We start from the raw sequence: 57,671 nt of genomic DNA on the forward strand, positions 1-57,671 counted from the left end.
ATGGAAGAACAAAGAAGTAAAAGGAATTATAAACTATTAGCGTTTATACCAATGTTTATATTCTTAGGACTTTATGTGGGGTGTGGTATTTATTTTACAATCAAAGGAGTAGAAAATCCATTTGGAAAAATGTCAAGATATATAGCAGTATTAATAGCTGTATGTGTAGGATTAGTTTGTTATGATAAAAAAGAATCTTTGGACAAAAAAATAGATATTTATGCAAGAGGTGCGGGTAAATCTGGAATTATGATTTTGGGAATTATAGTTCTTATGGCCGGTGGATTTCAGTCAGTTACTACTGCTATGGGAGGAAAGGCATCTATTGTTAATATGGGATTAAGTTTAATACCAACACATTTTTTAATTCCTGGAATTTTTATTATAACCTGTTGTATTTCTTTATGTATAGGAACTTCAATGGGGACACAAGTTGCAATGATTCCTGTAGCTATAGCTGTAGCTACAGGTGCGGGATTAGATGTTGCTATGGCAGGAGCTGCAACAATTGCAGGTGCATACTTTGGAGATAATCTTTCAATGATTTCAGATACTACTATTTGTGCTACAAAAGGTGTAGGAGCAGAAATGAAAGATAAATTTAAAATGAATTTTTTAATAGCTCTTCCAGCAGCTATTATTACTATATTTTTATATACTATTTATAGTATGGGAGCTATTACTGTAAGAGAAGTTGGAGAGCTACAATACAATATATTAGAGATATTACCTTATATAACAGTATTAATAACAGCTATTTTAGGAATAAATGTAATCTTAGTTCTTGGAATAGGGATAGTAATGTCAGGAATAATAGGAATCAGTTTAGGAAATCTAACATTTTTTGGATGGGCTATGGCAGTAAGTTCAGGAATGGAAGATATGTTTTTTTTAGCAATATTTGCAAGTCTTATTTCAGGAATGATAGAATTAATTAAATATTATGGAGGAATTGATTGGTTAGTTGAAATTCTAAAAAGTAAAATAAATGGAAGAAAAAGTTGTGAATATTTTATTTCATTAATTTCTATGACAGTTTCAGGTGCTACACTAAATAATCCTGTTGCTATTATCATAACAGCACCAATAGCGAAAGAATTAGGTAGTAGATATAAAATAGCTCCTAAAAGATTAGCAAGTATTTTAGATATATTTTCTTGTGCAATTTTGGGATTAGTTCCTCATGATAGTAGTGTCCTACTTTTACAAAAATATGGAGGAATAACATACCTACAAATGATGAAATACTCTTTTTACCCAATTTTATTGATGCTATTTACAATAATAACTATTCAATTTGGTCTTCTTAGAACAAAAGAGGAAAAGCAAAATGAAAATACAATAAGTAACGAAGAAAATTTTGAATATAAAGGGGAGCAAATATGATAACTGATAATAAAATTTTGAAACTAGCTGAAAAATACCAGGATTATATGATACAAATGAGAAGAAAATTTCATGAGAATCCAGAACTGTCAGGAGAAGAATTTAAAACTAAAGAGATTTTAATAGAAGAGTTTAAATCTATGGGAGTTCCTTATAAGGAGCTCCCAGGAACTGGGTTAATCGCAATTATTAAAGGAAATCATCCAGGAAAACATGTAGTGTTAAGAGCAGATATGGACGCTCTTCCTGTACTAGAAGAAGAAAATAATTTGATTCAAAAAAAAGTATGTATTTCTTTAATAAAAGGACTTTCACATGCATGTGGACACGATGCTCATATGGCAATTTTATTAGGAAGTATGAAAGTTTTAAAAGATATGCAAGAAGATTTAAAAGGAACTGTCTATTGTTGTTTTGAAGAAGGAGAAGAGACTAATTGTGGAGTAGATGCAATGTTAGAAGCCTTAAAGGAGTACCCAATAGATAGCTGTTTTGCTCTTCATGTATATAGTGCATTAGAGTCTGGAAAAATTAATATAGAACCAGGACCTAGAATGGCTGGAACAGTTGGGATTGGATTTTATGTACGTGGAAAGGCAGGTCATGGTTCAAGACCAGATTTAGCAGTAAATCCTATTATTCCTGCAGCACATATAGTGACTCAAATAGATTCAGCTTTTGTTAATCAAATTAATGCGGAGGAGACCGTAACTCTTGGAATATCGGTTTTTCAAGGCGGACAAGCAACAAATATTATTCCAAATGAGGTATTTATTGGAGGAACAGCTCGTTTCTTCAAAAAAGAAGAGGGAGAAAAAGCTTTAAAAATTATAAATACGATTGCCTCTAATACTGCAATATGTCACAGAAGTACAATAGAATTCGCAGAAAGAAATAAAATTAGTCTATATCCTGTTATAAATGATATGAAATGTGCTTTAGATATTCAAAATAAAATAAAAGAGATATGTGGAGATGATGTTCATAAAGAATGTTCAAAATGGTATGCTTCCGAGTGTTATGGAAAATACCTTGATAAATATCCAGGAGCTTTAGGATTTCTTGGAATAAACAACACTGAATTAGGAACAGGAGCTGAACATCATAATGGTAGATTTGACATTGACGAGTCTTCATTTATATTAGGAGTTTGTGCTGAAGTAGGATATGTTTTTTGCGACTAAAAAATGGAAGTGATGAAGGAGTAAATTAATGGAAGAGAAGAGAAACTTTAAAATGCCACATTTATTGTGGATAATGGTAGGATTAATTTTAATATCATGTTTTGCAACATATATTGTATCAGCAGGAAAATTTTCAGTAAATGATTTTGGAATCATAATGGGAGATAAATTTGAATTTCTAGATCATCAAACACCTGTAAGTCCTTGGAAAGCCTTTAATCTTATAAGGAGTGGACTTATAGGCTCAGCAACAATAATATTTGTAGTTATGGTTTCTGGAGCAAATATCAATGTTGTATTAGAAACAGGAGCCATAGATGATTTTATGAACTGGTCTATATATAGAATGAGGAATCATAAAAGCAAAAACATACTTATTAGTTTATTGTTTATACTTATGGCATATTTAGGGGGATTTGGAGGAACTGATGCACTTATAGCAGTAGTTCCTATCGGAATTTTATTTGCTAAAAAATTAAAGTTGGATCCTATTGTAGCTCTTGGAGTAACAACATTTGCTACATTAATAGGGTTTGGAACTGGACCTGCACAACAAGCTACTACACAAATGCTTATGGGAATTGCACCATATAGTTCATTTTTTACAAGATTTATTTGTATGAATTTTTTTATAGCTGTTGGAATTATAATGGTTCTATTATATGTAAAAAAAATAGAAAAAAATCCAAAATCTTCGTTGATGTACGACGAAGGATGGCGTCCAGAAAAATTGGAAGATGATAGTAACGAAACATCGATCTTAAAAGAAGTAAAAATGAGTTGGAGAACAATAGTTGTAATAGCGGTATTTTTTTGTCAATATCTTCTCATAGTTGCTTACCCTCTTTTAGGAGGAGATCCAAAACAGTTATATGACTTTATGATGGCAGTTATGTTCATCTCTATGATAATTATAGGATTTGTTGGAAAAATGACTCCAGAGGAATTAGGAAAATCTTTTGCTAAAGGACTTTCATCAATGGCTTTTGTTGGATTTGTAATTGGATTAGCAAGGGTAATATCACTTATTTTAGCAGATGGAAATATAATACATACAATAGTTTATGTTTTAACTAGACCATTATTAGAATTACCTAAAACAGTTTCGAGTATAGGTTTAACTATAATAGTTGCTTTAATGAATCCACTAATACCTTCAGCAACATCAAAAGCTGCTATATTAGTTCCTATTATAAAACCTGTTGCAGAAACATTAGGATTAAACTTAAATATAGCAGTTATGGCTTTTCAATTAGGAGATGGATTTACAAATTTAATTTCACCACTTTTAGGATGGATGATAGGATCATGTGTGCTTGCAAATGTTTCTTTTCAAAAGTGGTTTAAATGGACTTTTCCAAAAGTAATAATATTTCTTTTATTATCTTTTGTGTGGATATATGTATTAACAATAATGGGATGGACGGGAAGAATTTAATTTTTTTAAATATTTAAGGAGGAAAAATGAAAGTTATAGATACAAAAAAAGCTCCTGGAGCAATAGGACCATATTCACAAGGATTTATTATAGATAATTTAATATATAGGCCAAGCTCCGTTTTTTTCCCGAAATCATATCATTGAAAAAATAAAGCCTTAGAAATCTTCTAAGACTTTATTTTTAATGGACGCAAACCATCTTCACTCACAATTTTTTCTTCTTCAAAGATATATTTGCCCAAGAAATTTACATGGCTGCTTCCAAGAGGACTGACTCTTTTAAACTGCTCTTCATCAAACCAATCTTCCATTTTCACAGTTTTATGAACCTTTTCCAGATATCTTGAGTTCCAGGCTACAAGAACTCCAAGAAGGATATTAAGAGAGCTGGCTTTTTCCAGCTGATCCTCTATCGTGGACTCGTTTATTCTTCCATTTTTTCCAAAGTGTAGAATTCTTCCAACTGAGTTTATAGATTCCCCTTTATTCAGCATTTGTTGAACTTCTTTTCTAAGAGTTTTATCTGTAAAATATTCTAGAAGATAGATAGTTTTGAAAATTCTACCCAGCTCTTTAAGAGCCTTTGCAATAGCATTATCTCTGGCGTAGGACCCTATTTTCTGCATTATAAGAGAAGCTTTCACCTTTCCGCTTCTGATAGATTCAACCAGCCTCAATACTTCATGATAATTTTCAATTATTACCTTCTCGTTAATTTTTTTAAACAGAACATCTCCGACAGATATGTTATCAAAGTAATAAAGCTGCTGCTGTTCAGCGTTCTTTATTCTCGGTTTAAATTTGAAACCTAAAAGATATGTTAAGGCAAACATCTGCTCAGTATATCCGGCGGTATCGGTGGAATGCTCATAGATATTGAGATCTGTTCCATGATACAGCAGCCCATCCAGAACATGATTGCTGTCACGGCCTTGAAGCATTTGGACGTAATAAGGAGTATATTGATCATTTATGTGCCTATAGATTGCCCCGCCTCTGTTCCCATAATGAGTATTGTAGTCTGCATAGATAGTCTTTGAATTTATAGGGATTCTCATCCCGTCGGATGAAGATCTTCCACCATCGCCCCAGTTTTTAACTATGTTAAGGGAATGATGATAATTCACAAGGGATATTTGAGCTTTAGAAAGTGTGCTATGATTAAAATAATATTCATTAGTCCTTCTCAAAACTCCTTCATCGATGGAGCTCGATACAGCCATCTTTGAAAAACCTATGTTGTGTCCATTAGCTAAAAGAGTCGCTACTATGGATTTTTGTTTTCCAGTGGCACCCTGTTGTGAGTTCTCTTTAAAGCTATCTAAAAAATTTGTCCAGGTGTTCACTTCATAAATCATTTCAGTCATGGTAATCTTAGGAAAATAGCTGTAGATTTTGTCGCTGAAGAAATTTCTTTCATCTTTATCTATCTCAAAATTGAAATCCAATTTTTTAGGAAGAATAAACGAATTCTTGATTTCATTAAGAAATTTAACTGCCTCATCATCACTTCCTATCTCTACTGGTTCAATGAGATAATGGTCAAAACTATTGTACTTTGCACTTTCCCTTACAAAAAGATCTCCGGATCTTATATTATCACGAATGGTATAGAGCAAGGCAACCTCAATGATTTTTTTGCTATAGTCGTATTTTTTGATGTATCTCTGCCACTGTGTGCTGAAAAAATTGATATTAATCTCTAATCTTTTCCTGTTTTTATATGTGGGAAAGGAGTTTAAAAGCTTAACAAGTTCAGGTTTAGTGTTCGTATCAAAGTTTATGCATTCCAGCAGCTCATTGGTATAATTGAAGCTGTGATGAGATTTAAGAAGAAAATCTATATCTTCCATCTCATCTTCCTGGGAGTCCAGTTCCTCTTTCAGTGGCAGCAGAGAATCCTTATACTTCTTGAATTCATCGAACTCATTAATTTCAATAATCTCTTTCAGAATATCCTTGAGTCTATTGGAGTTATTTCTGTAATTCTGAAAGTTAAGTGCATTCTGCTTCTGAGTTTTTTTACGGCTCCGCTTCAGTACCTTATGGGCATAACTTGAGGTGACCTCTATTACCATATCAACAAAGTATCGCCTTCTGAAATACAGAAACATGGCAAGATAAGCATACTTCTTATTTTCATCTGCAAATCTTTGGATTCTAAACTTATCAGATTTTTGAATTTCTGTCAGAAAATATGATATTTTTGACTCTGATAGAAAACTTAAATCACAGTTACAATCTATTTCATCTATAAACTTTATCTTGGAAAGCAGCTCTTTAGCTCCAGTCGAGCTGATATTTACAGAAGTATTTTTTAACTGAGAAAAAACTGATTCTGGATCAGAACTATTCTCCAGCAATGTATCTAGTCTCCTTCGGTCTTTAAATTGCAGGAGGACTTCTTCATAGATTTTTTTCTCTGCTTTTATCCATGCCTTTGAAAGAATATCTTCAATCGTTGATATTCCGGGAGTAACAATTCTTATTTTTTTTACAATTCATCCAGAAACAAGAAAGCAGATTCTAAACCATTTGAAGCTCTCAAAGCTATATTCTCAGCTGTTTTTTCAATCCAGCTGTCCTTTTTGAATCTTGAAAATCCCAAAGTATCAGATATTTCTGCAAAATACCTTTTTCTAGTTATGTCATTACTGAGGTAATTACTTAAATTGAACTCTTGAACCTTAAGCTGCTCTCCTACATAGCTTAAGATTTCCAAGGGAATATCATTATTAAGTTGTCTTCCAAAGTTTTTTAAAAGAAGATACTGTAGAGCATAACCTATTTTTAGATAGGGTTTTTTGAGTCTTCCAATATGTGAAATCTCTTCCGAAGTAAGTGTAAAATTATCTACAATCTCTCTCTTTGCAGTTTTAAGAATAAAAAGTTCTCTCTTTTCCTTGTCAGTAAGAAAACGAAATTTAGTTGTTTTCATTTTTATCCTCTAACTCAGAAAGTCTCCTGTAGAGTGTGGCTTTAGAAACTCCTGTTTTCTTTATGATTTCCTGTACTGAATAATGTTCTGTATGGTAGAGAGCTAAGGCTTCTTTTACTTTTTCACTGTCTAAACGTGGTCTTCCACCAAGCCTTCCCCTGGATCTGGCATTTTTCACGCCTTCTTTCACTCTTTCAGTAATCAGTTCTCTTTCCAGTTCTGCAAAGATAGAGATCATACCTATCATAGCTCTTCCCACCGGGGAGTTGGTATCTATGCTTTCCTTAAGTGACACTAGAGAGATCCCTTCTGAATTAAATTTTTCTATCAATTCGATAAGATCTTTGGTCTTTCTTCCAAGCCTGGAAAGAGAAAATATCACAAGTGTGTCTCCTTTTCTCAGTTGCTCCAGTAGTTTAACAAATTCTTTTCTCTGCATATTCTTTCCAGTCGCTTTATCTGAAAATATTTTATCCACTCCATATTTGTCCAGTGCACTGATTTGCATTTCTAAATTTTGATCCGTAGTAGAAACTCTTGCATATCCAAATTTCATTAAAATAGCCTCCGTAACATATGTTTTTGATACATAGATTTTGAAAATATTATTGGCAATAGTTATGAAACTATTTTATCAAAATTTTGGTTTCAAAACTACCTTGAAATTTAAAGGTTCAAAACTGTAGTTTATGAGAAAAGAGATGGCGCTTGCTAAATGATGCCATCTCTTAAAAAAATTAAGTTTATAACAACTTTCAGCTAATTATAAAGCATGTCCACCAGATACTTTTATTACCTGTCCTGTTATCCACGAAGCTTTCTCTGAAGCAAAAAATAGAATCATATCTGCTATATCTCCAGGTTCTCCCAGTCTTCCAAGAGGAATTGAAGGAAGTACGCTGTTTTCTAATTCTGTATCTATATATCCAGTTTGAGTAGGACCTGGTGCCACTGTATTTACAGTTATCCCTAAATGTCCGACTTCTATGGCAATAGATCTTGTAAGAGCTTCAACTGCAGCCTTTGAAGATCCGTAGGCAATTACTCCCGGCATTACCTGGGCAGCATCTGTACTCATATTGATTATTCTTCCATGCAGTTTAGGTATTCCTGCCGTTAAATCTTTGCTAAGACTTCTATCTACCAATCTTTCCTGCAGTGAGGTTTCCTTAGGAGAATATCCGTAAAATTTGCTGAATCTTTTTACAAATTCCTGAATCATGAATATAAGCCCTTTTACATCAACATCATATCCGTCATTGATGTCTTTCTCGGTTATAGTAAATATAGTATCATTGACAGGATAACCGCAGGCATTATTAACTAAAACATTGACAGTACCAAATCTTTTTTCAACTGACTCAAAGATATCAGCAACATTTTCTTGTTTCCTGATATCTCCTTCTATTATCAAATAGTCAGAGGTTATTTTTTTTTTCCTCCTCAAGAGCTATACAATCTCTGGAAAGAGCTTCGTGATATCTGTCAAATCCGTTGCTGCCAATTTTGTCTTTATCATAAGAATGATTAAGCTTTTTATAAACCATCGCAACCTTCGCCCCCTCCCTTGCAAAAGCTAATGCAGTAGCAGCACCGATACCCTCAGGGTTATTAGTTCCCGTTATAAGAACAACCTTATCTTTTAATCCCAAATTCATAATTACACTCCTTTTTTCTTAGTTTTTATATAGATAGAATACCTTAGTTGCAATATTCTCTATAAACATTTTATCGTGTTCAATAAATAAAATAGTTGGTTTGTATTTTAAAATCATCTCCTCCAGCTTCTCTCTCATTTCCATGTCGATATAGTTAAGAGGTTCATCCCAGACAAGAAGGCTTGATTCTCTGAGCATTGTGCTTGCCAGATTTATCTTTTTCTTTTCCCCTTCGCTGAATAGCTTTAGTTTCTTGTTTAAAATATCACTGTAAACTCCAAAAGCGGAAAGCAGCTTCCTAAACTCAGCTTCATCTTCTCCAAGCTCCCTGATATATTCCTTCAAAGTGAGCTCTAAATATGTTGCTTCAAACTCCTGCTCCAGATAGACAACTCTTATATTATTGGGAATGAATATAATTCCAGTATATGGAATTTTCTTTTTTATAGCATTTATTATAGAGCTTTTCCCACATCCGTTAGGGCCTTTTAAACAGATACGCTCCCCATTTTTAAAGTCAGATTGAAGTTTTGTATAACTGTCTTTTCATCATAGCTTATATTCAGATTATTTACCGTCAAGATTGTATCTGCTTTATTTTTTTCTTTCAGAAATTTAAAAGAATGCTCTTTAGAAAGATCTAAAAGAAGTTCTTTTCTCTCCTCTATTTCTTTTTCTTTTCTATTCTTGATAGAAACAGCCCTTTTCATTATTCTGGCAGCCTGAGCACCGACATAACCCTTATCTACCATAGGAGATAAGTTTCTCTCTGAGGATTTTTGCTTTTCAGAATTGAAGCTCCAGTTTATTTTTTCTTTGGCAGATTCCTGTAAAAATCTGATCTCTTTTTTCAGCTCCTCATTTTTTTTGATAGCGCTCATTTCCTTGTTCTTCATTCATTTCCTGATAATATGGAAGGAAGCTGGATTTTGTAATGTAAACTTTATTTTTCTCCATTGCCAGGACATGATCTGAGATTGTATCTAAGAAATTTCTGTCATGAGAAACACAGAGAAATCCGCTTTTGCCATTCAGATACCTGGCTATCTGCTCCCTGCCTTCTATATCCAAATGATTTGTAGGTTCGTCAATAATGGGATAGCTGTCGTTTTTAAGAAATAATGAGAGCAGCTGAAATTTCGTTTTTTCTCCGCCGCTTAAAGTATTCCAGGATCTGGAGAGCATTTTTAAATCTAAATTTAACATCTCCATCTCTTTCTCGATTTTATTTTCTACAGTATATCCGCCGTATTTGCTATAAAGTTCTTCAGCTGTAGAATAGATCTCTATATTTTCTCCCTGAAAATCTTTAAGAGCCTTAGCTATGGTATCCTCCAAATTTTTGAAGGGAGCTATAAGATTTTTTACAATCTCTAATACGTCTTTTGTTTCATCCGGGATCTCTTTTGGAAAAAAATTGATTTCACACTCTTTGGAGATAGTGCCTTTACTAGAAACTAGCTCCCCTGACAACAGCTTCATAAATGTGGTTTTTCCTCTTCCATTTTTTCCAAAAATAACAGTTTTCCATTCCGTGTCTAAAATTAGATTTAAATCATTAAATATCTCTTTATAAGGATTATCATAGCTGAAATCTAATCTGTTTATTGTTATTTTGCTCATCTTTACCTCCAATATTTCTGGCATCTGGATAAACAAAAAAAGACCACTAGTCAGTAGTCTTCATAATTTTCATATTATAAAATTGTACTCTTACATTGCAATAATAAGACAAGCTGACTTTATGGTATTGAAAAAAATCCATACGCCCTAAAAATTTAGAGGTATAAAAAATTCAAGGGATTCCTTCCGTAAATCCTATGGTCAGTTTCTTATTCTACAGTTAAGCAAAAAATTACATTACAAAAAAGTGAAAATTTCACTAGATGCCAAAAATTATATTTAATTTTGATTAATTTTTAGCGTCTATCTTCATCTTTCACCTCCATTTTTTTTAAATTGTATCATATAAATAGATGATATACAAGAACTTAAATCTAAACTTTCTCAGTTTTCAATGATACGATTTCGGGAAAAAAACGGAGCTTGGCCTATACATCGGGGCAAATTCCAGTAGATCCTAAAACTGGAGAAATTGAAGCTAAAATAGAAGAACAAACTAGACAGAGTTGTGAAAATGTGAAAGCAATATTAGAAGCAGGAGGAAGTAATTTAGAAAAGGTATTTAAAACAACTTGTTTTCTAGCAGATATGAAAGATTTTGTTGCTTTTAATAAAATTTATGAGGAATATTTTGTTTCTAAACCTGCTAGGAGTTGTGTGGCAGTAAAAGAATTACCAAAGGGAGTTTTATGCGAAATAGAGGTAATAGCATTGATAAAATAAAATTTTAAGGAGAAATATAATCAATGGAAATTATTATGATTGGAAGTCATTTGTGTCAAGATACTTTATATGCTCTTTATAAATTAAAAGAACAAAATGTGACTATTAATTTTAAAAATATAGCTACAGACTTTGCAGTTTTAAAAGAATACATAAAGATATATACTGAAAATGAGTTATACGAAGAAGTTAGAAAAAATGGGAAGTTAGGAATTCCGTTTTTCCAATTAGAAGATGGTGGATATACTCTTAACTTAGAAGAAGTTTTAGAGAAATTATAAAGGAGTAAAAATGGATAAACAGAATTTTATAAAAGAATATGCTGTAGATCGTCATAATAGTAATTCTTATAAATGGGATGATCTAAAAAATAGATTTGGAAAAGACGATTTAATCTCAATGTGGATTGCAGATATGGATTTTAAAACAAGTAATAAAATAATAGAAAGTATGATTGAAAGAATAAAAAATGGTGTATTTGGTTATTCTTTTTTACCAAATGAATATTATATTGCATTTTCAAAATGGATGGTTGAAAGACATAAATTAGAGTTAGATAAAGAATGGATACGGTTTTCAACTGGAGTTGTAACTTCTATAAGTTGGATGATAAATGCATTTACACAAGAAGAAGATGCTTGTTTAATATTAACACCAGTGTATCCACCATTTCATAATACAATTACAAATAATAACAGACGGTTAGTAACCGTTGACTTAATAAATAATAATGGATATTTTACAATGGATTATGAAGAAATAGAAAAAGTAATAGCTGAAAATAAAATAAAAATGTTTATTCATTGTTCACCGCATAATCCTGTTGGAAGAGTTTGGAAAGAAAAAGAATTAGAGAAAATATTTGATATTTGTAAAAAATATAATGTTTTAATAGTAAGTGATGAAATACATCAAGATATAATTTTAAAGGAACATAAATTTATACCAGCAATGTTAGTAGAAAACGGAAAATATAATGATAATTTAATTGTATTATCATCTGCATCAAAAACATTTAATTTAGCTGGATTAATTCATTCACATATACTTATTTATAATGAAGATCTACGAAATAAATATGATAATTATATAAAGAGAATAAATAGAACAGAAGTCAACATAATTGGAGCGATTGCTACTCAAACTGGATATGAACATGGAAAAGAATGGTTAGAAAATATTTTAGAAATTATTCAAAATAATTATGAATATATGAAATCAGAATTTGAAAAAAAAGCTTCTGAGATTGTAATTTCACCTTTAGAAGGAACATATTTAGTTTTTATAAACTTACAAGGGTATATAAAGGCAGAAAATATTAAGGATTTTATTCAAAATAAGTGTAATTTAGCAGTAAATTATGGGGAAACTTTTGGAGAAAATTTTGGGGGGTTCATACGACTTAATTTAGCTACTAATCCAGAATATATAAAAATAGCAGTAAAAAATATATTAACTGAGATAAAAAAATTAAAATAAGTATAAAAACTGAGTTTAAAACTCAGTTTTTTTCATATGAAATACCTTATTTAGACTATACTTTTAAATTTATTAGTTACTTATAAATTTCTTAATATATTTATAAATAAAAGTTACTATGATACATTATATTAAATAAAAATTTAGTATTTTTTAACACAATTAAAAAGGAGGAAATAATTTGGACTTAATAAAATTAATAAGTATTTTTTGTGTGATATTAATTTTTATAAAATTAAACAAACCATTATATATATCTATTAGTACGGGAATATTTACCTGTATACTAATGTATAATATTCCAATTAAAGAATCGCTAAAACTTATAGTAAAAGGATTTGTTGATAGCAATACAACAAATCTTATCTTAGCATTTTATACAATAACTTTTATTCAAAGAATGATGGAAAATAGAGGGTTTCTTTTATTGGCAGAAAAAACTTTATATGCAATATTTAATAGTAAAAGAGTAAATGCTATGGTTGCACCATTTATAATAGGAATACTTCCATCTCCTGGAGCAGTATTAATAGCAGCACCTATTGTTGAAAATTCAGCTGGAAATCATTTGGAAATAGAAGAGAAAGCCTTTGTAGCAAGTCATTTTAGACATATATCAGAATCATTTTTACCTACATATTCTTCGATACTTTTAGCATTGAGATTAGGTAACATAAATACAAGTAAATTTGTATTTTATATGATTCCAATGGTCATCTTGTTATTTTTGCTAGGATATTTTTTTTATATAAAGAAAATTCCTAAAGAGGAGTATGTAAAAGATAACATCAACAAAATAAATGAGACAAAAAAACTTATGAAATATCTATGGCCTATAATTTTAGTTATAACTTTAATTTTAGGATTTAGACTTCCAGTATATTATGCAACTATTATAACAATAATGATTTTTGCTATAATAGGAAAATTTAAAATCTTAGAACTTATTCCAATGTTAAAAACATCTTTTGAATTAAAACTCATTTTGAGTACAATCACCATAATGATTTTTTCAAAGTTTATATCATATGTGGGTATAATAAATAAACTTCCTACATATTTTAATAAATTAGATATTGCTCCAATATATATTTTTGTAATTATATTTATGATATCTACATTAATGGCGGGGTCTCAAGCTACAATAGCGCTTGTTATTCCATTAGCTTTTGCAACAATTCCATCTGGTGGAATTCCTTTGATGATTTTATTGATGTGTATAACTTATATTACGATGCAAATTTCACCAACACATATATGCTTAGCTGTAGTAACAGAACATTTTAATATAACTTTTATTGAACTTTTTAAAAAAACATTTTTTATATTTATAATATTTACTATATCAAGTTTTGCATATTTTTTCTTATTAACTAAAATTATTTAAACAAAAAATACCTATAATAAAAATATATGAACAAATAAATTTATTTTGACTTTAAATTTTATATTTATTATAAAAATAGGGTATACATTATGTATACCCTAATCTTTTCAAAGGTCTTAAAATCGATTTTACGAGGTCGTTTTTTTCAGCTTTTTTTAAATTTAATTATTAATAGAAATTTATACTTTAAATATTAAGTTCTGCAACAACTTTGTTCATATCACTATCAGTAATACCTAAATATAGAAGTGTAGTAGATTGACTACTATGATTTAATCTTTTCATAATAAGTTCTAGCTTGTACCCTTTAGAATATGCTAAATTTCCCCAAGTTTTTCTCATAGTATGAGTTCCTACACGAATACTTAAATTTTCGTCAAATACTGCTATTTTAAAATATTTATCAACTGCCTGTCTAGTTATATGATTTTTACTTTTACTAGTTCTATTCCCTTCTCCAACAAAAAGAAATGGATTATCTTCAGATACTATAGCTTTTTTTCTTAATTCAAGAGCTTCTTTAAGAGCGATAGATGTATTTTCATTTATTTTTACATGATTAACTTTTCCAGTTTTCTTATCAATGGCTAGATAGTTTCCAGTTAAAAGATAATTTTTAGCTTGATCTACAGTAATTTTTAAAACATCAGAAACTCTAAGAGCTAAATTAACTCCAACTTTCCATACCAGGAAACAAGTAGGATTAATTTCAGCCAATCTATTTTCAAATATTTTTAAATCTATCTCATTTTTAAACCCTTCAACAGTATTTTTCATGATTTTCACAACATCCTTATTTTATTGATATTTCTAGTTTACGTTTTTATCTATAAAATAGATTATACAGGTAATAAGGTAAGTAGTCAATAAAATATGAGTTTTCTAGTTGCTATAATTATATTTTGTAAACTAGAGCTGAGGTAATAAAAAATAGTTTAGATTTTATAATCTTAAATATATTTTAAAGAAAAAATCTAAAATTAATAAAGGGATGATTTTTTTAATCATCCCTAAAAATATAAAAGATAGTAGCTCACAAAATAATATCCGTCGTTTTTCATTTTTCTTATATAACATCATTATGAATGCATACTCTAAATGCTCACATATGCATATTAGTAATTTTTCTTGTAAATTTAGATAGCTACCATATTTTCATCTAAAATAATTTCTTCTTATTAAAATTTTTTTATATTTTTACCTCTATTTAACTCAATCTCTTTTATTTATCTTTTTAATTCATATATTTTTTTTTCTAAAATCTCTCCTATCAATATAACTTTATTTTGATTTAGTTTTGGATTTACAACTGCACTCATAACATATTCTCCATTATTTATATAGATTTCTGCTACACATTTGTCTACTATAACTCTTAACTCAATGCTTGGTTCTTTTATTTCTAAATTTAGTTCTCTTTTTAATCCAAATGTTTCTAATACTTTAAAATCATTTATAATATCACTTCTATCTAAAATAATTTTATTCTCTTTAAAATCAAAATGTAACTTTAATCCAACTCCATTATTCTCAAATAATATCAAAGTAAAATCTTTATCTGTACCTATTTTTAAATTTAAATCATACTGATTTTTATTATCTAATTCTGAAAACTCTCCAAGTTCTTTATTTCTATATTTTTCTATCTCCTTTACTGGCATTTGATATAATTTCCCATCTTTATAATTTAACTCTCTTGGAATTGTCATTATTCCTGTAAAGTTTTCACCTGGTAAAGGTGCATGGTTTACTAACCATCCGATTAAAACTCTTCTACCTTTTTCATCTAAAAAACTTTGAGGTGCATAGAATTCAAATCCGTTGTCTAACCTTTTTAAATCACTATGAAGAAACTCTTTTTTCTCATAATCAAAATCACCTAAATAATAACCTGCTATATGAACTTGACCATCTGTTCCAATTCCTTGAGGACTAAATACAAGAACTTCTTTTCCACCAATTTCAAATAGATCTGGACACTCCCACATAAATCCCATATTGGCTTCTTTTAACTCTGTAAAAATATTCCAATTTTTTAAATCATCTGATTCATACATAAGTATTTTTCCACCAGCTTGATCTTTTGCCCCTAAAACCATATAGTATTTTCCATCTGTTTCCCATACTTTTGGATCTCTTATATGAGCTGTACAAGTTTTTTCTGGAATTGGTACTTCTAATTTTGCAACTTTTTCAAAATTAATTCCATCTTTTGATTTAGCTAAAATTTGAGTTGATATTAAGTCATCATCTCCTACTGTTATTGTATTTCCAAATTCATTTAATCTTTTAGTAGTCATTTCTACACCTGTATAAAATAGATGTAATTCATTATCTTTCACAAAAGCACTTCCAGAGAAACATCCATCAATGTCACCAAGCTCTTTACTATCAGGATATAATGCATGTTCTAGATGTTCCCATGCAAAAAGATCCTTACTTTTAGCATGCCCCCAAGTCATATTTCCCCAATAACAATTTTCTGGATTATGTTGATAAAATATATGATACTCTCCATTAAAATGTGATAACCCATTTGGGTCATTCATCCAATTTTTTTCTGGTGTAAAATGAAATAATGGTCTTTTACTCATTAGGCTTCTCCTTGTATAATTTTAATACTTTCTAACTCTATTTTTCTTAATCTTCTTTTTCTAAAGAACAGTGCAATCATTATAGCAACTGTCCATAATATCATTAAGTAACTTTTTAAATTACTATAATTTTGTGTTACTAAACCTAATTTTGAGAATATTAAGTAAAACGAAATCATAAATGTTACTATTAACGTTGCAACTTCATATTGCTTATCCCAAGGTGTTAATTCAACTACATTTTTATCTTTTAAAATAAAAGGCTCTTTTCTTGGGTATTTTTTTCCAATAGCTAACATTATTCCACAACAAATTACAAATAAAATTGCCAATTGATGTAAAAAATGTAAATCTGGTTTTACCACAAGTTGTAACATTGCATATGATGAAACAAAAATAATTAAAGCAATTTTTGCTGCTATTGCAGGAACTCTTTTTGTTGTATATCCAATAAATATTATTGTAAATATTGGTACACTAAAAAATCCATTTACTGTTTGCAAATATTGGAAAAGGCCATTTGGAGCATTCATTATCATAGGTGCTATAAACATCGATATCAATGCTACTAAAAATCCAAATAGTTTGCCTTTATTTACAATCTCTAAGTCACTTTTATTTTTTCCAAACTTCGGTTTATATATATTTAAACTAAAAAGAGTTGCAGCACTATTTAAAACACTATTATATGAACTTAAAACTGCTCCAAACATAACTGCAGCAAAGAATCCTAAAAGATAATTTGGCATAAGATCTCTTACTAAATAAGAATAAGTTAAATCTGCATCAGAGATTGTATCACCATATATATGATAACCAATTATTCCAGGAATAATAACCATTAAAGGTGTTAATATCTTTAAAAATCCTGCTATCATAACTCCTTTTTGTCCCTCTTTTAAATTCTTAGCTCCTAAAGCTCTTTGAATTATTCCTTGATCTGTACCCCAGTAATATAAGTTAACTAAAATCATTCCAGTAAAGAGTGTTGAAAACGGTAATGAATCGCTACTTTTTCCTATAGCATCAAATTTTTCTGGATGAGATTCTACAAGTTTTATAACTCCATGAAAAAAATCACCCTTACCTATAAATTTAAATCCTAAATATGGAACAGCCAATCCTCCAATTATAAGTCCTATTCCATTTAATGTATCTGAAAAAGCTACCGCTTTTAATCCACCAAATATAGCATAGATTGCACCTATTATTCCAATTGCCCAAACTGTTATCCAAATACTTGCTGTATGACTTACATTTAGCATTCCTGGAATATCAAATAGTTGACTTAAAACTAAAGCACCTGCGTATAAAGTTGGTGGTAATGCACTGAGTAAATAACTTACTAGAAAAAGATAAGTTACAAATTGCTTAACACTAGAATCGAATCGTTCTTCTAAAAATTCTGGTATAGTCGTAAGTCCTCCTTTTAAATATCTTGGAACTAAAAACATTGCAACTAGAACTAGAGTTATTCCAGAACAAACTTCCCAACCCATAACTGACATATTATATACATAAGATTGTGCACTCATTCCTGAAAAATTTACTGGACTTAAATTTGTAAGCATTAAAGATCCTGCTATGAAACCACCTGTTAAACTCCTTCCACCCAAAAAGTACCCGTCATTTGTTGTTAGGTTATCACCTTTTGTTTTAAAATATGTTAGTGTTGCTACTAACAATGTGAAAAAAATGAAAGATATTATCATTAACATCTTTTTGTTACCCCCCCTGTTAATTTATTTTTTGAAATTGCATGAATATTATGTAAACGAATTCATATGCTGTAAAAATTAAAAGATAAGAATCTCTTATCTTTAATTTATTTAAAGAATTTTACTGTTGAATCTCTTGGAATCAATCTAGGTAATATCTCTATATGCTTTATCTCTTTATTACCACTTTTCGCTTCCATCATTAACCTTTCAAATGCCAAAAATGCAATCTCCCTTACTGGCTGTGCTACTGTTGTTATAGATAAATAACTTGTAAAGCTTATATTATCAAAACCTGCTACTGCAATATCCTCTGGAACTTTTATCCCCTTGTCTCTAAAAAAGTTTATAACTTCCATAGCAACAATATCATTTCCTGTAAATATAGCCGTAAAATCAAACTTCTTATGCTTTTTTAAATATTTTTCTAAAGAACTATATACAGCTTCTTTTATATTGATAGATGAATAATTATAGAAATCTATACAATTTTCATCTTTTAAATTTACATTTAAACTTGCTAAGCCATCTTTGAAACCTTTAAATTTATCATCTTTATTTCCGATATATCCAATTTTTTCATGTCCTAAACTTACAAAATGTTTTGCTAAAAGTTCTCCACCAACTTTATGATTAATTGATACTCCAGAAAAATTTTGTGATAATTTCCCCATAGTCACAACTGGAATCTTATTTTCAATTAACTTTTTTGAATAGTTTTCTTCATTATCTAAAGGTGATAACACTACTCCTAATGGCTTATACTTTAATATATTGTCTATCAATTTTTTTTCTTTATGTTCATTTCCTTGACTATTCATAAAAATTACTTCATAGCCACTTTGATAAGCTTCATTTTCTATTACATTCAAAATTTCAGCAAAATATGGATTTGATATATCAGGTAATATAACAGCTATTACAGAACTTTTTTTACTTGATAAGGCTTTAGCAGCACTATTTACTTTGTAACCAAGTTCTTCTATTACATCTAAAACTTTTTGTCTCGTATATGGTTCAACATATGTACTACCATTTATAACTCTTGAAACTGTTGCTTGAGAAACTTCAGCTTTCAAAGCTACATCTTTCATCTTAACCATGAAAAAACTCCTTTCTGTATGAAAACGCATACTTTTAATAAATATTTGATTTTATTATAATACCAAAAGTTTATTTTTGCAACATTTTTTAATTTTTTTAATAAAAATTATTTTTTTATAAAATTTATGTTGCATATAAAAATATTATGTGTTATAAATGATTATATAAACAATAAACGAACATAATATTTTTTTATATGACTATGAAATCGCTTTCATTATGTAAGAAAAAGGAGGGTAATATGAATTTTAAAAACTTTAAAACAATTAACTGGATGTATTGGCCATCTCTTATACTTTTTATAGCTTTGGTTTTCTATCCGTTTGCCCATGGAATAAGAATATCTTTTACTGACTGGAATGGATTTTCTCAAGGATATAATTATGTGGGAATGGCAAACTTTAAAAGACTTTTTATTGATAATAACTTTTTTATATCTTTTAAAAATACTATTATTTATGGAGTTGGAAGTACAATACTTCAACAAGTAATCGGTATTAGTTATGCTTTACTTTTAAATAAAGATTTTAAAGGAAGAAATCTTTTAAGAGCAGTTATATATCTACCTGTTCTAATTTCTGGACTTATTATGGGATATATGTGGTACTTCATTTTCCAATATAGTGATGGTGCTTTAAATGATATACTTTTATACTTTAATAAGGAAGCTAATGATTGGTTAGGTGACCCTAAATTTGGTGTATGGATAATTGTATTCGTTAATAGTATTCAATATTGTGGTGTTTCTATGGTTATATATCTTGCAGGTCTTCAATCTATATCTAAATCTTATTATGAAGCAGCTGATATAGATGGTGCTACTGCTATACAAAAGTTTTTCAATATAACGTTACCTCTTTTAAAACCAGCTATTATAACAAGTTTTACTATAAACTTAATCGGTGGTTTAAAATTATTTGATGCTATAAAAGCTTTAACAAATGGAGGACCCGGATATTCATCAAACTCTATTTCAACTCTTGTTAATGTTGCATACTTTAGATCACAAATGGCTGGATATGCTTCTTCTATGGGACTTGCTTTATTTATATTTATAGTTTTTATAACAATAATTATTCAAAAGAAATTTACTGTTAAAGAGGGTGAATTATAGTGAACTTTATTAAACATAATTTAAAAAAATTAATTTTTGGAGCTTTTGTAATTATTCTTGGTTCTATTCATCTAATACCTATATATATAACTACAACAGTTGCTTTTAAGAAAAAAACAGATTTAAGCTCTAGATGGCTTTTACCTACGGAATTATATTTTGATAACTTTATACATGCTTTTGAAAAAGCTGAACTACTTCTTGCTATGAAAAATAGTTTTATTATAACTGCTTGTTCTATAGTTTTAATAACTACACTTGGAGCATTAGCTGCATATCCATTAGCAAGACATAAAAGTGTTACAAACAAAGTTATTCTAAATTTAATTCTAGCGGTTATGATGGTTCCACCGCTTAGTATTTTGGTACCTTTATTAACTACCTTAACAAGAATTCATGGAATAAATACTTATTGGGGAATTATTTTAACATTAACAACTTTTAATCTACCACTTAGTATTTTCTTATACAGTAACTTTATTCATACTATACCAAAAGAGTTAGAGGAAGCTGCTATGATTGATGGTTGTAGTAAATTTAGAACTTTCCGTACAGTTATATTTCCACTTTTAAAACCTATAACAGCTACTGTTATTATATTAACTGGTGTTGGAATTTGGAATGACTACCAATTTTCAGTTTATCTTTTACAATCACAAAAGATGAAAGTCGTTACTTTAGCTATATCATCATTTTTTAGTACATCTTCATCAAATCTAGGAGCTGCTGCTGCTGGAGCAATTATTGCTGTTTTACCTGTAATTGTTTTATATATATTCCTACAAAGATATTTCATTGCTGGAATGACAAGTGGATCAATAAAATAAAAATTTAAGGAGTGAATAAATTATGAAAAAAATAGTTCTATCATTGGCACTTTTGGGTCTTCTTACTGCATGTGGTGATAAAGAGCCTAAAGCTAAAAAGAAAAATATAGTTGTCACAAGTAATTCTCACAATGGTGAGCCATCTTCTGTTGCTTTAGAAGAAATTATAAAAGAATATAATCAAAATAATCCAGAAGTTAATATCGAATTTATACCAGGATCTTCAGATTATGAAGAAACTATGAAAACCAAAATGGCTACAAACTCTTTACCTGATATATTTGGTACCCATGGTTGGTCTGTAAATAGATATAAAGAATATCTAGAGCCTTTAAATAATAGAGAGTGGGCAAAATATTTAAGTCCAGCTATTGCTCCTGTTATTACCGATGAAAATGATAAATTTTATATATTACCTCTTGATGTTGATATAGTTGGGCTACCTTATAACTTAGATGTTTTAGAAGCTGCTGGAGTAAATCCAAAAGAGATTAAAACTACCGATGATTTTATTGCTGCTCTTGAAAAAGTAAAACAAATTGGCGTAACACCAATATATATAGGAGGAAAAGATTCTGCTTCTGTTGGAAATATATATGACTGGATAGCTCCAGGTCTTATTATCTTAACTAATGATAATCCACAAGGTGAAAACCTTAAAAATGGAATTTTTGATGAAAAAGCTTGGAATCAAACTGGTGAATTTATTAAAACTCTTGTAGATAATGGTTATATAAATAGAGATGCATTAACAGGAAATGAGGCTGCTAGAGCTCTTGGAACTGGAAAAGCTGCATTTTTATTCTTTGGAACTTCTATGATTAATGAAGGAAATAGCTATAATCCTAATGCTAGACTTGATTTTATTGCATTACCCACTAAAGATAGAGATCAAAAATCATATTTTATTACTGGTGAAAGAATGGCCCTTGGTGTTTGGAAAGATTCTCCAAACAAAAAAGAAGCTTTAGAATTCTTAGATTATTTAGCAAAACCAGAAAATGTATCTAAAATGGCAACCGCAAATATTTTACCTACTGGACTTACAAATGCTAAAAGTGATCTTGGAAAGTTTGAAGATAGCTACAATTTAGGAGATCAATATCAATATGTTGGTTTCTTTGATCGAGAGTACTTACCTAGTGGAGCTTGGGAAACTCTTTGTTCTATTGGAGCTTCTATTATATCTGGACAAATGACTGTTTCTGAAGCTTCTAAAAAAATGAAAGAAGATTTTGATAAATTGAAAAAAAATAAATAAGGAGTATAAGATGAATATATTTTTTAATTCTAATAACATGGAGTTTCATTTACAAAATGATAAGATTAGTTATATTATAAAAGTTTTAGGTACTGGTGATTTAGGTCATCTATATTTTGGTAAAAGATTAAATCACAGAGAAAATTTCTCAAATATGCTTCAAATATTTGAACATCAAGTTCCTTATACTCCTGAACAAATTGATGGTGTATCTGGATTTGCTTTAGATACTTTAAAACAAGAGTTTCCAGCTTTTGGAACAGGTGACTACAGAGAGCCAGCATATGTAATATTACAAGAAAACGGTAGTAGAGTTACTGATTATAAATTTTCTAAATATGAGATTTTTAATAGAAAACCAAGCTTAAAAGGTCTCCCACAAACTTATCTTGAAAATGATGATGAAGCTAAAACATTACAGATAACATTAAAAGATAAGCACTTAAATTCAGAGATTATATTATCATATACTATATATAAAAATTATCCAATTATTACAAGAAACTCTAATATTATAAATAATGGATCTTCTCCTTTAACTTTAGAAAGATTTTTAAGTTTTAACATGGATATTCCACAAAAAAATTATGAACTTATGCATCTTTCTGGTGCTTGGGCTAGAGAAAGACATGTTGTTACAACACCTATAAATCAAAATAGAATATCTATTGATAGTAAAAGAGGAGCTAGTAGTTCTAATAATAACCCTTTTATAGCATTAAAAGAGATTGGTGCTGATGAATTTAAAGGTGAATACATTGGAGTTAACCTTGTTTATAGTGGAAACTTCTTAGCTCAAGTTGAAAAAGATCACTACGATAATATTAGAATTAATATGGGAATAAATCCTTTTAATTTCTCGTGGATTTTAGAAAAAGATGAAACTTTTGAAGCACCTGAAGTTGTTATGTGCTACTCAGACTCTGGACTTAATACACTTAGTCAAAATTATCATAAATTCTATCAAAATAATCTTATTAGAGGAGAATGGAAACATAAAGCTAGACCTATTTTAATAAATAATTGGGAAGCTACATATTTTGATTTTGATGAAGATAAAATAGTTCAAATAGCTATAAAAGCAAAAGAATTAGGAGTAGAACTTTTTGTTTTAGATGATGGTTGGTTTGGTACTAGAAATGGAGATACTTCTGGACTAGGTGACTGGTGGAGTAATTTATCAAAATTACCTAGTGGTGTAGAAGGACTTTCTAAAAAAATAGATGAAATGGGTATGAAATTTGGTCTTTGGTTTGAACCTGAAATGGTAAATCCTGACACAGATCTTTATAGACAGCATCCTGAGTGGGCTCTTTCTATACCAAATAGAAAACCAACTTTAAGTAGAAATCAGTTAACCCTAGATTTAGGTAGAGCTGAAGTTAGAGATTACCTTTATGAAAAACTTTCAAAAATATTAAGAGAATCTAAAATATCTTACATTAAGTGGGATATGAATAGAAATATGACTGATGTATGGTCTGGTGTTTTAGAAGGTAAAAGACAGGGTGAAACCGCACATAGATATATTCTTGGAGTATATGACTTAATGGAAAGATTAACTACTGAGTTCCCTCATATTTTATTTGAATCTTGTGCTGGTGGTGGAAATAGATTTGATGCTGGTATGCTTTATTATATGCCACAGATATGGACAAGTGATGATACTGATGCTGTTGAAAGATTAAAAATACAATATGGTACATCAATAATTTATCCTATATCGTCTATGGGAGCTCATGTATCAGCTGTTCCTAATCATCAAACAGGTAGAATCACATCTATTGATACTAGAGCAAATGTTGCATTCTTTGGTGCTTTCGGTTATGAACTTGATTTAAATCATATAACGGATGATGAAGCTAATTCTGTTAAAAGACAAATAGAATTTTTTAAAGAAAATAGAGAATTATTACAATTTGGAACTTTCCATAGAATTGAATCACCATTTGAAAATGGGTTCCAAAATGTATCTTGGATTATGGTAAATAAAGATCAATCAGAAGCTATCTTAGGTGTTTATAGAATTCATTCTATTCCAAATCCAAGTTTTGATAAAGCTTTTGCTGCTGGATTAAATCCAGATTTTAAATATAAAATTGAGCATGAAGATATCTTAGGAGAAATTTTCTACGGAGATGAACTTATGTATTCTGGTATTAAATTTAGAAAAATTGGTATAGATACTCATGATTCTAAGAATTTAGAAAAACTTGGAGATTATAGTAGTAAAATTATCAAGATAACAAAAATATAGATTTAAGACACGGGAGAAAAAACTATGAAAAAATCACTTTATTTACTTGCAGCCTTAGCTGTAATCAGTAATACCACTTTTGCTGAAACAACTTTAACTGAGGAAATTTATAATACCCAAACCGAGGTTTTATCTGAAGTCATTATTCCTCAAGATAGTAAATGGTATTTTACTGGAAGACTTTATTTAGAAACAGAGGATATTCAAAACTCATCTAAAGTCAGAAGAGCTCCAAATAAAATGGAGAAAGTTGGTAATTCTGAAGATGGACTTTTCTTGGGGACTGGGGTTGCTGCTTCAAGAGACAGATTAACTTTAGATTTAAATGTTGAAAGAAGATACAATGGGGATGTATACTCTTTTAAAGAATCTGCAAGAGATATGACTAAAGTTGATTGGAAAGTTAGGTATCAACTCTTTGAAAAACAAGGTTTTCATATTAAATACAGAAATGAACAAGCTGATAATTTCAGGAGAGATAGGATTGAACTTGGAACTGACTGGAACTACTATGATAATATGTTTACTGGGTGGGCTGTTATTGGTCATGATAAAGATAAAAGCAATGGTAAAAATTCAAAAGGAAACTTCTGGGAATTTGAATTTGGTCCAACTTTTTCTTTAACTGAAAAACTTTCTATAAATCCTACAATTTATAATATTGGAGAATTTTATGATAACTATGAAATGGTTGAAACCCAAATTAGAATTATGACACCTTATGTTGTTAATGAAAAATTAACAGTTATGCCTAGAATCAGATTAACTTTAGATAAAAATGTAGACGACAAAATTGATGGTAATTACAAAAAAAGCTGGGATGCTACATTTGGAAATAGAATCAGATATGAATTAATGGCTAACTATATCATAAATGAAGATTTCTCAACTTTCATAAGCATTGGATATGAAAATGAAAAAAGAGACTTCGAAAACTCTAAATACTTTGGTGGAGTTAATGGAAAACAATCACATAATATGTGGTGTGGATATATTGGCTTAACTTATAAATTTAATTAATCAAAAAATTATATATCCTATATACACTCAATATAAATCATCTGAATCTAATTAAATATTTATATAAACTTTCAAGTTGGGGTAATATTAAATTATCTAACTTGGAGGTTTTTTTATGAGAAGAAATATGTCTGAAGAAGAAAAGCAAAAAAGAATTAAAGTGAGAGAATTTTTGAAACAAAATCCTATTTCCAGTCCTGATTATCTTATAAGATATGGCATGATTGAACAAGAGACAAATAGTGCAAATAGATTTGCAAAAGCTCCTAGGACTATTCCTATTATTTTAGATATTTGCAAAGATATGACTGAATTATGTCCTAATGCTTGACTTCTATTTTTCTTTCTTCAAATATATATTTTCCAAGAAAGTGTAAAAGTCAATAATTTTATTTTAACATTTACACTAGTCAAAGATAGTATAAGATGTTTAGTTAAGATAATTGTATTTTATAAACTAGAGTTAAGGTAATAAAAAATAGTTTAGATTTTATAATTTCAAGTATATTTATAAAAAAAATCTAAAATTAATAAAGGGATGATTTTTTTAATCATCCCTAAAAATATAAAATATTACTCTAAATTTTTTAGTTATTTATTATTAGCAGCTTTTTCTCCAGCAATTCTTCCAAATACAGTTATATCAGCTAAGGCATTTCCACCAAGTCTATTTGTTCCATGAATACCACCTGTAACTTCACCAGCAGCAAATAACCCTTCTATAATCTCTCCATTTTTATTTAAAACTTCAGCATTTTCATTAATTTCAACTCCACCCATTGTATGATGAATTGTTGGAATTCTAGCTCCAGCATAAAATGGTGCTTTTTCTATTTTTTTACCAAATAATTTTCTACCAAATTCATCAGATTTTTTATCAACAGCTAAGTTGTAATCCTTTATTGTTTTTATTAAAACTTCAGGATCTATCTCAAGTTTTTTAGCTAATTCATCTAAAGAATCAGCCTTAATAGCTCTATTTTCATCAACTAACTCTTTAATGCTTTCATTAAAATTATTTTTATCATTTTCATTTGGATAGACTTGTGAATCTACAATAACATATAATAATGCATCTGGTTGATTTAAAAGAGCATTGGTCATAACATCTCTTCTCTCATCTTCAGCAACAAATCGTTTCCCTTTTTTATTTATAAAAATTCTATCTTCAACAGTTGTTTCAATATTTCCACTTAAACTTCCTGTTTTAGGATCTCCTAATGGTAGCATTTGAATATCTTCCATTCCTATTAGATTAGCATTGGCCATTTGTGAAAGGTTAATTCCATCTCCTGTGGCAGCTGGAGTATTAGTAGATAATATATTTTCTGTTAATTTAGGGTTATACTTTGTTCTATACTCAATATTTTTAGAAAAACCTCCAGTGGCTAAAATAACACCATTTTTGCTCTTAATAGTTAATATCTCTTCAGGAGTTTCAACTACAGCACCAACAACTCGATTATTTTCAATAATTAGTTCTTTAGCTTGTGTATCTAGTAAGATTGGAACATTGTTTTCTTTTAAAAACTTTTCATAAGTTAAGATAAAACCAGTTCCAACGGGATCTATAGGCTTATGACTTCTTGGATAAAGAGCACCTAAAACTGTAAATACATCATCTTTAAATTTCATTCCCTTACCCTCAAGCCATTCAATACCTGAATAAGCATTATCAGTTAAAATTTTAACAAGCTTAGGGTTCCCTTTCTTATCCCCACCTTCAAAAGTTTGTTTATAAAAAAGTTCATTTGAATCTTCAATATTCATTGGTTTTTGTCTTTTAGGATCTACAGCATTGTAAGCTCCTCCAGCTAAAATAGTATTTCCACCTAAAAAACTCATTTTTTCAACTAGAATAACATTAGCCCCATTTTCAGTAGCAGATGAAGCAGCAGCTAGTCCAGCTCCTCCTCCTCCAATAACTAAAACATCTGTATTTAATTCTCTCTTTTCTTTTTTTAATACTTTTTCTTTTTTAATTTTTCTTAATTCTGAAATATTAGCACCTGAACTTTTAAGTGCTTCTATAATACTTCTATAAAATCCATTACTTGATGATGTTGCTCCAGCCACCATATCAACACCTAAACCTTGAGTTTCTATTATATCTTTTTTTATATTATTAAAAGCTGCGTCGGAAATTATACTTGTATCACTACTTGAAATAACTTTAATATCTTCTATTTTTTGATTTTTTATTATTACTTCAGTTTTAATATCTGATTTGTACCCTTTCCCCGTTCCAATATAAACTCCATCTTTCATTCCATTTCCTAATAAAATTGTAGAAATTAAAAAGTAACTTAAAAATTTTGTTTTCATTTTATAGTCCTCCCCCTAAATTAAAAAATTATACTATTTAATTACCTTATAATTTTTTATTTGTCAAGGTATTAAGGATGTATATACTTGAATTCTAAAGTAATAAATATGAATTTTCTAGTTACTATAATTACATTTTGTAAACTAGGATTAGGAAAATTAAAAAAGCTATCTTAGCAAGAAGTATCTTGGTGTACCTAATCTAAGATAGCCTATTTAGACATTTAAAATTTGATAGCTAAAAAATGAATTTATACTAAATTTGGTACACTCCCGTTAAATCTACTAACTTAAATAAATTATAAAATAAAAATTATCCTCTACGATTTTTATTTCATATTTCAAATTTAATAACTCCAAAATATTTTTTACAATATATAGTCCTAATCCTGATCCTTCTATATCTTTTCCCACTGAACTTTCCCCTCTTTTAAATGGAGAAAAAAGATTTAAAGCCTCTTCATTCAAATTAGTGTAAGTTCTGTTTTTTAAAATAAGAGTTCTTTGGTTGAATTCTATATGGATACATTCATTTTCTAAAGAATACTTCAAAGCATTTTGAATTAAATTTTCTACTACTATTTTAAAAAATTTATAATCAGTTTTTATAATCAAATCTTCGTCGCCTTTTATATTTACATCAATATTTTTTTCAAGTTCTAAAAGTTCATACTTGTATAAAACTTTTTGAATTAATTCCTTTAAATTAAAATTTTCATAATGTAAAAGATTTTTTGAGTACGTTATTTTTGAAAGAATCAATAAATTCTGTATTAGTTCATTCATCTCTTCACTTTCTTTAATTAAAAGATTATATAGCTTTTTTCTTTCACTTTGAGTTAAATCTCTATTTTCTCGTAAATTTTGTGAAATCATATTTATAGTTGAGACTGGTGTTTTTAATTCATGAGAAGCATTTCCTACAAAACTCTTTAAACTAGACATAGATTGATTCAATTCTGAGGACATCTTTTCAATAGAGTTCGCCAACTCTTCTATTTCATCTCCACTTTCTATATCTAATTTTTCTACAAATTCTAAGTCTGCTATTTTATGAGCAGCTGTATTTAATTTTTCTAAATTTTTAGTAAGTTTTTTAGAAAAATATCTTCCAAATAATAAACTTATAAATATTGCTATAAACATGGATATTCCTTGTATTAAAAATGCCTCATATTTATAATTTTCCAATGCAACTAAAGGTAGAATTAAAATTAAAGGTGTGTTATTTATAATAGTATAATAGACTAGGTGCCTCCCACCCATTTTAGTTTTTATAAGTGATGCTTCATTTAAATTTAATGTATTTTGTAAAAGAAAATTATTTCTTTTTCCGATATTTTTTCCTCTATGATTGATATTCATATTTCCATAATTTACTTGAATCCCATCAGAGCTGATAGCTTCAATATAACTATTTAATTCACTTTCATTATTTGCAAACTCCTCTATTTTTTTGCAATTAAGGGAGTTCAAGCTTTTTTCTATATATATAAAAATGATCTAAAGATATTAAATTTAAAATTTGTACCATAGCTACGCTAATAAAAGCAAGGAAGATTGAGTACACCATAAGTTTTTTAAAAAAATTAAATCTTATCTTCATCATATGAATATCCCATCCCACGGAGAGTCTTAATCCTTTCACTAAAAATCCCCATTTTTTTTCTTAATCTTTTTATCAGAGTATCTACTACCCTATCGTCTCCTTCGTAATCGAATCCCCAAATTTCGTTTATCAGTTTCTCTCGACTTAAAACAAAACCTTTATTTTTAATAAAATACTCTAATATCTGACTTTCCTTGGGAGATAGCTCTACCTTTTCCCCATTTATTGTAAGTTCTAAAGTTCTACTATCGAAACCCAATCCATTATAATAGTAACTACTTTTATCATCTATTTTTAAAATTCTTTTTATTCTAGCTAACAAGATTTTTAGATTAACTGGTTTTGTGATATAGTCATCAGCTCCTAATTCTAAACCTTTTAATTCATCAAATTCACTATCTCGAGCAGTCATCATAATAACCGGAATATCAGAGTTACATCTAATTTCATCACATATATCCCATCCATTTATATTTGGTAGGTTTATATCTAAAAGTACAAGATCTGGAGTCTCATCATAGAACTTCTCAATAGCTTCTTTTCCATCATGAATCATGATTATTTTGAAATTTTGATTTTTCAAAAAAAGATTTATAGAATTAGCTAAATTTATTTCATCCTCTACTATTAATATCTTTTTTATTTTTCTCGCCTCCTAACCTCTTTATAATTTAATCAGATTTATTCTAAATAAACTTTATCATATTTTTCATTATATATATAGTAAAAAAGGCGTAGAATTTACGCCTTTTAATCTTAATTATTTTTTGTTCCTTCAGTTGTAGCTACATTATTTACAGATGTATTATTAGCTTGATTTTTAAACATTCTTCCTTGACCGTTTCCTCTTCCTCTTCCTTGGTTATTAAGATTTTGATTTTGCGCTACTCTACCTGATCCAATAAATTCTCCTTTGTTTGCTCTCTCGGTAGTTCCTGTAACAACACATATTCCGTTATTTGCTGCCATTCTTGTCACTCCGTTTGTCTGTGCATTTCCTGCTAATTTTCCAGTTCCGTTTGCTGCAAAAGTTACAGCTCCTAATACTAAAGTTCCGATTATTAATAATTTTTTCATTGTTCGTCCTCCTTTAAAATTTCGTGTTATCTTTTGTATTTAGATAGTATTATACTTTTGTGTTATGAATATGACAATTAAAAAACTTTTAGTTAATTTTAATTTAAGTATCGTTCTGGATTATTAATCAAATCTTTCTTTAGTTTTTCTAATTCAGAAAATTTAAACTTTTCTAATCCTTTTATTTTTTCCTCTATTTTTTTACATTCTCTTCATAGTTCACACTAGAAGATTAAATCCATTTTATAACTATCTATCAATTTCTCATTAGTATCAAAGACTTGAGTGAACACTATTTGTTGATTTGAGGATAATATAACTCGCTTTTATGTTATGAATATAGCAATAAAAAAAGAATGAACTTTGTTTATACATACATATTATCAAGTTTAATTTATCAAATTTAAAAAAAGTACATTATAGTATAAGACTAAATGTACTTTTTATTTTATATTTATAATTATTAGACTTCTTAATTATGAGTGTGTGTACAAGAAATTCCATTAGAATCTAATAATCCGTTTAAATGTGTTTTTAATATATCTTCAATATTACCACTAGCTCCTAAAATAACTTCAATATTTTCAATTGGTTTGAATATATTATTCAAAAAATGGTCAAACTTAATTTTAAATAAACTATATCTTAGTCAAAATAGTCTAACGACTTTTATTATGAGACGTAGATATAGCTGGCGCCAATTTTAACATAACATCTTTACTTAATTTTTGTAAAATTATGATAAAAAAACACAATTTAACAAAAATAAATTGTTTTTATATAACTATTATGTTAAAATTAGTATAAAATATGTTTTTAGAAAGTGAGAATAAAAATGAATATAAAAGAAATCCGATTGGAAAATTTTAAAAATATAAAAAATAGTGTAATAGAATTCCGTAGTAATTTATCTGGAATCTATGGTCCTAATGGAACAGGAAAAACATCTATTGTAGAAGCTTTAGAAGTTTTAAAGCTATATTTTAGCAACACTTCTAAATATATAAATAATAACCAGGTTTTAGATAAAATTCTAAAACTTATGACTATAGGTAAACAAAATATGGTTATCGAAGCTATTTTTTTGTTCACGAAGATACTGATTTCAAAGTTTTAGTGGAGTTTATCAAAGATAGTAACGGTGGAATTTTTGTTTCTAGGGAGGAGTTTTCTCAAAACAATCTAAAGCTAGACGTAAATTTCAGCATATAGCTAAGATTAAAAATGATGATACACTGTTATTACCAGAGATTTTTATAGGTGGAACAAATACAACAAATTCAAATATTTTAATCGATTTTTTAGATACGTCAAACTTTAAACAACTGTTGAAAAACTTTAGTAATTTGAACACTTTTTTCTTGAGTTCATTCTTACATACTGATGTAAAAAAATTAGAAGATCCTAAATTTAAAATTCTGAAAGATTCATTTGAAAATTTAAAAATAGTTGAAAATTTAATTAAAAATATTGTTGTAGTTACTTTATCAAAACAAGCTCTTTATAAGGATACACTAGTTATTCCTATCAATTATGGAAATGGTTCTGATTTAGATACTATAAATTACTCTACTCAAGATAACATTTTCAATAAAAAAGATGTAGACTCTTTGAAAAGAGCTGCTAAAAATATAGATAAACTGCTTTCAATTATTATTCCTGATTCTAGGTTTATACTTGAAGAAAAAGTTGTTGGAGTCGATGAAAATGACGAAAGAACTGCTATCAACTTGTTCCTAATAAAAAAAGGTATCAAAATTCCTTTAACATTGGAATCTACTGGTACAATTAAGCTTGTATCTCTTTTATCTATTTTAATTGTATATATACAAAATGAAAAAGCTATTATTGTTATAGACGAACTAGATATTCATATCTTTGAATATCTATTAGCTGTATTACTAGAAACAATGGCACCTTTAGCTAAAGGACAGCTTATTTTCACAGGGCATAATCTTTTACCTATGGAAAAATTAGGTAAGGATTCTATTATAATTGCCACTGAATCTAATGATGATATAGTTTACACATTTATGAAAGGAATTTCAAATAGCACTAACATTAGACAAAAGTATTTACGTTCTCAAGCTTTATGGAGTGAAGACAATATAGAACCTCTTCATTTAAATATTCCAGCTTTAAATGTCTTTGTAAAAGGGTTGGTGTTAAAAAATGGCAATTAAAATTGTTCTTTTTATTGTTGAAGGACCTTCAGATGAAGAAACTCTTTCTGCATATATAACAAAATTGATGTTTAAGAATAGAAAAAAATTATCAGTACAAATAACTTATGGTGATAAAACAAGTGAAAACATCCCCAATAGCAAAACTCTTTTTACAGTTACTGCTGATAATATAAATCAATATATTGAAAATATCATAATTGAATATTTAAATAGAAAAGATGTAAAAGATCTTGGTATAAAAGCGAAAAATATTGAATATGTTTTTTATGTAACAGATACTGATAACTGTTTTTTTGAAGAAACTCTGCCTAGATTAAATAAAAAAGAGTGTCTATCAAAAATGTTCAATTTTAAAGAGATTGAAGTTTACCAAAACCAGATTCAAAGACGACAAGAAAAGCAAAAGAATATTTCTGAGAGGAAAATACCAAGAGTTCCATTTGAAACAATATTTTTCGCTAAGGATTTAGAAGCTGTAACTATTGGAAATAGTGAAAAATTAACAGATGAATTAAAAGAAAAATTATCAAATGATTTTGCTCAAAATTCCCTTTTAATAGATGGTTTTTTTGAAAAGGTTTTTAGAGATAACAGTTTAATGCAATGGGAAACTTTTGAAAAGTCATATATAGGAATAAAAACTTATCGAGATAGAGCTTCTAATATGAATAACTTTCTAGATAAAGTAGATAGTTGGAAAAAGAAAGATTAAAAAAAGCTCTGCCAGAGGGTTTCCCAAATTTAGTGTAAATTGTAAAAATTAAATATATATATTTTACCTTCTTAGCTATTAATTTGTATAATTAAATTAATAACTGAGGAGGTTTTTTTATGGCTAGAAAAAATTCAGAAGTAAATCCACTTGTTAAACAATTAATTGAAGAAAATAAGATTAAATCTGCTGACGATGCTCAAGATTTCATGAAAAATATGTTTAAAGCTATGGTTAATATCTTGATACAAGCTGAATTTGATGAAGCTATTGGATATGATAAATATGACAGAGAATCAAGCGCTAATACTACTAACAGTAGAAATGGGTATAATTCTAAGCAAGTTAATACCTCTCTTGGAAAAGTTCAGGTTGATATTCCTAGAGATAGAGAGGGACAGTTTGAACCAACAGTTGTTCCTAAATATTCTAGAGATATCTCTGATATTGAAGATAAAATTATCTCTATGTATGGGCGTGGAATGACTATTTCTGAGATTAATGCTCATCTTGAAGAGATTTATGGATTAACATTCTCAGCATCACAAATTAGTAGAATAACTGATAGAGTTTTTGAAGAGATAGATAATTGGAAAAATAGACCACTACAAAAATGCTATCCTTTTGTATTCATGGACGCAATACATTTTAATATTAAAAGTAATGGGAAAGTTTCAAATAGAGCTGCATATGTTGTTTTAGGAATAGATTTAGAAGGAAAAAAAGATATTTTAAGTATTGTAATAGGAGAGAATAAAAGTTCTAAGTTCTGGTTAAAAGTTGTAGATGAATTAAGAACTAGAGGCATTGAGGATATTTTTACAGTGTCTATTGATGGTTTAAAAGGTTTTAGTGATGCCATTTTAACTATTTTTCCTGAGACTAAGATCCAACGTTGTATGGTACATCAAATCAGAAATACGTTAAGATATATGAATTATCAAGATAGAAAAAGCTATGCTCAGCAGCTAAAAAGTATTTACAATGCTACTAATGCAGAATGTGCGTTTGAAGCTTTAGAGGCTTTAAAGAATGATCTTCCTGAGTTTGCGCCAGCTCTTAGAAGTTGGTATACTAACTGGAGTGAATTATCGCATTTTTTTAATTTTCCTATGGAAATTAGAAAGATGATCTATACTACTAATATAATTGAAAGTTTAAATAGTCAGTTTAGAAAAGTTAGTAATTCTAGATCTGTTTATCCTAATGAAGATGCTTTGTTAAAGGTTCTTTTTCTTTCTAGTAAAAATATTATGAAAAAGTGGAACCAAAAAGTCAGAGGTAGGGAAGGAATTCTAAGAATGTTATCAATAGAGTATGGAGAACGTCTAGAAAAATATTTGAAATAAAAAAAGCTCTGCCACTTTTGTGACAGAGCTAATTTTTTGATATAATAGTTACACCATGTATACTATTAAACAAATTTTTACTTCTGTCAATTATACTAATATTTTAAATTCTATTCAAGAGTTTTTTTCTAAAGACTACTTTAATCATATTAAAGATACTGTCTTTAAATCTATTAACTGCAAAAATTTTGATTTTGCTAGAATAGAATATCAATGCCCTCATTGTGGTTCACGCGCATGTAAACCTGTTACTTGTAAAACTAAATTTTGTTCCTGTTGTTCTAAAATATATATCGAAAATTGGGCTAATAAACTTAATCAACAAATGATTAATCACAAGCATAGGCATCTTCTCTTTACAATCCCTAAGGAATTACGATCTTTTTTTCTTAATAATAGAGAACTTTTAACATCAATTTCTGACTCGCTTAATTCTGTATTTAAAGATCACTTTTGGAAAAAATATAAAACAACTCATTTTGGATACATTACTTTTTTCCATACATTCGGCAGAAAATCTAATTTTAATCCACATCTGCATATCTTAATTACTTGCGGTGGATTCAAAGAAAGCTTACAATGGAAATCTGTTGATTTTTTTCCTTACTCACTATTTAAAAATTCTTGGAAATATATTGTTACTACAACTTTAAAAGAAGCTTTTCCTAATGATCAAAAACTTTTAAACATTGTCAATTCTATTTGGAAAAACCAAATCGATTTTTTTATTGATGTTAAAGGAACTGAAATTTACAATTCTTTAAATGCTCTTAAGTATTTAGGTAGATATCTCGCTAGACCTCCTTTAGCTGAATATAGAATCACTCATTTTGATGGTAATAGCGTTACTTTTTGGTATGAACAACTTCCTGAAAAAAATAAAGTATTTCTTGAACTTCCTGTAGAAAAGTTCATTAAACAATTAGTTGCTCATATTCCACCTAAAGGTTTTAAAATGATTAGAAGATACGGTATTTACTCTAGAAACTTCTCGCAAGAATTAAAAAATTTAATAAAACTTAAGCACCTAAAAAAACAAAAGGCTATTACAAAACTTACTTGGGCCGAGCGCATAGAAAAATGGCTTGGTATAAATCCATTAAAGTGCCTTCAATGCGGATCTAATATGATTTTAACTATATTTTTCCATAAAAAATATGGTATTTTTGATTTTAGACTCAAGAAGAAAATTTAAAATTTCTAACCACAGGTAACTGTGGTATTTTGCTTTTCTATAAAGTAAAGCAATAGATTAATTTTTAATATATTTATTAGCTACATCTTAATTTTTAGTATTTTTAAGAATAATTTCAAAAAATTATAATTTCCTAAATAATAAAAAAAGCTATCTTAGGAAGAAGTATCTTGTAGTACCTAATCTAAGATAGCCTATTTGGACATTTAAAATTTGATAGCTAAGAAGTTAATTTACACTAAATTTGGGAAACTCCCAAGACTTTTTTTATTACTTTAATAAAGCTTCTATTTTTTTCAAATATTTTTGCAAATCTCTTTTTTTCTTTTCATCTAATGTTTTTATTTTATTATCTACTTCAGATGAAAACTTTATAAATTTAGGAATATAATTAAAATCAAATTTAGTCTCTTCTTTTAATTTTTCTTCAATAGGAATTATCATATCTTGATTATCAATGAACTCAATTATTTCTTTTTTATTTGCACCTTTATTTATAAGCTCTATAAATTTTTTTCTATTTTCTTCTAAGTAAATCAAATCTATATACTTTTGAGATAAAAGTAAAACTAGATTCTTTTTTTCAGGAATGACATCATTATATAGTTCAAATCTTTTTCTGTATCTTAAAGCTGTACTTTTACTTATATTATTAGCTAATAACCATTTTTCATATAAACCTGTGTACTTACTTCCTTCTCCACCTAATTCCTTATAAACATTATCAAACACACGACCTAATTCAATTACATTTTTTGCTTGAATTTTAAATAGTTCAATAGAACTATTTAATAAAAAATTTATTATTTTTTCGTCATCTGTTATTTCTTTAAAAATTTTTAAATCTAAAAGTTCTACTATATCTTGTTGATTAATTTCATTGGCTGAAGTATTCTCTTTTTTTTCTAATTTTGTTTCATTCAAAAGAGATTTCATATTATTAAAAATTTTATTTCTGTCATTTTTAGCCATTTTTACCCTCCAATTTAACTTGAAACTGAGTTTCAAGTTGGAACTCAGTTTTGAATCTCTTTAATAAGTGAGATTAATATTTTTTGAACTTCAGAAGCTGATTTATTTTGGTATTCCCATATTGTTTTCTTTTCTTCTAACATACCTTCAATAAAAGATAAATTTTTAATAGGTTCTGTTACTAAAATAGGATAATCTTCCAATTCATCTTTTAACATATTATAAAATTCTTTTTGAACTTTAGTATCTTTATAATTATTTGTTATAATAGCTTTAACTTTATTTATATCAACTGTTTTTAATAAATTTAAAACTCCTTCTAATGTAACAGAGTTAGCAAAATTAGGAATTAAAATACTATCTGATTCTTTTAAAAATATTTCATCTATTTTTAATGTTGGTATGCTGTCTATAATAACATAATCAAATTCTGTTTTTACTCTTTCTAAAAATATAGGTAATTCTTTTATAAATTGATTAGAAAACTTAACATCTTCAAGAGGTAAAAAATATAAATCACTTCTTAATCTAAAATATTCTCCATCTTTTTTTAAAACCTCTGCTTTTAAACCTTTTCTAAAAGTTTTTTCTCCTCTAAATAAATAGTTAAATACATTATTTTGAGGATCAGATGTTAAAATTAAAACTTTATTTTCTAAATAAGATAATCCAGAGGCTATTTGAGTTGCTAAAAATGTTTTACCCACTCCACCTTTATTATTTTTTATAGCTATAATCTTTCCCAATTTTAAATTTCACCCCTTAATCTTTTGTAACAATTAATATATTATACTTAAATGAAAGATCTTTTGTAAAGTCTAAAGTTTAATTCTTTACATGAATCTATTTTTTAGACATTGTATATAGTTGTTTATATTGTAAATATTGTTATATTGTTATGTACAAAAAAAAACGTCAAAAAACACCCTTTGGCCCATTGAGTTTATTGACATTATGCACACTTTTTTTGTTCCTAATTAGATGGTGACACTTTCCTAATTAGATGGTGACATCTTCCTAATTAGATGGTTACTCTTTCCTAATTAAGTGGTGTCTCTTTCCTAATTACTGGGTTAGACTTTAAAAAAACAATTGATTTTTATAAAAAAAACATGTAATATAATCAATATTATATGAAATTCCTAATTAAGTGGTTGCTTTTAAGATCGTTTTTTCTTGATTTTGGCAATATGTAACCCAGTAATTAGGAAAAAATACTCAGTAAGATTTTTAATCCAGGGGGGAAGTGTTTAAGTGAGTAAAAAAATAGTTAAAAAAAATAATGATGTTTGGTGGCAAGAAACCATAGATACTCCAGAAACAGAATATGTAGAAGAAAATTTTTATGTAGAAGAAACACTTGTTAAAAATAAAGAGTTAATAAGAATGGAAATGAATTTAATTCAACTTCCCATTTTTTCAAAAAATACAAAACGAAAAGTAAATCAAGTTGTTAAATATTTTTTTAATAGTAATCGTGACACTTATATAACAGTTACCCCAACAGCAGGTAATTATATTCCTGGAGAAACTGAAGAAAAAGTATTTATTGCACTAATGCAAATTATGAAAGAAAAAGGTATGCCTAAAAAATTCATAATTTCTGTAACAGATTTGAGAGATAAATTAAAGCTAAATACAGGTAGATATGGGAATATCATAAAAAGTGCTTTGCTGAGATTAGCAGAAACTAATTATAATTTTAAAAATACAATGTATTCCTCTGAATTAAGAGGAACTATAAACAAAGAGGTAAGTACCCCTATTTTAACTTTAGAAATAATAACTTTATCTTTAAAGCAAAATGAGAAATATAGAAATTTATATGATGATAAAAGAATAAAAGAGATTTATGAGATAAATATTTCAGATCATTTCTATAGCAACATTATTCAAAAGGGATATATGGTTTATAACTCAAGAATACTTTTAGAGATATCTACAAGTACAGCTAGAACAATTTATATGCTTATAGAAAAATTGAGATTTGAAAATTTATGTTTAAAAATGGATATTATATTTTTAATTAAAAGGATACCACTAAAATATGATAAGAAAAATCTAAATAGTACAGTGAAGACTTTAGAAAAAGCTCTTAAAGAACTTAAAGATAAAAACTTAATAGAGGATTTTAAAATAATAAAAGAATCCACTTGGGAAAAATCGGAGATTGAGATCTTCTTTCATGAAAAATCTAAAGAGGAGAAGCAACAACGATTTTTTGAAGACAGAAACGATTTTAGAAAACTGTTAACAGAAACAACAGTTAGTGATACAGAACATGAGATGATAGAGGATGCTGAAATTATTGAAAAGAGTACTCCAATAGAATCCACAGTTATTGTTACTCAAGAGATGATTGATAAAATTTTAGGACTTATGCCAAGTAAAGCCAGAAGTTTGAAAACTATGCCTAAAACTATTAAAGAGGCAATTTTAGAATATGGATACTCAAAAGTTGAATCAGTTGCTATATACATGAAAAAAAATAAAGTTGAAAAGGTCAGAGCATACTTTATTAAAGCTTTGGAGAATAATTGGTGTGAAGATGAGGCTGCTGTAATACAAACGCCTAAAAAAGATGTTTTAAACGATTCTCAGGAGTTTGTAAAACAAGATGAGTCACAAAAAAATTATGAGAAAGAGTTAGAGTATTTTTCATCTCTGTCATCTGAGGAAAAGGAAGAGCTCCAAGAAAAAGTCTACAGAGCCTACATAGAAGAGTGTGGTCAAGAAACTAAAATTCAAAAATTAGCCTTTAATGCAGCTAAGAATAGATTAATAGCTGAATATATTTTAAAAAATAATCTTCTAAAGAGTGAGAAACCAAAATCAATTATTGAAGAGGTTCCAAAGGAAAAAGATGTAGATTTAAGTTTGATAGATGATATAAATTACTATAACAATTATATCAGTAATAACATTGAGCTTTACAAAGTTGTTTTTAATCTTTCTGAAGAGAGAATAAAAGAGATTAAAAAAGAGATTTTATTAGAACTTGGAACTAAGATTATCTCTAAAACAATAACTTTAGAAGAGATAAATGCAGCAATTGCAAAAAATTTAAAATAGTTCTTTGAATATGAAAAGGAGAGAAACTATTGTAGTTTCTCTCCTTTATTACTTACAAATTCTATTTCAGAGTGATTAATTATCCTAGGTTTGGGATATGTCATCCAAAATATATTTGAAGCTGTGATATGATTTGACCACAATCTCTTTGACGGCTTGCCCATTTCTTCGTGATATCTTGTGTTGCTAAGTAAAGCATCTTTAACAAGCTATCATCTGTAGGGAAAACTGATTTATTTTTCGTCACTTTTCTCAGTTGCCTATTGTATCCTTCAATTGTATTCGTTGTATAAATTAAAGTTCTTACCTCTTGAGGATATTTAAAATATGTTGATAATCTAGGCCAGTTATTTTTCCAAGATATTGCAATCTTTGGATATTTTTTACCCCATTTTTCGTCGAATAACTCTAAGTTTAGTACCGCACTCTCTTCTGTAGTCGCTTTATATACTAGCTTTAGATCAGCGATTAAAGCTTTTATATCTTTATATGACACAAATTGAGTAGAACTCCTTATTTGATGAATTATACACTGCTGGATTTGAGTTTGAGGGTAGACAGCCTCTATCACGAGGAACATTAACTTCAATTTCACCAGCGCTACTTTTAAGCTTCTTAGAACTATAGCCATTTCTTGAGTTATTAGAATTTTTATTACGGTAATCATACTTAGTATACCCTAACTCCTCTTCTAGCTCACCTTGGTAAAACTCTTCTATCATAACTTTCATCATATCTTTAAAAAAAGTATTAAGATCATCAGGACTAGAAATAGGATTTTGTTTCAAAAATTCTCTCACTTTAATTCTTTTTTGCTTTTCTTCTTCAGACATATTTCTTCTCATAAAAAAACCTCCAAGTTAGATAATTTAATATTACCCCAACTTGAAGGTTTACATAAATATTTAATTAGACCCGGAGAAGCCTCATTAAAAGATTTCTTTTATTATGAATAAATTCTAATTTAAAACAAAAAACTAAACATAAAAAAACATAACTTGCTATATATTTTAAAAGTCCATACTAAAACTTTTTCTCTTCTTTTTCTCTATTTCAAAATCAACTAAATAGTTACTTAAGATTTTTCCTCTTAAATTAATATAATTTGTTTTTAAAGAATTTTTAGTAAATCTATTGGATATATCTTTTTCAAGATCTAATTCTCTTTTCAGGTTTTTTGTCTCTTTAATAAAAAATTCATTAAGTTTAGATTGTTCTCCATACATATCACTTTGTTTAGAATATCTTTTGGCAATACTATCTCTTAAGTCATTAATTCTAGATATCTCTTTATGAAGTTTTTCGTCACCAATAGATTTTTGAATATCTTTAAACTCTTTTTCTAATTTTAAAAGAGACTCATTAACACTTTTTAATTCTCTATTTATTTTAGTTAAAGATCCTAAATGCAATAATTTTTTAGATAAAGTTGAGTATGAATCTTTCTCTATTTCCAACTCAATTCTTTTTTTATCTAAAACTCTATATTCTTTCATAGCTTTAAAGTATCTTCCCTTACTTAAACTATTTAAAGCTAATCTTTCTATATCACTAAATTTCATATCTTTAAAATAATTATAAATTTTAGATGACTTCGACGCTCTTAAACTCATTTTAAGACGTTCGGACTCTTTGTTGGATAAATAACACTCGAAAATACTATCATCCACCTTAATTAGCTTTTTATGAAGAATAAGAGCTATTATTTTTCTATCTAACAAAATAGATTCTTGTAACTCTTTTTCTTTTAATAATTTTGCCTCTATACTTTTTTCAATTCTAATCTTCTTATTTTTCATTTCAGGAGTGGAATAGTCGCTTTTTATCTTTTCAATTTGAGATAAAATAACTTTATTGGATTCGCTTAATCTCTCAATCTCTTTTTTAAAGAAATTTAGCTCTTTCTCACTACCATCTTTATACTTATAACCAGATTTATATATCATTAAGTTTAATTCATTGGAATCTAATTGTCTCTTTAACTTAGAATATTCACCTTTAGTCAGAATATTTAAACTTGTAGTTTCTAAGTTTTCTAATTGTCTTGGAATATTTTTTAAGATCTTTTCAGCTTTTTTAATTTCGTAGTTACTTTGGTTAAATATATTAAATTTAGTATTGAAACTATTTTTTAATTTTTCCTCAGCATAAACTTTAAACTCATTCTCTTGTATTGTATCTTCAAATTGTTCTAAATGCTCTTCTAAAGAGAATTTTTTATCATTTAAATCTTTCAATAATAGATTTAAAGAATCTAACTTATTTTTTTCCATATTAAAGCTGCTTAAAAGCTCATATTCAACTTTTAAGATCTCCACATTTATCTCTTCTAATCTCTCATGAGTGTCTAAAATATCTTGATACATACTATCACTAAAGTTATTTAACTCTAAATCAATCTCTTTTATTGTATCTTTTTTCAAAGATTTCTCAGCTTCTAATCTTTCTAATTTTAGAATTTCATCTTTTAACTCTTTTATCTCTCTATTTAACTTAAAAGATTCAAGCTTCTGTTTATGAGTTTCATTTAATTTCTCCTCAGATTTTTTTAATAAGGCTCCATTAATATGAATGGGATTTCTATCTAAAGATTCAGCTAAAAGGTAATCTCCTCTTTCTAAAGCAATCTCTCTTTGTTTTTCTAAAGTTTCACATGAAACTCTCTCATTAACATTGGCATTTTCTAAATATTTATTTTGTAAATCTTCCCATATTTTTCTTATCTCTAATAACTTTTCGATGTTATTCCACTCTGTATTTTTCTTACAACCTCCACGCTCTGGAGATTTGGCGTTTGCTCTTTTAAAAAAAATATCTTTATTTCGCTCAATTCCATCAAGCTCTCTTGGAGAAAACATAATATGAGCGTGAGTATTTAAAATCTCATTTTTATATGAACTTTCTTTACTATGAATAGATACAGAATAGTGATACTTTCCCTCTAAAATGATATCTAGAAACTCATTTAAAAGCTCAATATTCTTTTCTTCAGTTAGTTCATTAGGAAGGGAGATTCTAATCTCTTTATAGACTGTACCATTAATTCTTTCTTTTTCATCACCAGCTACCCAAAACTCTTTAGGAGATTTAGACCAATTAGGCAAATTGTGATTTGTGTATTTAATTTCCTTTTCTTTATTAGCATATTTATTTTGCCCTAAAATATAGTCAATATGTGGACCACCTTTTCCAACTCTACCATAAGATATATTCAAATGATAATTTGCCATAATATTCACCTCCCTTAAAGTCGAAGACACCTGAAAGGTCAAGATACCTCTTCTAACACGCAGTTTCTAGCAATTTGCCAAGGCAAATGTGAGAAACTATTAAGCGTGCACTCTGGTGACTTCTGTTGAGTATTTATACAAGGCTAATGATCAATTTCTTTCTATTTTTCTTGATTTTTTATTCTTTTTACTTTTTTCAAAAAAATGAAGCTCCGAATGCTTTGAATAAAGAGCATAAAATTACTTAATTTTTTAAAGAAGGCTTTAATCTAATGGAGAAGTACCACTACTTAACTGTTGTACTAACTGATTTTGGATGTTTTTTCAAAGAAGGATTTATAAAAAAAGTTTATTTTTTAAAATATTTTTAACTCAGAAAATACTCAGTTTATCTATGAGGATATTGTGATATTTTTAAATGAATATGAGACTAATCTATTACTGGTAATTTCTACTATGAAAGTTGAAAAGGGTTTTAATCATAACGTAGCATCAATAGAATGGAACAACTGTTACAGTATGTTTTATATGTAAAACATATAAAAATATCAAGTAGATTTATTTAATATTTCAGCAAATGTTAAAGCAGGAGTTATATTTTTTTTAAAGTATTTAAAGTTAGATACTACTAATTCAAGTTTAGTCTTAGTAAGCCATAATACTAGATGCAGTAATAGTCAAAAAGTATATGGTATAATAAAAAATAATAGACAAATTTTAAAAAATTGTTTAAATATGTTATACAGGGAATACAAAATAAAAAAGGCAGGTAGATAATGTATAGAGTGTGTTTAATAGAAAAAGAGGAAGTCTTATTATTTAAAGAGATAGAAGACTATGAAAATACCTTTACTTACATCGAAACTTTAATAAATCAATTAGGAGAAAATAGAAAAATTGTAGTTCATGAAAATAGAAATGAAAAATAGGAAAAATTTGGTGAATGGAAATTGGAATAATTTAAAAGACTTTTTAAAAAAATTAACGTCTAAAAGTTATGATAATAGTTAGAGAGTAGAAAAAGATTTAAAGCAGTAAAAATAACCATCACACAGTTTCAAAGATGTTTTAATTTTTTTAAATAAAGAGAGAATATTTTAATTAATTTTAACAAATTATGAAGTTGTTTTTCTAACTATTATATGAGGTAATAGATTTAAAGTCAGTAAACTGTTTTACTATTAAGAGATTTAAAAAGTTTTTTTAAAAAATGATTGAAAGTTTTAAAATTATTCGAAGGTGATTTAGTAGTGAAATAGAGGGATTTGTGATGGTTGCCCTCTACTTTTTTTATTTTTGGATTTGAATCTACTAAAAAGAAAAAATCTTCAAGCATCTACATAGAGACTATAAAATCAATATTGAAGAAATAGTGCTATATATTATCATAGAATATGTAGCATTAAATCCAGTGAAAACAAGAGTTTTAAAAGCTCTTGTTTTTTCATTAGTATCTTTCTTTGGTTTTGCTTTTTGTTTATGGTAAAATATAAGCAGATGAAAAAATCTTAAAAGGGAGAGGCATATGGTTGTTCAAAGTGAAGCTATGCTTGAAAAAAGTCTCATAAATAGACTTGAAGATCAAGGATATAAATATATAGAAATTAAAGATGAAAAAGAATTAAATCAAAACTTTAAAAAACAACTGGAAAAACTTAATAATATTGAGTTGAGTGAAGAAGAGTTAGAAAGAATTCTTATTCATTTAGATAAAGGATCAATTTTTAGAAAAGCAGAGATTTTAAGAGATAAATATGAATTAAAAAGAGACGAAGGTACTGAATATATTCAATTTTTAGATAAAGAAAATTGGTGTAAAAATATTTTTCAAGTTTCTAATCAAATAACAATGCATGGGAAATATGAAAATAGATATGATGTCACTTTATTGGTAAACGGTATTCCTATGGTTCAAATAGAACTTAAAAGAAGAGGGATTGAGTTAAAAGAAGCGTTTAACCAGATAAATAGATACCATAAACATTCGTTTAAAGGACTTTTTAATTATCTGCAAATCTTTGTAATTAGTAATGGGGTAAATACAAAGTACTATGCTAACAATAGAAACTCATCATTTAAGTTTACATTTTTTTGGACAGATAAAGAAAATAAAAAAATTAGTAATTTAAATGAGTTTACAGATTCATTTTTAGAGAAATGTCACCTTTGGAAAATGATAACTAAATATATTGTTTTAAATCAAAACCAAGAAGCACTTATGATTTTAAGACCATATCAATACTATGCTGTGGAAGCTATTTTAGAAAAAGCTACATCCACTAATAAAAATGGATATGTATGGCATACAACTGGATCTGGAAAAACTTTAACCTCTTTCAAAGTAAGCCAACTTCTTTCTCAAAATAAAAAAATTGATAAAGTTATATTTGTTGTAGATAGAAAAGATTTAGATTATCAAACGACAAAAGAGTTTAACTCTTTCTGTGCTGGAGCTGTGGATGGAACAGACAACACCTCCTCTTTGGTGAAACAGCTATCAGGAACAAACTCTCTTATAATAACAACAATCCAAAAGTTAACTCGTGCTATAGATAACGAAAAATATGAGCATAGGTTAAATAATTTAAAAGACAAAAAAATCGTTTTAATATTTGATGAGTGTCATCGTTCTCAATTTGGGGATATGCATAAAAAAATAACTGAATATTTTAATAATATTCAATATTTTGGATTTACAGGAACTCCTATTCTTTCTGAAAATGCCAATAATTTAAGAACAACTCAAGACCTTTTTGGAGATTGTTTACATAAGTATGTTATAAAAGATGCCATAAGTGATGAAAATGTTTTGGGATTCTCAGTTGAATATGTTGGTCGATACAAAGATAAAAATAAAAATCAACCAGATATAGAGGTTGAAGCTATAGATACAAAAGAGTTGATGGAATCTGATATGAGATTGTCAGCAATCACAGATTATATTATAAATAATCATAATGCAAAAACTTTTAATGGTAGTTATACAGGAATTTTTGCTGTTAGCTCTGTACCTGTGTTAACTAAATACTATGAGCTTTTTAAATCTAAAAATCATAATTTTAAAATTGCCACGATTTTTAGTTATGGAGCTAACGAAGAGGATGATGGAAGTGATGAACACTCTCGAGACAAATTAGAAAGATATATTGCCGATTATAACGTAACTTTTGGAACAAATTACAGTACTGACACATTTAATGAATACTATGTGGATGTGGCCAAAAGAGTTAAAGATAAACAGATTGATATACTTCTTGTGGTAAATATGTTTTTAACTGGATTTGATAGCAAACTTTTGAATACTCTTTATGTGGATAAAAATTTAAAATATCATGGATTAGTTCAGGCTTTTTCTAGAACTAATAGAGTTTTAGATGAAAGGAAAAAACAGGGGAATATTGTTTGTTTTCGTAACTTAAAGAAAAGTGTAGATGAAGCTATAAAGTTATATTCTGATGAGAACGCACTTCAAACTGTGCTTATGAAACCATATTCAGAGTATGTGAATGATTTTAATAAAGTGTTGACTGAGATGATGGAGAAAACATATGAGGTTGGAGAAGTTGACGATTTAGAATCTGAAAAGGAAAAGTTGGAGTTTGTTTCTAGATTTAGAGAACTAATTCGACTTATGACAAGATTATCTGTTTTTACAGAGTTTGACTTTAAAGATTTAGAAATTAGTGAACAAAAATTTGAAGACTTCCGAAGTAAATATTTAGATTTATATGCATCAACAAAAGGTGGAGATCGTAATAAAACTTCAGTTTTAGATGATGTGGATTTTGAAATAGAGTTACTTAAAAGAGATGACATTAATGTTAACTATATTTTAGATCTTTTGAAAGATTTAGATAAAAATAGTTCCTCTTTTCCAAAAGATAAAAAGTTTATTTTGGATATGATGAGTAAAGAGGTAACTCTTAGAAGTAAGAGGGAGCTTTTAGAAAAGTTTATTGATAATAATTTGGTTAATATAAACGAAGAGAACGATTTTGAAAGTGAGTTTAAGCAGTTTATAGAAACTGAGAAAAAAGAGGCTGTGTATAGTTTAGTTCAAAAGGAAAATTTAAAGGAAGAAGAGATTGCAGAGGTTTTTGAAGAGTACGAGTTTTCAGGAAAATTGAAAAAAGATAATATCAAGGCTTCTTTTTTTACAAAACCAAAATTAAAAGAGATGAGAGAAAAAGTAGCTTATATAGGACATCAAATTAGTAGTATAGTTGAGATGTTCACTTGGTAAGACATCAAAAGGAGAAGATAAATGTTAGATAAACAACAGTTAGAAACAAAATTATGGGCAGTGGCCAATGAACTTAGAGGAAACATGGATGCTAACGAATACAAAAACTATATATTAGGTTTTATATTCTACAAGTATCTATCTGAAAAAATAGAAAAATTTGCTAATGAAATATTAGAAGCTGATGAAATTAGTTTTTATGAGGCTTGGGAAGATGATGAACTGAGAGAGGAATTAAAAGAGGAGTGTCTAGATGAATTAGGATATTTCTTAGAGCCTGATTATCTTTTCCACAACATTGTAGAAGAAGCTATCAATGGTGGATTTATAATTGATAAATTGGATAAGGGATTAAAATATATAGAGCAATCAGCACTTGGACACAGTAGTGAAAAAGAGTTTGTCCATGTATTTGATGATGTGGATTTACAATCAACAAAACTTGGAAGAACAGTTGAAGCTAAAAATACACTAATTTCTAGCGTTATAAAACATTTGTCTGAGATAGATTTTGAGCTGGGAAATGGAGAGAGAGATATTTTAGGAGATGCCTATGAGTACTTAATTGCACAATTTGCAAGTAGTGCTGGGAAAAAAGCTGGAGAGTTTTATACACCTCAGCAAGTTTCAAAAATATTATCTAAAATTGTAACTTTAGGAAAAGATAGAGTTAAATCTGTTTATGACCCAACTTGTGGTTCTGGATCACTTTTACTTCGTGTTGCTAAAGAAACAAATATATCAGATTATTATGGACAGGAATTAAACCAAACAACTTATAACCTGGCTATAATGAACATGATACTTCATGATGTTAAGCCATCAGATTTCCACATAGAGCAAGGGGATACTTTAGAAGATGATAGACATATTGGAAAAAAGTTTGAAGCTATTGTTGCAAATCCACCATTTTCTGCAAACTGGACAGCAGCAGCAAAGTTTTTAGATGATGAAAGATTCTCTGAATATGGAAAGTTAGCTCCTAAAACAAAGGCGGATTTTGCTTTTGTTCAACATATGTTGTCTCACTTAGAAGAGAATGGAACTATGGCAACTGTTTTACCTCATGGAGTTTTATTCCGTGGAGCAGCAGAAGGAGTTATAAGAGAGTACTTAATAAAAGAGAAAAACTATTTAGATGCTGTTATTGGACTACCAGCAAATATTTTCTATGGAACATCTATTCCAACTTGTATCTTAGTATTTAAGAAAACTAGAAAACATTCAGACAATATTCTATTTATAGATGCATCTAACGATTTTGAAAAAGTTAAGACTCAAAATGTTTTAAGAGAAGAGGATATTGAAAAAATAATTACGACTCTTTCTGAAAGAAAAGCTGTTGAAAAATATTCTCATATTGCAAGTTTAAATGAGATTGCAGAAAATGATTACAATTTAAATATTCCAAGATATGTTGATACTTTTGAAGAGGAAGAAGAGATTGATTTAGACGAGATTGTATCTAAATTAGATAGTCTTGGAGAGAGAAAAATATCTGTGGCAGAAAGTTTGAAAAAATATTGTGATGAGCTTAATATAAAAGCTCCAAAGTTATAGGAGTGTTTTATGGAGTTAGAAAGAAGTAGTCATATCTATGATGAAATAAAAAGTCTTTTGGAAAATGCTAGAAAAAAAGTTTTATCCACGGTAAATTCAACAATGACTATGACATATTTTTTAATTGGAAAAAAGATTGTTGAAGAGGAGCAAAATGGAGAAAGTAGAGCCGAGTATGGAAAAGAGCTTATTAAAAATCTAGCGGTACAACTTACTGAAGAATTTGGAAAGGGATTCACTATTAGAAATCTAGAATTAATAAGAAAATTTTACATGACATATTCAGTAGATGAAAAAACGAAATCAGTGATTTCGTTTTCTGAGAATCCTTTTAAATTAAGCTGGACTCACTATATTCGTTTAGTTAGAATTCAAAATATTGAAGAAAGAAGATTCTATGAAATAGAAGCTGAAAAAGAAAATTGGACCGTTAGAGAGATGGATAGACAAATAAGTAGCTGTCTTTATGAAAGACTCGTTCTTAGTCGTGATAAAGAAGAGGTAAAAGCTCTATCTACTAAAGGGCAAGTTGTAGAAAAGTCTAAAGATATTATAAAAGATCCTTACATTTTAGAATTTTTAGGATTAGAGGAGTTTTCAAACTATTCAGAGAATACTTTGGAAACTGCAATAATATCTCATATTGAAAAATTCATAATGGAACTTGGAAAAGGATTTTTGTTTCAAGGAAGACAAGTAAGGTTTACCTTTGATGAAGAGCATTTCTTTGTTGATTTAGTTTTCTATAATAGAATTTTAAAGTGTTTTGTGATAATAGATTTGAAAATTGGAAAGTTAAAACATCAAGACATTGGGCAGATGCAGATGTATGTAAATTATTATGATAGATTTGTAAAGTTACCTGATGAAAATAAAACTATTGGAATTATAATTTGTAAAGATAAAAATGATACTTTAGTAGAGATAACTCTTCCTGAAAATAATGAACAGATATTTGCAAGTAGATACATGACAATACTTCCTTCAAAAGAGGAGTTGGCTAAAATTGTTGAGGAGGAAGAGAATAATGAAAAATAAAGTACCAAAGTTAAGATTTAAAGAGTTTACTGATGAGTGGGAGGAGAAAAGATTAGGAGAAGTTTTATTTGAAAGAAAAATAAAGCAAAAAATATCAGAAATAGCACCATTATTAGCTTTTGCAGCGGGACAAGGAGTTATTGATCGTAGTGAAAGAAAAACAAATAATAGAGATTTTTTAACAAAAGACTCTACCCAAAAAAAATATTTACTTACAAAATATAATGATATTGTATATAATCCTTCAAATTTAAAATATGGAGCAATTGATAGAAATAAATATGGTCAAGGAGTTATATCTCCAATTTATGTTACTTTTGAAACATCTGAAATTCCAAGTTTTATTGAATTAATAGTAAAAAGTGAAAATTTTAAACAAAAAGCTTTACAATATGAAGAAGGAACGGTTACAAAGCGGCAATCAGTTAAGCCAGAAAATCTATTATCTTTAAACATAATTAAGCCAGATTTAAAAGAACAAGAAAAGATAGCCTCGTTTCTTTCAAAGGTGGATGAAAGCATTGAAATTTTAGAAGAAGAAAAAGAGTTATGGGAAAAATATAAAAAAGGCATGATGCAAAAAATCTTTAGCCAAAAGTTAAGATTTAAGGATGAAAACGGAAATGATTATCCTGAGTGGGAAGAGAAAAGATTGGAGGAGGTTTTAACTATTGGGAATGGAAAAGATTATAAACATTTAAATGAAGGAGATGTTCCTGTATTTGGAACTGGTGGATATATGACAAGTGTAGATAAATATTTATACGATGGTGAAACTGTTTTTATAGGAAGAAAAGGAACAATAAATAAACCTTTTTATTATAATGGAAAATTTTGGACAGTTGATACTTTATTTTATACTCATAATTTTAAAAATAGTTTGCCTAAATTTATTTATGTTATTTTTCAAAATGTTGACTGGCTTCAATATAATGAAGCTTCTGGGGTACCTAGTTTATCTAAATCTACAATAAATAATATTTTTATAAATCTTCCCTCTCTTCCAGAGCAAGAAAAAATAGCTAATCTCTTATCAACAATAGATGAGAAGATTGAATTGATTGAAAAAGAGTTAGAGGAAATTAAAGAATTTAAAAAAGGATTATTACAAAAAATGTTTGTTTAGATTTTAGAGGAGCTAGTCTGTTTTTTGCAAGGCCAAATTCCCTGTTTTTGAAAAGCAAAGCTACAGGGAATTTTCTTTCCTATCCTAGTCCTGATTCTTTTAATCTTTTACTTGATCCATTAAATAATACTAAATGACTATGATGAACTAATCTATCAATAAGGGCTGCTGTCATATTTTCATCATACAAAATACTAACCCATCTACTAAATTCCAAGTTAGTCGTCAAAATGATGCTGTATCTTTCATAACAATCTGATATAATTTGAAAAATTAACTGTGCTCCTTCTCTATCAAGTGGAACATAGCCCCACTCATCTAAAATCAATAAATCTAACTTTTCAAACCTTTTTAAAAATGAACTTAAGTTTCCTTTTTTCTTTGCTTCACTTAATTGGTTCACAAGTGTACTTGTTCGATAAAATTTTACATTCTTTCCTTCATTACAAGCGTTTAATCCCAGCGCACATGCCATATGTGTTTTTCCGGTTCCAACTCCTCCATATAAAATAAGATTTTTCTTTTCAATAATAAATTTTAATTCTTTCAGTTCCTCTTCTCTTAAGGAACTTGATAATGTAATTTCTTGAAAAGAATAATCTTCAAAAGTTCTAATAACTGGAAAAGAAGCTAATTTAATAGATCTTTCTATTTTTGTAATATTTCTATGATTAACTTCTAATTCCAGTAATTTACATAAAAACTCTTCATAATTTGTAGCTTGAATATCTTTGTAAATTTCAGAGACATTTTTACTCAACTTTAACCTTTTACAATAATTTGCTATTCTTTCTTGCATTAATTTACCTCCCCAAGATTCTTTAGTAGTGCATCGTAAATTCCAATATTAGGTGATAGCTCTTTCATAATTAATGGTTTATTACTAATTTTTAAACTCTCTACTTTTGGATAATTATCTAACTTTGATTTTAGATACATTTTCATGTTATCAAGCGATGAAATATTTTTTTCTAAACATTCATCAATAATTTCTAATGCTTTTTCAAATCCTTTATCCTCCGTAACTTCTGCCATAAATTTAAAAATTTGTTTTTCCTTTTCTTCAGTTAGATTTTTTAATTGTTCTGTAATTTTGCAAGGAAACAACTCATAGATACCACTATACTTAATTGCACGTGGATGTCTAGAAAGTTGAGTAAGATAAGGTAACCAATTAATTACATCTTTAGGTTGGTCTCCATATAACCTTTCATGTATTACAATCTCATTTAAATTAGAATCTAAAACAGTGACTTCAGTAGCACCGATCTTTAATCTAAGATTTTCTCCTGCAAATTTAGGAGCACTTGAATATCTAAATTTTCCTTCTAGTATAAATCTTCCGCATTTATCAGCTTTTAAAACTTTAATTAGCGCTGGATCAAACTCTGTATTAGGGGTCCCATCAGGAAAACGCGGAATAACAACGCTAAGGATTTTCCTGACCATTGATGCCCCCTTTATTTTCAATGTATTTCGACCATTTTTCATTCAAAAATTTTCTCAAGTAATCTAATTAGAGTTATTTCCATCTTTCCTTGTATTTATTAGCTTTTTATCTTGCTGCTCCGGAAAACGCGGAATAACAACGTTAAGACCCTCAATTTCATTAAATTTCAAGTTTTTATGAAAATTTAACAACGCTAAGGAATTGTCTAAATTGAATCTAACCCTTTAATTTCAAGGAGTTTTCGATATATCGAAGCTCGAGAAATATTTGTAATTTCACAGATTTGTTTTACTGTCATTTCACCCTCTTGATAAAGTTTTAAATGTTGCCTGAAATGTCCTCTTAGTATTGGGGGACTTTAGTCCTGTAGGACTTTTATTATTAGAAGAGTTTGTTAAAGGGGGAGTTTTTTATGGATAGCTTAGATTTAGGAACTTTATTTTGGGATTATAAAAATGTAGATCGTGATACAGCATATAGAAGTTTAGTTGCAAATAAACCAAGGACACTGTACAAATACAGATCTGGTAATAAAAATTCTATAGATGATTTTAAAGACGAACAGTTATGGTTTAATGATCCCTTTGATACATTTGTAAGTGGGGCTTTATTTGATAATTCAATTGAGGACTTAAAAGAAACTATATTGAATAGAAAAAGTACTATAGATAAAATATTTGGCAAAGCAGAAACAAATATTGAAGAGGATGAATTATTTATAGAAAATTTCAAAAAAAATGAAGAAGCTCGTTTGAACTTTATAAAAACAGTGAGAAGCACATTTCGAGTAAGTTGTTTTTCTCAAAAGAATGATTCAATTTTAATGTGGAGTCATTATGCTAATTCGCATAAGGGGTTTTGCTTAGAATATGATTTTAAAATGTTGAAAGAATTAATTACACTGCCTTTACCAGTTAAATACTGCAATGATTTGCCTAACGATATAGATGATAAATTAAAATTAATTTTTACTAAATCTAAAGAGTGGAGTTATGAAGAAGAATGGAGATTAGTAAAACCTGCGGAAAAATGTGTAAGTCAAAGTAATATTATAGCTCCTATAGCGATTTACTTAGGAAGTAATATGGATGAACAAATTAAGAAATCAATAATGGATATTGCTAAAGGTAAAAATATAAAAATTTATAAGATGTATTTAAATCAAAATGAATTTAAATTAGAGGCTAAATTAATATGGGAGCCAAGATTGTAAGATATAGAATAATGATAAAGATTATATACATATAGTAGGTTATTTAGATTATTTGTAGAATTATTCATATAAAATATATTTTAGGGGGATATTTTATGGATTTAAAAATGAGTGATCTACCTCCACAATTTGAAAATATAGCTATGAGAGTTGGAATAGATATAACTAAGGTGTTATTTGAAGAATTTGGGGGGACATCTGTGTATTTTCCTACTGAAAAGATGATATATAAAGAAGCTCGTGATAGAGATATTATAGAAGAGTTCAATGGATTTAATGTAAAGGAATTAGCGAGTAAGTACAGAATGTCTGAAAGTTATGTTAGAGCTATTATTCGGAAAAATAAATAATCAAGTTGAATTTTTAGAAATTAAATTGTATTATTACGACTTAAATAAAGTTTTAGATTTTTAACAAAATACTAATAAAAAGAGCTCCATAATCTATTTTTAGATATGGAGTTCTTTTTATTTTAAGAAGTTAACAAGCTAAATAACAATATTAAAAAATTAAAGAGAATAATTAAAAAGACTGGTAAATTACTAAAAAAGTAAAGTTAACGTATTTTAGAATTTAAAACTATTAATTTAAGATTAACTTTAAAAAGTAAAGTTTCAAAAAAATAGAAACAAGTAAACTTATTACAATCACTTGCTTGTTGTCATTAATTAGTGATAACAAGGTCTTAAATTTGATTATTATTGAAATTTCATAAAATACAGCTATTTCAATGATTTAGATAATGTTTGGTGCTTTTTTTCGAGAATATGATAGTTAGGCCTATAATATTATACAAATAATCTTTCATTCTCAACATATATACCAATTAGTGCATTAATTTATCATCTATGTACTAATTGGTATTACTAGATTTGAACAAATTTTGGTGCAATTTTGCAGAAAAAACGCAGGTTGGCCTATAAAAATTTAACTTATCTATTTAAATTTAATCTCTAATTGCGTTTAATTTATGAAGCAAATACTCTTTTTTATTCAATGGATCATAAGTTGTTTTTTGGCGTGCTTTTGCAAATCCAGCGGAAACTTCCTTATACCCATAAAATTTTGTCACAAACATTCCCCTACCTTCTGTATATGAAGCTATTTTCATTTTATATTCTTTTGAATTTTCTACTGGAATTAATCCCTTTATTGAGAATTCATCCCCTATAACAATAGGATTATCAAAGGTTGCCCTCATAGTTTCTAAATCCCATACCGCTTTACTTAAAGCATTTTGAGGAATCCTTAAATCAAACTCATGTAATGGCTCTAATAAAACAGTTTGTGCTTTATATAATGCTTCCATTAATACCATAGGTGTCACATTTCTAAAATCTGCTGGAGTGCTGGCTGGACTAAAAAATTCACCACAGCTAAGAGTGACTTTTACATCTGTAACCTCCCATCCAAATAATCCTTGTTTGCTTGTCTTAATAACTGCTTCTTCAATTGCATTTTGAAAAGATTTTGGCAATGACCCTACTGAAACATTAGAAATATACCTAAGACCTTCGCCTCTCCCTGCTGGTTCTATTTCTAAGCCTACTGTCGCCCAAAATGGATTTAAGTCTTCCTGCATATGCATTATTGATGATCCAAAACCTTTAGGTGTTTCCTTATAGATAGTCTCAATATTCGAAAACTCTACTTTTATTCCATATAAATCATCTAAGATAGAACTTAGTATTTCCATTTGAACTTCACCGAATAAGTTGACATAAATTTCTTTATCCATGTCATTCATCTCTAATTCTAGTAGTGGATCTTCCTCTGCAAGTAATATTAATGCTTTAAATAGCTCTGGATTTTTTTCTTTATCAATTGCAGAAATTGTTGTTTTTAATGCTGGTTTAGCTATAGATATATTTTTAATTTTATTATTTGAAATTCCAATAACATCTCCCACTTGGAAACTTGTAAGTCCATATAAAATACCTATATCCCCTGCTTCTATCCTCTGTGCTTCAATAATTACACCATTTTCTAGCCTATTAATTTTCTTTACTTTTTCTGCTAGCTCCTTATTAGGTACTTGAATTTTATCTCTTACAGATATTTTTCCTCCAAATAATCTTACATAAACCTTCTTTTCATTTTTACTTGCTCTTTCGATTTTAAACACTACTCCAGATAAATCACTTTCACAATCATCACCTGAAAATGGAAAATAACTACAAATTCCATCTAATAAATCTTCAACTCCAAGTCCAATTGCTGCAGCACCACAAAATACTGGATATAGACTTCCTTCCCTTGCATATAATGAAAGCTTTTCTTGTATTTCTTCTTTATCAGGTTCTATTCCACCAATATATCTTTCTAAAAATGCTTCGTCTAAGTCTGATAAAACATTAATAGCATCATCATTTATTATGCATGTATCAAAATAAACAGCTTTGCTTCCTGCATCATATACTTCTTGTAATCTAACTACTTTATTGGACATATTCTTCTTTATCTCTTCAAATACTTTATTGAAATTTGCACCAATTCTATCTAGCTTATTTACAAAAATTATTGTTGGAATGTTTAACTCCTTTAATGTGTCAAATAATATTCTTGTTTGTGACTGAATTCCCTCTACTCCTGATATAACTAGTATTGCTCCATCTAAGCCACTTAATGAACGTTCAACTTCCGAAATAAAATCCACATGTCCTGGAGTATCAACAATATTAACCTTAACATTATTCCAATTAAAAGATATGGTTGACGATTTAATGGTAATTCCTCTCTTACGTTCAAGCTCCATAGAATCCGTCTGTGTATTGCCTAGATCAACTCTTCCAACTGATTTTATAGCTCCACTATAATATAATAAGTTTTCTGTTATAGTTGTTTTTCCTGCATCCACGTGTGCTACGATTCCTATATTAATTATTTTCTTCATAATCAATACCTCCAACTCTATCAACCACCTTTTTATCCATTATCATAGCAACAATATATAACACTAATACCGGTGTTACTAATAACGAAGTACATGCTATACCCATACTTACTGAAATATTTGTAGCTATGATTCCTATAATTGGTCCACCTAAAATTTGACCTAAGGAATTTATTTGTCCATTTATAGAAAGTACAGTAGCTCTGGCCTTGTCATCTATATGTCCATTAAGCCATGCACTAAATATAGGTTCATTTATAGTTCTAAAGGTACTTGTCGCTAAATAAGCTATTAGCATTAAGTTAAAGCTTTTTGTAATAGCAAATATGAACATAAATGATATATAAAATATATTTATACATAATAACAGCTTTCCATTTTGATTCTTATCATCATCCTTAAGCTTTTTTGCCATAAAATGCATTACTATAGCACTCAATATCATTCCTGAAATTCCAAAAATTCCGAACCAAGTCACTGATTTAAGGTTTCCAAGTTTAGGAAGCATAGTATCTTGTAAAAAATGCACATTAGAAAGTCTATCATAACCTTCACTGGATAATCCATAAAATAAAGTTACTGAAAGCAAAATTATAATTATAGGTTTGCTTTTTATAAATTTAATACCAGATTTAAAGGTATATCCCATCTTTTTGAATGTATTTAAATCCTCTGGAGCAGATGATTTAAAATTATTTTCTGGCATAT

50 protein-coding genes and 2 pseudogenes (1 of these 52 running past the window's edge) are annotated in these 57,671 nt (G+C 28.3%); 26 read left to right on the plus strand and 26 right to left on the minus strand.

The annotated features are described in order from the left end of the window. The 3 genes from NON08_RS14360 to NON08_RS14370 form a co-directional block, all read left to right on the plus strand. Window positions 1–1,386: Na+/H+ antiporter NhaC family protein (locus NON08_RS14360; RefSeq protein ID WP_256692295.1), on the plus strand; the 1,386-nt coding region annotated here is incomplete at its 5' end. Then, on the plus strand, window positions 1,383–2,570 hold the full coding sequence (locus NON08_RS14365; RefSeq protein ID WP_256692296.1) for an amidohydrolase: 1,188 nt from the start codon (window positions 1,383–1,385) through the stop codon (window positions 2,568–2,570). The genes NON08_RS14360 and NON08_RS14365, both read left to right, overlap by 4 nt. A 28-nt stretch (window positions 2,571–2,598) precedes the next feature. After that, on the plus strand, window positions 2,599–4,008 hold the full coding sequence (locus NON08_RS14370; RefSeq protein WP_256692297.1) for an AbgT family transporter: 1,410 nt from the start codon (window positions 2,599–2,601) through the stop codon (window positions 4,006–4,008). A gap of 169 nt (window positions 4,009–4,177) precedes the next feature. Here NON08_RS14370 and NON08_RS14375 read toward each other — a convergent pair whose 3' ends face one another. The 8 genes from NON08_RS14375 to NON08_RS14410 all read right to left on the minus strand — a co-directional run bounded on the left by NON08_RS14375 (window position 4,178) and on the right by NON08_RS14410 (window position 10,229). Then, a complete protein-coding gene (locus NON08_RS14375; RefSeq protein WP_256692298.1) occupies window positions 4,178–6,373 on the minus strand; it encodes a Tn3 family transposase in 2,196 nt (731 codons plus the stop codon). A 131-nt stretch (window positions 6,374–6,504) separates the two neighbouring features. Next, window positions 6,505–6,948 carry a DUF4158 domain-containing protein gene (locus NON08_RS14380; protein ID WP_256692299.1) on the minus strand — a complete coding sequence of 148 codons (444 nt, stop codon included), beginning with the start codon at window positions 6,946–6,948 and terminating at the stop codon, window positions 6,505–6,507. Continuing rightward, the gene (locus NON08_RS14385; protein WP_256692300.1) at window positions 6,935–7,504 is read right to left on the minus strand and encodes a recombinase family protein; all 570 of its coding nucleotides are present in this window, start codon (window positions 7,502–7,504) and stop codon (window positions 6,935–6,937) included. The genes NON08_RS14380 and NON08_RS14385 overlap by 14 nt, the downstream gene beginning before the upstream one ends. A 207-nt stretch (window positions 7,505–7,711) precedes the next feature. Then, window positions 7,712–8,362, minus strand: a complete 651-nt coding sequence (locus NON08_RS14390; protein ID WP_256692301.1) for an SDR family NAD(P)-dependent oxidoreductase — start codon at window positions 8,360–8,362, stop codon at window positions 7,712–7,714. 4 nt (window positions 8,363–8,366) lie between these two features. After that, window positions 8,367–8,606 (minus strand): hypothetical protein, encoded by a 240-nt coding sequence (locus NON08_RS14395; RefSeq protein ID WP_256692302.1) that lies wholly within the window; start codon window positions 8,604–8,606, stop codon window positions 8,367–8,369. An 18-nt stretch (window positions 8,607–8,624) separates the two neighbouring features. Then, window positions 8,625–9,104, minus strand: a complete 480-nt coding sequence (locus NON08_RS14400; RefSeq protein ID WP_256692338.1) for an ATP-binding cassette domain-containing protein — start codon at window positions 9,102–9,104, stop codon at window positions 8,625–8,627. Continuing rightward, window positions 9,095–9,502: a hypothetical protein gene (locus NON08_RS14405; protein WP_256692303.1), complete on the minus strand. Its 408-nt coding sequence runs from the start codon at window positions 9,500–9,502 to the stop codon at window positions 9,095–9,097. The genes NON08_RS14400 and NON08_RS14405 overlap by 10 nt, the downstream gene beginning before the upstream one ends. Then, window positions 9,465–10,229, minus strand: coding sequence for an ATP-binding cassette domain-containing protein (locus tag NON08_RS14410; RefSeq protein WP_256692304.1), 765 nt, complete (start codon window positions 10,227–10,229; stop codon window positions 9,465–9,467). Before NON08_RS14410 ends, NON08_RS14405 begins: the two co-directional genes overlap by 38 nt. Before the next feature lie 423 nt (window positions 10,230–10,652). Between NON08_RS14410 and NON08_RS14415 the strand changes: the two genes are divergently transcribed. From NON08_RS14415 to NON08_RS14430, 4 genes are all read left to right on the plus strand, one after another. Continuing rightward, window positions 10,653–10,952, plus strand: coding sequence for a Rid family detoxifying hydrolase (locus NON08_RS14415; RefSeq protein WP_256692305.1), 300 nt, complete (start codon window positions 10,653–10,655; stop codon window positions 10,950–10,952). Between the two features lie 23 nt (window positions 10,953–10,975). Beyond that, window positions 10,976–11,233 carry a glutaredoxin gene (locus tag NON08_RS14420; protein WP_256692306.1) on the plus strand — a complete coding sequence of 86 codons (258 nt, stop codon included), beginning with the start codon at window positions 10,976–10,978 and terminating at the stop codon, window positions 11,231–11,233. A 10-nt stretch (window positions 11,234–11,243) separates the two neighbouring features. Continuing rightward, entirely contained in the window at window positions 11,244–12,431 is a 1,188-nt protein-coding gene (locus NON08_RS14425) for a MalY/PatB family protein (protein WP_256692307.1), read from the plus strand. 181 nt (window positions 12,432–12,612) lie between these two features. Beyond that, the gene (locus NON08_RS14430) at window positions 12,613–13,818 is read left to right on the plus strand and encodes a DUF401 family protein (protein WP_256692308.1); all 1,206 of its coding nucleotides are present in this window, start codon (window positions 12,613–12,615) and stop codon (window positions 13,816–13,818) included. A gap of 186 nt (window positions 13,819–14,004) precedes the next feature. Here NON08_RS14430 and NON08_RS14435 read toward each other — a convergent pair whose 3' ends face one another. The 4 genes from NON08_RS14435 to NON08_RS14450 form a co-directional block, all read right to left on the minus strand. Continuing rightward, on the minus strand, window positions 14,005–14,595 hold the full coding sequence (locus NON08_RS14435; RefSeq protein ID WP_256692309.1) for a tyrosine-type recombinase/integrase: 591 nt from the start codon (window positions 14,593–14,595) through the stop codon (window positions 14,005–14,007). A 449-nt stretch (window positions 14,596–15,044) separates the two neighbouring features. Continuing rightward, window positions 15,045–16,412: a glycoside hydrolase family 32 protein gene (locus NON08_RS14440; RefSeq protein ID WP_256692310.1), complete on the minus strand. Its 1,368-nt coding sequence runs from the start codon at window positions 16,410–16,412 to the stop codon at window positions 15,045–15,047. Further along, window positions 16,412–18,130 (minus strand): solute:sodium symporter family transporter, encoded by a 1,719-nt coding sequence (locus NON08_RS14445; RefSeq protein ID WP_256692311.1) that lies wholly within the window; start codon window positions 18,128–18,130, stop codon window positions 16,412–16,414. The genes NON08_RS14440 and NON08_RS14445 overlap by 1 nt, the downstream gene beginning before the upstream one ends. Window positions 18,131–18,237: 107 nt before the next feature. After that, on the minus strand, window positions 18,238–19,233 hold the full coding sequence (locus NON08_RS14450; protein ID WP_256692312.1) for a LacI family DNA-binding transcriptional regulator: 996 nt from the start codon (window positions 19,231–19,233) through the stop codon (window positions 18,238–18,240). 242 nt (window positions 19,234–19,475) lie between these two features. Between NON08_RS14450 and NON08_RS14455 the strand changes: the two genes are divergently transcribed. The 6 genes from NON08_RS14455 (at window position 19,476) to NON08_RS15090 (ending at window position 26,044) form a co-directional block, all read left to right on the plus strand. Further along, window positions 19,476–20,348, plus strand: a complete 873-nt coding sequence (locus NON08_RS14455; protein ID WP_256692313.1) for a carbohydrate ABC transporter permease — start codon at window positions 19,476–19,478, stop codon at window positions 20,346–20,348. Beyond that, a complete protein-coding gene (locus NON08_RS14460) occupies window positions 20,348–21,175 on the plus strand; it encodes a carbohydrate ABC transporter permease (protein ID WP_256692314.1) in 828 nt (275 codons plus the stop codon). The genes NON08_RS14455 and NON08_RS14460 overlap by 1 nt, the downstream gene beginning before the upstream one ends. Window positions 21,176–21,197: 22 nt before the next feature. Continuing rightward, window positions 21,198–22,436, plus strand: coding sequence for an ABC transporter substrate-binding protein (locus NON08_RS14465; RefSeq protein WP_256692315.1), 1,239 nt, complete (start codon window positions 21,198–21,200; stop codon window positions 22,434–22,436). A 10-nt stretch (window positions 22,437–22,446) separates the two neighbouring features. Beyond that, window positions 22,447–24,693, plus strand: a complete 2,247-nt coding sequence (locus NON08_RS14470; RefSeq protein ID WP_256692316.1) for an alpha-galactosidase — start codon at window positions 22,447–22,449, stop codon at window positions 24,691–24,693. Between the two features lie 24 nt (window positions 24,694–24,717). Beyond that, entirely contained in the window at window positions 24,718–25,713 is a 996-nt protein-coding gene (locus NON08_RS14475) for a hypothetical protein (protein ID WP_256692317.1), read from the plus strand. A gap of 115 nt (window positions 25,714–25,828) precedes the next feature. Next, window positions 25,829–26,044, plus strand: a complete 216-nt coding sequence (locus NON08_RS15090) for a hypothetical protein (RefSeq protein ID WP_319941572.1) — start codon at window positions 25,829–25,831, stop codon at window positions 26,042–26,044. Between the two features lie 260 nt (window positions 26,045–26,304). On the opposite strand, the gene NON08_RS14485 is transcribed toward NON08_RS15090, so the two are convergent. The 5 genes from NON08_RS14485 to NON08_RS14505 form a co-directional block, all read right to left on the minus strand. Continuing rightward, entirely contained in the window at window positions 26,305–28,038 is a 1,734-nt protein-coding gene (locus NON08_RS14485) for a flavocytochrome c (protein ID WP_256692318.1), read from the minus strand. 285 nt (window positions 28,039–28,323) lie between these two features. Next, entirely contained in the window at window positions 28,324–29,514 is a 1,191-nt protein-coding gene (locus NON08_RS14490) for a sensor histidine kinase (protein WP_256692319.1), read from the minus strand. 113 nt (window positions 29,515–29,627) lie between these two features. After that, window positions 29,628–30,290, minus strand: a complete 663-nt coding sequence (locus tag NON08_RS15095) for a response regulator transcription factor (protein WP_256692339.1) — start codon at window positions 30,288–30,290, stop codon at window positions 29,628–29,630. 113 nt (window positions 30,291–30,403) lie between these two features. Next, the gene (locus NON08_RS14500) at window positions 30,404–30,724 is read right to left on the minus strand and encodes a hypothetical protein (RefSeq protein ID WP_256692320.1); all 321 of its coding nucleotides are present in this window, start codon (window positions 30,722–30,724) and stop codon (window positions 30,404–30,406) included. Window positions 30,725–31,196: 472 nt separating this feature from the next. Further along, window positions 31,197–31,334, minus strand: coding sequence for a hypothetical protein (locus tag NON08_RS14505; protein ID WP_256692321.1), 138 nt, complete (start codon window positions 31,332–31,334; stop codon window positions 31,197–31,199). Between the two features lie 225 nt (window positions 31,335–31,559). Between NON08_RS14505 and NON08_RS14510 the strand changes: the two genes are divergently transcribed. From NON08_RS14510 to NON08_RS14530, 5 genes are all read left to right on the plus strand, one after another. After that, complete coding sequence (locus NON08_RS14510; protein WP_256692322.1) at window positions 31,560–31,841, plus strand: AAA family ATPase; 282 nt, start codon at window positions 31,560–31,562, stop codon at window positions 31,839–31,841. A 244-nt stretch (window positions 31,842–32,085) separates the two neighbouring features. Further along, window positions 32,086–32,907, plus strand: coding sequence for an AAA family ATPase (locus NON08_RS14515; protein ID WP_256692323.1), 822 nt, complete (start codon window positions 32,086–32,088; stop codon window positions 32,905–32,907). Then, on the plus strand, window positions 32,897–33,622 hold the full coding sequence (locus NON08_RS14520; RefSeq protein WP_256692324.1) for a hypothetical protein: 726 nt from the start codon (window positions 32,897–32,899) through the stop codon (window positions 33,620–33,622). Before NON08_RS14515 ends, NON08_RS14520 begins: the two co-directional genes overlap by 11 nt. 119 nt (window positions 33,623–33,741) lie before the next feature. After that, window positions 33,742–34,971, plus strand: a complete 1,230-nt coding sequence (locus NON08_RS14525) for an IS256 family transposase (protein WP_256692325.1) — start codon at window positions 33,742–33,744, stop codon at window positions 34,969–34,971. Between the two features lie 55 nt (window positions 34,972–35,026). After that, the gene (locus tag NON08_RS14530) at window positions 35,027–36,166 is read left to right on the plus strand and encodes a transposase (protein WP_256692326.1); all 1,140 of its coding nucleotides are present in this window, start codon (window positions 35,027–35,029) and stop codon (window positions 36,164–36,166) included. A gap of 270 nt (window positions 36,167–36,436) precedes the next feature. Here NON08_RS14530 and NON08_RS14535 read toward each other — a convergent pair whose 3' ends face one another. Next, window positions 36,437–37,138, minus strand: coding sequence for a hypothetical protein (locus NON08_RS14535; protein ID WP_256692327.1), 702 nt, complete (start codon window positions 37,136–37,138; stop codon window positions 36,437–36,439). A gap of 44 nt (window positions 37,139–37,182) precedes the next feature. Then, complete coding sequence (locus NON08_RS14540) at window positions 37,183–37,884, minus strand: ParA family protein (protein WP_256692328.1); 702 nt, start codon at window positions 37,882–37,884, stop codon at window positions 37,183–37,185. Between the two features lie 508 nt (window positions 37,885–38,392). Between NON08_RS14540 and NON08_RS14545 the strand changes: the two genes are divergently transcribed. Continuing rightward, on the plus strand, window positions 38,393–40,210 hold the full coding sequence (locus NON08_RS14545) for a hypothetical protein (RefSeq protein ID WP_256692329.1): 1,818 nt from the start codon (window positions 38,393–38,395) through the stop codon (window positions 40,208–40,210). Window positions 40,211–40,310: 100 nt separating this feature from the next. Here NON08_RS14545 and NON08_RS14550 read toward each other — a convergent pair. Both NON08_RS14550 and NON08_RS14555 read right to left on the minus strand, forming a co-directional pair. Next, window positions 40,311–41,043, minus strand: a pseudogene (locus tag NON08_RS14550) (transposase). 177 nt (window positions 41,044–41,220) lie between these two features. Further along, complete coding sequence (locus NON08_RS14555) at window positions 41,221–43,440, minus strand: MobA/MobL family protein (RefSeq protein ID WP_256692330.1); 2,220 nt, start codon at window positions 43,438–43,440, stop codon at window positions 41,221–41,223. 776 nt (window positions 43,441–44,216) lie between these two features. Between NON08_RS14555 and NON08_RS14560 the strand changes: the two genes are divergently transcribed. From NON08_RS14560 to NON08_RS14580, 5 genes are all read left to right on the plus strand, one after another. Further along, window positions 44,217–44,369, plus strand: coding sequence for a hypothetical protein (locus NON08_RS14560; protein WP_256692331.1), 153 nt, complete (start codon window positions 44,217–44,219; stop codon window positions 44,367–44,369). A gap of 596 nt (window positions 44,370–44,965) precedes the next feature. Then, on the plus strand, window positions 44,966–47,683 hold the full coding sequence (locus tag NON08_RS14565) for a type I restriction endonuclease subunit R (RefSeq protein ID WP_256692332.1): 2,718 nt from the start codon (window positions 44,966–44,968) through the stop codon (window positions 47,681–47,683). Window positions 47,684–47,704: 21 nt separating this feature from the next. Then, window positions 47,705–49,243: a type I restriction-modification system subunit M gene (locus tag NON08_RS14570; RefSeq protein WP_256692333.1), complete on the plus strand. Its 1,539-nt coding sequence runs from the start codon at window positions 47,705–47,707 to the stop codon at window positions 49,241–49,243. Between the two features lie 9 nt (window positions 49,244–49,252). Next, on the plus strand, window positions 49,253–50,281 hold the full coding sequence (locus NON08_RS14575) for a PDDEXK nuclease domain-containing protein (RefSeq protein ID WP_256692334.1): 1,029 nt from the start codon (window positions 49,253–49,255) through the stop codon (window positions 50,279–50,281). After that, window positions 50,271–51,407, plus strand: coding sequence for a restriction endonuclease subunit S (locus NON08_RS14580; RefSeq protein ID WP_256692335.1), 1,137 nt, complete (start codon window positions 50,271–50,273; stop codon window positions 51,405–51,407). The genes NON08_RS14575 and NON08_RS14580 overlap by 11 nt, the downstream gene beginning before the upstream one ends. Window positions 51,408–51,486: 79 nt before the next feature. Here the strand turns inward: NON08_RS14580 and istB are convergent, their stop codons facing one another. The 3 genes and pseudogenes from istB to NON08_RS15170 form a co-directional block, all read right to left on the minus strand. Then, window positions 51,487–52,206, minus strand: a complete 720-nt coding sequence (istB, locus tag NON08_RS14585; RefSeq protein ID WP_256692336.1) for an IS21-like element helper ATPase IstB — start codon at window positions 52,204–52,206, stop codon at window positions 51,487–51,489. Further along, on the minus strand, window positions 52,206–52,856 hold the full coding sequence (locus NON08_RS14590) for a hypothetical protein (RefSeq protein ID WP_256692337.1): 651 nt from the start codon (window positions 52,854–52,856) through the stop codon (window positions 52,206–52,208). The genes istB and NON08_RS14590 overlap by 1 nt, the downstream gene beginning before the upstream one ends. Before the next feature lie 206 nt (window positions 52,857–53,062). After that, a pseudogene (locus NON08_RS15170) lies at window positions 53,063–53,179 on the minus strand (helix-turn-helix domain-containing protein); the annotation flags it as partial. A gap of 90 nt (window positions 53,180–53,269) precedes the next feature. Here NON08_RS15170 and NON08_RS14595 point away from each other — a divergent pair. Together NON08_RS14595 and NON08_RS14600 are read left to right on the plus strand one after the other, a co-directional pair. Beyond that, window positions 53,270–54,070, plus strand: coding sequence for a DUF2971 domain-containing protein (locus NON08_RS14595; protein WP_023050239.1), 801 nt, complete (start codon window positions 53,270–53,272; stop codon window positions 54,068–54,070). A gap of 95 nt (window positions 54,071–54,165) precedes the next feature. Continuing rightward, on the plus strand, window positions 54,166–54,420 hold the full coding sequence (locus NON08_RS14600; RefSeq protein ID WP_023050238.1) for a Mor transcription activator family protein: 255 nt from the start codon (window positions 54,166–54,168) through the stop codon (window positions 54,418–54,420). A 596-nt stretch (window positions 54,421–55,016) separates the two neighbouring features. Here NON08_RS14600 and tetB(P) read toward each other — a convergent pair. Both tetB(P) and tetA(P) read right to left on the minus strand, forming a co-directional pair. After that, window positions 55,017–56,963, minus strand: coding sequence for a tetracycline resistance ribosomal protection protein TetB(P) (gene tetB(P), locus NON08_RS14605; protein ID WP_023050237.1), 1,947 nt, complete (start codon window positions 56,961–56,963; stop codon window positions 55,017–55,019). After that, window positions 56,947–57,671 carry the 3' portion of a tetracycline efflux MFS transporter TetA(P) gene (tetA(P), locus tag NON08_RS14610; RefSeq protein WP_025162446.1) on the minus strand. The gene runs 538 nt beyond the window's last position, so the window shows 725 of its 1,263 coding nt (coding positions 539–1,263); its start codon lies off the right edge, out of view; it ends in the stop codon at window positions 56,947–56,949. Before tetA(P) ends, tetB(P) begins: the two co-directional genes overlap by 17 nt.

It is taken from the genome of Cetobacterium sp. NK01 (assembly GCF_024506395.1).
Classification (GTDB): Bacteria; Fusobacteriota; Fusobacteriia; order Fusobacteriales; family Fusobacteriaceae; genus Cetobacterium_A; species Cetobacterium_A somerae_A.

Excerpts from the sequence above, each read along its gene's own strand:
- NON08_RS14455 (WP_256692313.1), top strand. The coding sequence starts at position 19,476 with ATGAATTTTAAAAACTTTAAAACAATTAACTGGATGTATTGGCCATCT.
- NON08_RS14395 (WP_256692302.1), bottom strand. The coding sequence starts at position 8,606 with ATGAATTTGGGATTAAAAGATAAGGTTGTTCTTATAACGGGAACTAAT.
- NON08_RS14555 (WP_256692330.1), bottom strand. The coding sequence starts at position 43,440 with ATGGCAAATTATCATTTGAATATATCTTATGGTAGAGTTGGAAAAGGT.
- NON08_RS14590 (WP_256692337.1), bottom strand. The coding sequence starts at position 52,856 with ATGGTCAGGAAAATCCTTAGCGTTGTTATTCCGCGTTTTCCTGATGGG.
- NON08_RS14410 (WP_256692304.1), bottom strand. The coding sequence starts at position 10,229 with ATGAGCAAAATAACAATAAACAGATTAGATTTCAGCTATGATAATCCT.
- NON08_RS14445 (WP_256692311.1), bottom strand. The coding sequence starts at position 18,130 with ATGTTAATGATAATATCTTTCATTTTTTTCACATTGTTAGTAGCAACA.
- NON08_RS14520 (WP_256692324.1), top strand. The coding sequence starts at position 32,897 with ATGGCAATTAAAATTGTTCTTTTTATTGTTGAAGGACCTTCAGATGAA.
- NON08_RS14510 (WP_256692322.1), top strand. The coding sequence starts at position 31,560 with ATGAATATAAAAGAAATCCGATTGGAAAATTTTAAAAATATAAAAAAT.
- NON08_RS14405 (WP_256692303.1), bottom strand. The coding sequence starts at position 9,502 with ATGAAGAACAAGGAAATGAGCGCTATCAAAAAAAATGAGGAGCTGAAA.
- NON08_RS14475 (WP_256692317.1), top strand. The coding sequence starts at position 24,718 with ATGAAAAAATCACTTTATTTACTTGCAGCCTTAGCTGTAATCAGTAAT.
- NON08_RS14595 (WP_023050239.1), top strand. The coding sequence starts at position 53,270 with ATGGATAGCTTAGATTTAGGAACTTTATTTTGGGATTATAAAAATGTA.
- NON08_RS14470 (WP_256692316.1), top strand. The coding sequence starts at position 22,447 with ATGAATATATTTTTTAATTCTAATAACATGGAGTTTCATTTACAAAAT.
- NON08_RS14370 (WP_256692297.1), top strand. The coding sequence starts at position 2,599 with ATGGAAGAGAAGAGAAACTTTAAAATGCCACATTTATTGTGGATAATG.
- NON08_RS14600 (WP_023050238.1), top strand. The coding sequence starts at position 54,166 with ATGGATTTAAAAATGAGTGATCTACCTCCACAATTTGAAAATATAGCT.
- NON08_RS14425 (WP_256692307.1), top strand. The coding sequence starts at position 11,244 with ATGGATAAACAGAATTTTATAAAAGAATATGCTGTAGATCGTCATAAT.
- NON08_RS14380 (WP_256692299.1), bottom strand. The coding sequence starts at position 6,948 with ATGAAAACAACTAAATTTCGTTTTCTTACTGACAAGGAAAAGAGAGAA.
- NON08_RS14365 (WP_256692296.1), top strand. The coding sequence starts at position 1,383 with ATGATAACTGATAATAAAATTTTGAAACTAGCTGAAAAATACCAGGAT.
- NON08_RS14580 (WP_256692335.1), top strand. The coding sequence starts at position 50,271 with ATGAAAAATAAAGTACCAAAGTTAAGATTTAAAGAGTTTACTGATGAG.
- NON08_RS14450 (WP_256692312.1), bottom strand. The coding sequence starts at position 19,233 with ATGGTTAAGATGAAAGATGTAGCTTTGAAAGCTGAAGTTTCTCAAGCA.
- NON08_RS14530 (WP_256692326.1), top strand. The coding sequence starts at position 35,027 with ATGTATACTATTAAACAAATTTTTACTTCTGTCAATTATACTAATATT.
- NON08_RS15090 (WP_319941572.1), top strand. The coding sequence starts at position 25,829 with ATGAGAAGAAATATGTCTGAAGAAGAAAAGCAAAAAAGAATTAAAGTG.
- NON08_RS14385 (WP_256692300.1), bottom strand. The coding sequence starts at position 7,504 with ATGAAATTTGGATATGCAAGAGTTTCTACTACGGATCAAAATTTAGAA.
- NON08_RS14500 (WP_256692320.1), bottom strand. The coding sequence starts at position 30,724 with ATGAAAAAATTATTAATAATCGGAACTTTAGTATTAGGAGCTGTAACT.
- NON08_RS14525 (WP_256692325.1), top strand. The coding sequence starts at position 33,742 with ATGGCTAGAAAAAATTCAGAAGTAAATCCACTTGTTAAACAATTAATT.
- NON08_RS14440 (WP_256692310.1), bottom strand. The coding sequence starts at position 16,412 with ATGAGTAAAAGACCATTATTTCATTTTACACCAGAAAAAAATTGGATG.
- istB (WP_256692336.1), bottom strand. The coding sequence starts at position 52,206 with ATGCAAGAAAGAATAGCAAATTATTGTAAAAGGTTAAAGTTGAGTAAA.
- NON08_RS14465 (WP_256692315.1), top strand. The coding sequence starts at position 21,198 with ATGAAAAAAATAGTTCTATCATTGGCACTTTTGGGTCTTCTTACTGCA.
- NON08_RS14420 (WP_256692306.1), top strand. The coding sequence starts at position 10,976 with ATGGAAATTATTATGATTGGAAGTCATTTGTGTCAAGATACTTTATAT.
- NON08_RS14570 (WP_256692333.1), top strand. The coding sequence starts at position 47,705 with ATGTTAGATAAACAACAGTTAGAAACAAAATTATGGGCAGTGGCCAAT.
- NON08_RS14435 (WP_256692309.1), bottom strand. The coding sequence starts at position 14,595 with ATGAAAAATACTGTTGAAGGGTTTAAAAATGAGATAGATTTAAAAATA.
- NON08_RS14565 (WP_256692332.1), top strand. The coding sequence starts at position 44,966 with ATGGTTGTTCAAAGTGAAGCTATGCTTGAAAAAAGTCTCATAAATAGA.
- NON08_RS14535 (WP_256692327.1), bottom strand. The coding sequence starts at position 37,138 with ATGGCTAAAAATGACAGAAATAAAATTTTTAATAATATGAAATCTCTT.
- NON08_RS14560 (WP_256692331.1), top strand. The coding sequence starts at position 44,217 with ATGTATAGAGTGTGTTTAATAGAAAAAGAGGAAGTCTTATTATTTAAA.
- NON08_RS14485 (WP_256692318.1), bottom strand. The coding sequence starts at position 28,038 with ATGAAAACAAAATTTTTAAGTTACTTTTTAATTTCTACAATTTTATTA.
- NON08_RS14575 (WP_256692334.1), top strand. The coding sequence starts at position 49,253 with ATGGAGTTAGAAAGAAGTAGTCATATCTATGATGAAATAAAAAGTCTT.